Below are 57,671 nucleotides of genomic sequence, written 5' to 3' on the forward strand. Positions count from 1 at the left end.
TATAATAGAAATCAAATGTTGTAGAAAAACTATAAACATAAAATATATCCAGTATTCACTAATGCATCCTATTATGTTAATGAAACTTAAAAAATGTACTAGAAAAATATATAGTAGAATATTCAAAAATACTAAATACAAGCTTTTTGGTACAGTTCTATTGATTATAGAAAATTTTATCAACAGTTTATCAGCACATCTTTGAAAAAAATCTCAATAAAAAATATAAGAGTAAGTAGAATATAACGCTAAAAATAAGCATATAATAAACCAAATATACCTTTACAAATAAACACAATTAAAACTAGTAAGAGAATAGTCAAGCCTCACTACTTCCGCTTCTTCTTGTTTTTCTTCATTTGCTTGGCCATTTTGTTCATGCTGCGACGCATTAGAAACTCTCCAGCCTTACCTTTGAGGCCGCCGCCAAACATTTGGCTCATATCCGGCATGCCGGCTCCTCCTAAGCCTGACATATCTGGCATACCGCCTTGGCCCATCATGCCTTCCAGAGCTGACATGTCGGGCATTCCTCCGCCACCAGGCATGTTCTTAGGCATATTGTTTGGATTGAGCCCCATTTGCTTCATCATCTTGCTCATATCGCCTGACAGAACGCCCTGCATCATCTGCTTAGCTTGATTGAAGTCTTTGATAAATTTATTGACATCAACGAAGCTGTTACCTGAACCATTGGCAATCCGACGGCGACGGCTAGGACTCAGCAAGTCAGGATTTTCCCGCTCAGCCGGTGTCATAGAGGATACGATAGCACGTTTGCGGGCAATTTCTTTTTCGTCCACTTTGATATTCTTGAGGGCAGGATTATTGGCCATACCTGGGATCAGCTTGAGCAAATCTTCCATAGGTCCCATGCCTTGTACCTGATCCAACTGATCAATGAAGTCGTTGAAATCAAAGGTGTTTTCCCGCATCTTTTCAGCCATTTCAAGCGATTTTTTCTCATCGTATTCTTGAGAGGCTTTTTCGATCAGAGTCAACATGTCCCCCATGCCCAAAATCCGGCTGGACATGCGGTCTGGGTGGAAGGTTTCGATATCAGTAATCTTTTCACCTGTACCAGTAAATTTAATAGGCTTACCAGTAATCTGACGGACAGACAGGGCTGCACCGCCACGGGTATCACCATCAATCTTGGTCAGGATAACCCCGGTTACTTCCAGTTGGCTGTTAAATTCACGAGCGACATTAGCTGCTTCCTGACCAATCATGGCATCGACAACCAAGAGGATTTCATTCGGATTAGCCAGCGTTTTGACATCTGACAGCTCCTGCATAAGCTTTTCGTCAATCTGAAGGCGCCCAGCCGTATCAATCAGGACATAGTCATTGTGGTTGGCTTTTGCCTGCTCCAGACCTTGACGGACAATCTCAACAGCTGGGACTTCTGTACCTAAGGCAAAGACAGGAACATCAATTTGCTGTCCAAGTGTTTTCAGCTGATCAATAGCCGCCGGACGGTAAATATCCGCCGCAATCATGAGAGGACGAGCATTTTCTTCTTTCTTGAGCTTATTAGCAAGCTTTCCGGCAAAGGTGGTCTTACCAGCCCCTTGCAGACCAACCATCATGATAATAGTTGGAATCTTTGGTGACTTGATAATCTCAGCAGTATCAGAACCCAGAATAGTTGTCAGCTCTTCGTCAACAATCTTGATAATCTGTTGCGCTGGATTGAGGGTGTCGATAACCTCATGACCGACAGCGCGCTCACGGACTTTCTTGATAAAGTCTTTGACAACCGGCAGAGCAACATCGGCTTCTAAAAGGGCCAGACGAATCTCTTTGGTTGCTTCCTGGACATCGTTCTCTGAGATTTTTCCTTTTCTGCGCAGATTTTTAAAGACGTTCTGCAAACGTTCCGTTAAACTTTCAAATGCCATTTTTTATTTCTCCTAGTTTCTATTTCAATCAATTCAGTGGAAATTTTCCAAAACGAGTTAAACAAGCGTATTCTTCAGCAGAGACTTCTTTCATAATCTCATTTGGGTAGCCCCAGCAGCTGAAGCCTTCTTGCATTGCCTTAGAAAGATCGTCAGGGGAGATGAGTTGTACCCTAGAAGGCAAAGGTTCTTCCGACTCCAACAACCAGCAAGACATTCCCTTGTAGATAACTTGTTTAGCCATATGGTCACTCCCTATTGTCAATACCAGACAGAATCCCAATCTGCTCCTGCAGATAGCTGTCGTCAGGGTATTTCTCTGTAATCTGGTCAAATATCTGACTTCTGACAATATAGTCCGAGTACATGTGCAGCTTTTTCTCATAGTCTTCCAGAATCTTCTCCGTCCGCTTGATATTATCATAAACGGCCTGACGGCTGACACCAAACTCCTCAGCAATCTCAGCCAGACTGTAATCATCTGCATAGTATAGCTCGATATAGTTCATCTGCTTGTCAGTCAAAAGCGCCGCATAAAACTCAAAGAGAGCATTCATTCGGTTTGTTTTTTCAATTTCCATAAGAAACATTATACCAGAAAAGCATGATAAACTCTAGTCTGACAAGGGAAATATACACTCGAAATATGAGATTGCAAAAGGTCAATCAGCTTTTTCTGCCGAGTGAAATACAAGATAAAAACCCTTGGTGATAACCAAGAGTTTTGCAATAATTAATTGTTTTCCAAATAAAATTCAAAACGATCGCCGACATACTGGCTTTTTACATATTCAAAAGCTGTTCCATCATCAAAGTAAGAAATCTGAGTCAGTCCTAAGATGGCATGACCGCGGGGAATATCAAGGTAATTGGCAATTTTTTCCTTAGCCAGTCGAGCATAAATCGTCTGCTGGGACTTGCCAATCTTATAGCCATGTTCCTGCAAGGTCTGAAAGAAATGACTGGTCACCTCTTCTTTTTTGAAATTCTTAATGAACTTCTCTGGAATTGAAGCCACCTCGTAGACCACCGGCAAATCGTCAGCATAGCGGACCCGCTCCATCCGAATGACATTTTCTGTCTTATGGATGCCTAGCTTCTCCACTTCCTGCTCGCTGGGCAGGGTACGCCGATAAGAAATAAGCTGACTGGATGGCGTTTTGCCTTGTGCCTTCATGATTTCTGTGAAGCTGGTGGTGCCGCGCATTTTCTCCTGAACACGTGTACTGGCAACGAAGGTGCCACTACCGACTCGACGCTCTAGCACTCCCTCATCAACCAAGAGTGTGATGGCCTGACGCAGGGTCATACGGCTGACCTTAAAGGTTTCGGCTAGATCTCGCTCACTGGGCAGCCGTTCCCCAATCTCCCAAACGGCATCGTCAATGTCTTTCTTAATCTGATCATGAATTTTGATATATGCGGGCAACATGTTGACTCTTCTTTCTTATTTGGTACCTTCCTTTATTTTAGTACCAAATACTTCAAATGTCAAACTAAATGATAGAGATCAGCTCTCAAATGCTTGCTTTTCTCACGATTCTAGCAGTTTAGCCAAATAAAGACTCATACTCGTTTTTTCATTACTCTTGCTCCTTATTACCTTGGAAAAATTCCTTTTTTGTGATAAAATGAGGGGAAAAGATTACTTCTTTTAAGAAAGGGAACAGATGACAACTAGAACTGAATTGCAAGATGTCGAAAAGATCATCGTGCTTGATTACGGCAGCCAGTACAACCAGCTGATTTCACGCCGCATTCGTGAAATCGGTGTTTTTTCTGAGCTCAAGAGCCACAAGATTACTGCAGACGAGGTCCGTGCTATCCAGCCTGTCGGGATTATCCTTTCCGGTGGTCCGAATTCTGTATATGAAGACGGCTCCTTTGATATTGATCCGGAAATTTTTGAGTTGGGAATCCCGATTTTGGGGATTTGCTATGGTATGCAGCTTTTGACTCACAAGCTGGGGGGCAAGGTTGTCCCTGCTGGTCATGCTGGAAATCGTGAATATGGTCAGTCAAATCTGTCACATACTGCTAATTCCAGCCTTTTCAACGGTACGCCTGAAAGCCAGTTAGTTCTTATGAGCCACGGAGATGCAGTAACAGAAATTCCCACTGACTTTGTCCGTACTGGTACTTCTGCTGACTGTCCTTTTGCAGCTATTGAAAATCCAACTAAGAAAATCTACGGCATTCAGTTCCACCCTGAGGTTCGTCATTCAGAGTTTGGTTATGATATCCTGCGCAACTTTGCTCTTAATATTTGTGGAGCTAAAGGCGACTGGTCTATGGATAACTTCATTGACATGGAAATTCAAAAAATCCGCCAAACCGTTGGTGACAAGAAGGTGTTGTTGGGACTTTCTGGCGGCGTAGACTCTTCTGTTGTCGGTGTTCTCTTGCAGAAAGCAATCGGCGATCAACTAATCTGTATCTTTGTGGATCATGGTCTTTTGCGTAAAGGCGAAGCAGATCAGGTCATGGATATGCTGGGTGGCAAATTTGGTTTAAATATCATTAAGGCTGACGCAGCTAAACGTTTCCTTGACAAACTAGCTGGTGTCTCAGATCCAGAGCAAAAACGTAAAATCATCGGAAACGAGTTTGTCTATGTCTTTGACGACGAAGCCAGCAAACTAAAAGATGTAAAATTCTTAGCTCAGGGCACACTTTATACCGATGTCATCGAATCCGGTACCGACACTGCTCAGACTATTAAATCTCACCATAACGTTGGTGGTCTTCCGGAAGACATGCAATTTGAGCTGATTGAGCCACTGAACACGCTCTACAAGGACGAAGTGCGTGCTTTGGGTACCGAGCTTGGTATGCCTGATGAAATTGTCTGGCGCCAGCCATTCCCAGGACCAGGACTTTCTATTCGTGTCATGGGAGAAATTACTGAGGAAAAATTGGAAACAGTCCGCGAATCTGATGCTATTCTCCGCGAAGAAATCGCCAAAGCTGGTCTTGACCGCGACATCTGGCAATACTTTACTGTTAATACAGGTGTCCGATCTGTTGGTGTCATGGGCGACGGCCGAACTTACGACTACACAATTGCGATTCGCGCTATCACTTCTATTGATGGTATGACAGCTGACTTTGCCAAGATTCCTTGGGATGTTCTGCAAAAAATCTCTGTTCGCATCGTCAACGAGGTGGATCATGTCAACCGTATCGTCTACGATATTACCAGCAAACCACCTGCAACTGTAGAGTGGGAGTAACAAACAAATCTTATTTTAAATGATAACTGTAAAAATAAACAAGGCTAGGACATTTTAGTCCTAGCCTTGTTTTATATAGTCTTGAAATTAACCGCCGAACAATCCTTTAAAGAAGTTGACAATGGCATTCCAGATATTAGAAAAGAAATTACCGCCTTCTTGAAGGAGGCCGTTTGCATCAAAGTTGAGGTTAATATTGTTAAAGGTATCCCCTGCTTTTGAAACGATGCTGTCTTTCAAGTCACTAAGTGTCTTTGTAAAGTCAGAATCTGTAATGACTCCACTGTTTGAAAGATTGACAGCGAAATTCACGATGAGGTTGATTTGGTCACTGGTCACTGACTGAGTCAGACCGTAGTTTTTCAAGGTTTCTTCAACAATCTTACGAACATCATCTGCTGTCAGATTGCTGTTGTTCTTCTTAGCATTGGCAATAGCCGCTTTGATATCAGCCAAGGCTACGTTGAGCTTGTCTGCGTCATAGCCTTCCTTACCTGTATTTTCAGCATTGATGCCAGAAAGGGCAGCCAGTTCTTCCTGTGCTAGATTTTTATTTTCCTGAGGAATGGTCGCGCCATTATCCTCTAGAGAGTAGTAAATCCCTGCCAAGGCGCTCTCACCTGTTACCGGAATTGGTGCTGCAACAGTAATCTGCGCGTGCTGAACACCCAGAGTAACAGCTGCATTGCGATACATATCTTCTGTAACCTTAGTGATATTTTGCGGAGTGACAATTTTGACCTCTAATGCCTTATTGCTGCCTAACTTCTGGATTTTTACAGAAGAATAAAGCTGCAGGCTAGGGTCGTTAGCAACATCCATGATTTTAGAGTAGACTTCTGGAGTCATGGTCTTAAGTGGCTTGCTGTCGCTGGATGAATTGTAACCCAACATCTGCAAGGTCTGCTGTTTTTGGTTCTCATCTAAGGAGTAACCTAGAACATACTCAGGCTGCACGTAAGTCTCATCAATGACTTTCTGAACATTTGAATCGGCAGCTGCGGTCGATACAGTAAACAGAGTAGCCAGCAAGGCTCCTGCTGTCATTAAAGTTTTTTTGAATTTCATATTTTTTCCTCTTTTCCTCCCGCTATAGTTTCCCAAATTCTATAGCGTTTTATAGAGCAAACTTCTTTCTGAGTGCCTCGAATTTCTGTTTCTTGAGTTTGCGATTTCCGCTCCTTTTGATATTCAGAGTGCTTCAGTTAAGTTGCTGCGATGATGGAGTTATTATTATCTCATCCATTAAGGGCTTGAGATAATAGATACATTTTACAACATTTCTCAAAGAAGTTCAAAGAAAAAACAGTCACTGATTTTGCTTGCCAGTAACTGCTCTTTTCTAATTTTTCCAAAGGAAGTCAATCAGCAATTCGTCTACTTCTGGATTCTCATGCAATTGGCTGTGCTGAGCCAATTGACCTGTAATTTTCTTTTCCTGGTAAGATTTAGCATTCTCAACTAGGAGATATTTGAGGCTGCGGGAAGAAGTATTGAGTACGGAGCCGTCGGATTCGTTTTTAAAATCACCGTAAATGTTCAGAACATCTACTTGTTCTTGCGGGTAAACTTCTCGTAATCCCAGTAGTTTTTGATAAGTCTGGCTCATAGCACTAGGCTTGCCAGTTTGGTCATTTAGGATTCTCAAATCTTCAGGTAAGTCCCTTCCTTGCAGACCATTAACATGGTTGGCAATATTGACCTGCTTTTGCAGCTCGGGTAGCTTTTCATCCTGACCGTTCTCCAGCATATAAAAGAGGATGGACATATTTCCCATCGAATGACCTACCAGATTCATCTTATCAAAGCCATAAGTTTCTTGTAGCTTACGAATCACAGCTGCTGCATATTTGCCGTCTTGAGCGTAGTCAGTATTGCGGTTATCTTCATAGTTTACCTTGATAATGGGATTGATAGCACCTTTCGGTATCTCTCCTAATAAGCTTACTTGACCGTTTTTACTGACATTTGCTGTGATAATTGTCTGAGTGACTCCAGCCTTTTTGGCTGCCTCTGTCATATGATTTTCAGCATTAGAGCTGGATCCAAAACCGTGGAAAAACAAGGTCGGCGTTGTTGACTGCACAAATTGTTTTGTATTGAGGCTAGTGGCTTCTTTATGGTTGTAAAAAGCTGTTAGACCGGCAATTGTCACTAAAACCAGAATAAGGAGCTTAAAAGCAAGTTTCTTGTTCATTTTTCATTCCTTTTTAAGATAGATGTACAAAATTATATCATGTATCCATCGTGGTTACAAATATCCGGATTATTACTTCACCATCAAAAAAGAAAGAAGCTTGAAAACTTCTTTCTAAAACCATTTTAAGAGGCGCATGATGTGCATGTTCATCTTGACCTGACGGGAATAATAATAATTACCGCCGTTGATATAGAGCTCTGGACCGTGGAAAATTGAAATCAGGTTATAGTAGCCGTAGGTCTTGCCAGTTACATTTCCTAAGCTTGGCGCCACTACTTCTTTGGAATATTTCTTGGCCAGCTCTAGCGTATTTTCGCCACCATTTTTAGCGACGTAGTCGATATAGGCCTGACCGAAATTATAGGCTTGTACTGCTGTCCAAACATCTACCTTTTTCTCGCTGGCTAACTCCAGGTTATCAGATAAGGTTTGGACGCCCTGGCGAATACTTTCTTTGTTGTCCGTGATGGCATTGGTCTGACCAGTCGCGCTTTCACTTGACTGCATGACATCGGTGTCTTTTCCCTTGGTTTCTGTATAAATCATGGCCAGTACCAATTCTTCATTGGCCGCTGTATCCTGCTCGTCCAGCACTTCTCTGACTAAGCTCTGATACTTCATGACTTGCTTGACATCATGATGAACCTGATAAATCTTGTAGCCAGCAAAGAGCACGAAAAGGACTAAAATCAGTCTTCTTAGAAATTTAAACATTATTTATTTTGGATATCCTCGATGTTCTTAATCAAAATAGAATAGGTCCCGTTGTCGTTCTGGATAAATTCTACCGACTCTGCGTCCTGATAGATATTATTGGGAACGATGAGCTCAATTCCGTTTGAAAGGGAGAGTTTCTGATTTTCGAACTTTTTCTTCTGGCGGCTGCTGTCAATCTCATCAAACTTGACTGGCTCAGGAATAGCTTCCTTGACTTGGTCAATAAAGGTAAGTCGGGCAGTCAAATTACTGTCAAAAAGATCATCGGCCAACTTCTCAGGCGACAGTTCGTCATTTTCTTCCAAATTTTTGAAAATACTGGATTTGACCTTGGACTGAAACTGAAAATCGTCTTTATTAAAGCTTTCGGCAACCTTCTGAGCCGTCTTCTCAAGCGCTTTAATTGATTTCTTGGCTGAGATTGTCGGATTGACCTGCAAGAGATTGTCTGACATATAATTGAGAAAGGCTCCGTTATACTTGATGCGTTTTTCAATCAGATGGTACTTGCGAGACTTGAGATTAATGACCAAAGCCTCGTCTGCCCCCGTACCAAAGCCAGGCAGATTGTTCTGCGTCAGCTTGATAGGATTGTCCACCTCTCCACCCAAATGGGTCAGAGTTTCCCGTAGAGCAATCCGCAGAAAAGCGAAGTGCTCCACACCTTCTTTGTCAAACTGGACAAAAATCAGATCGTTGGTTTTCTGGTTTTCACTGACAGAAAACTCCTCCTGCCAAAGCTTGGCCACTGTCACTGATGTTTCCAGTAGGTCGTCTGAAAGCTGGGCTAAAAAGACGTTTTCGGGATCGAAAACACCTGTTTTAGCATCGTCAGAGTAGACCCTCTCAATCTTCTTGCGCAGGTATTCTTCAATCTTGGGAGTAATGTTGAGAAACTTATCCGCCAGCAGCAGTTCGGTATCAGCTGGGCTGAATTGATGAATAATTGCTTTTTTTACGTAAATATCCATCTTAGTTTAAGCCCTCATAGAGTGGAAAAGCGTCCGTTAGTTCGCGAACTTCCGCCCGCACTTGATTCAGCACTGCTTCGTTTTCAGCGTTTTCCAGAGCCTTGATAATAAGCTCGGCTACCTTGATACTTTCTGTTACACCAAAGCCTCGAGCTGCAATGGCTGCTGTACCGATACGAATCCCGCTAGTCTTAAATGGTGACAAAGTCTCATAAGGAATGGAGTTTTTATTAAGGGTAATATTGACTTCATCCAAGAGATTTTGCGCTACTTTCCCATTTTCTACAACCTTAGTAACATCCACCAAGAAAAGGTGATTTTCAGTACCGTCAGAAATCACACGGAACTTATCATGCTGACGGAAAACTTGGGCCATAGCTTGGGCATTATCCAAAATCTGCTGTGCATAAACCTTGAAAGCTGGGTCCAGTACTTCTTTGAAAGCCACAGCTTTGGCTGCAATGACGTGTTCCAATGGTCCGCCTTGAATGCCTGGGAAGATAGATGAGTTGATTTTCTTAGCCAATTTTTCATCATTTGTCAAAATCAATCCACCGCGAGGTCCGCGCAAGGTCTTGTGTGTCGTTGTTGTTGTGATATCCGCATAAGGCACAGGGCTTGGATGGAGACCAGCAGCAACCAAACCAGCGATGTGAGCCATATCTACCATAAGCTTGGCACCCACTGCATCAGCGATTTCACGGAATTTTGAAAAGTCAATGATATGAGAATAAGCTGAAGCCCCCGCCACAATCAGTTTAGGCTGAACCTCTTTGGCTTGCTGAAGGATGGCATCAAAGTCCAGTAATTCTGTTTCTGGATCAACACTATAGGATACAAAATTATAGGTTTGGCCAGAGAAACTGACTGAGGCGCCGTGAGTCAAGTGACCACCGGCAGACAGATCCATGCCCATAACTGTATCGCCTGGCTCAATCAAAGCCATATAAGCAGCACAATTTGCCTGGCTGCCTGAGTGAGGTTGCACATTGGCAAACTTGGCACCAAAGATTTCCTTGGCACGCTCAATTGCCAGACTCTCAATCACATCCACTACATCTGTCCCACCATAGTAACGGCGACCTGGATAACCTTCGGCATATTTATTGGTCAAAATAGAGCCTTGAGCAGCCATGACAGCTTTAGAAACGACATTTTCTGAAGCGATCAGCTCAATATTATGCTGCTGACGTTCTTCTTCTTTAGCAACTGCTTCCCAAATCTCTGGGTCAAATACTTTGTAGTCTTCTTGGTCAAAAATCATAAGGTGTCTCCCTTCTTTTGCGAAAATAGGACCTAAGGTCCTAAAAGTTAAAATTTTATATCATTTACCTGGGCGAGAATATCCTCGCGAGTAATCGCTCCTTGGCGTAAAATAAGAGCCTTTTCTCCAGACAAGTCCAGAATAGTTGAATCCTGACCTGTCAGAGCAGTATCATCTTCTACTCCCGAGACTTGCTCTTGAAAATCCATCATAATCTGCTGGAAAGAAGTTCCACTAGCTTTTCCAGAAAGATTGGCGGATGGACCAATCAAGGGACCGTACTTGCGAATCAAGTCAAGCGTAACCGGATGCTTAGGAATCCGAAAGCCCACAGTTTCCATACCTGAGTTGATCCAAGTCGGCACTCGGTCATTGGCTTGGAGGATAATAGTCAGCGGCCCAGGCAGAAAGGCTTGATAGAGTTGCTTCAGATAACTGGGCTGGTTCTTAGAAAAAGCATAAATCTCTTCTATGCTAGCCACATTGAGATTAAGAGCCTTGTCACGAGGTCTTCGTTTTAATTCGTAGACTCGCTCAACTGCCTCTTCATTTAAAGCCTGAGCAAAGAGGCCATAAACAGTTTCTGTCGGCAGGACAACCGCTCCACCTGCTACCAGAGTCTTTTCTATCTTATCCATTGTCCATCGCCACCATTCTATCTTTGCCAAATTGATCTTTCAGGACTCGGATTCGTTTTTGAGGGAAGTTTTTTTCCAGCAACTCCCTGATGCCATCTCCTTGCTTGTAACCAATTTCCAGATAGATTTTTCCTTTTTTTGTCAGATAGTCTCCTGCTTGCTCGGCTATTTTCCGATAGACGGCATAGCCATCTTCCTCCGCAAAGAGGGCCATGTGAGGCTCTGAGGTCAAAACATTGAGTCCAACTTCGTCTTTATCTGCTTCTGAAATATAGGGCGGGTTGGAGACGATAATGTCAAATTTTCTTTGAATTGCATCCAAGCAATCAGACTGGACAAAAACAAGGTTAAGTCCGCTGGATTGAGCATTTTCTGTTGCCAAGGAAAGAGCATCGCCAGAGAGATCAGAAGCAGTAATCTGCCAGTCTGGACGGCTGTTTGCCAGTGCAAGAGCAATGGCTCCGCTCCCCGTTCCGATATCTAAGACAGATAGAGATGTTTCGGGATTTTCTGACAAAATCAGGTCCACCAACTCCTCCGTCTCAGGCCTTGGAATCAACACCCGCTCGTCCACCTTAAGAGTCAGGCCGTGAAAGTCACTGCTGCCAATGATATACTGGGCTGGCTTGTGAACAAGCAGCTGCTCTTGAATAGCTTTTAGCTGGTCACGGTCTTTTTGACTTACTTCTGCCCTAAGTTTGAGAACAAAGTCGGTAAAGGAGAGCTTATTAAGAGCCCTATAAACGAAAGACAGACTTTCTGCTTCTTCTCCAGCTGCTACTAACTCCTGCTCTAGCTCAGCCAAATATTGAGCCAATGTCATTATTTATTCAGCTCTTCTAGTTTTTGCGTTTGGTCATAGAGAACCAGAGCGTCAACGACTTCATCCAGTTTGCCAGCTAAAATCGTGTCCAGCTTTTGCAAGGTCAAGCCGATACGGTGATCTGTCACTCGATTTTGCGGAAAATTATAGGTGCGAATCCGCTCTGAGCGATCACCTGTACCAATTGTGGACTTGCGCTCTGCATCCTGCTCATCTTGAGCAATTTGAGCAAAGTGGTCTGCTACGCGGGCTCGGATGATTTTCATAGCCTTATCTCTATTCTTCTGCTGGGTTCGCTCTTCCTGCATTTCGACCTTAATATTGGTTGGCAGATGGACGATTCGAACAGCAGTCGCAACCTTATTGACGTTCTGTCCGCCTGCACCAGATGCGTGGTAGATATCAACGCGCAGATCTTTAGGATCAATGTCGTATTCTACTTCTTCGATTTCTGGCATCACCAAGACAGTTGCTGTTGAAGTATGAACGCGACCTTGGCTTTCGGTCACAGGAACCCGCTGTACACGGTGAGCGCCAGATTCATACTTAAGCTTTGAGTAGACCGACTGACCTGAGACCATAGCGACCACTTCCTTAATCCCACCTACACCATTATAAGAGGCCTCCATGACTTCGAAGCGCCAGCCTTGGCTTTCAGCATATTTTTGATACATCTGCAAGAGGTCTCCTGCAAACAACTGCGCTTCGTCTCCTCCCGCAGCACCGCGGATTTCAAGGATAATGTTCTTGTCATCGTTGGGATCCTTAGGTAAAAGAAGGATTTTTAGTTTTTCCTCGTATTCTTCTTTTTCAGACTTGGCATCTTTGAGCTCCTGCTTGGCCATTTCTTCTAAGTCAGCATCACCAGAGGCGTCTTTTATCATTTCTTCGGCGTCTGTAATGTTTTGCAGGACTTTTTTATACTCGCGGTAAGCCGTCACTGTATCGCGGGTGCTGGCTTCTTCCTTAGAAAGCTCCATAAAACGCTTGGTATCGCTGACTACATCTGGGTCGCTTAAGAGTTCACCAAGTTCTTCGTAGCGATCTTCAACCGCTTGTAACTGTTCATAGATGTTCATATATTTTTCATCATCTCCTTTTTTCTATCGTTGGATTACTTAATGTCGGGGTTAAAATAATGCTTGCGGCAGACAGAGATATAAGTCTCGTGGCCGCCAATTTTGATCTGCTCACCATCATAAACTGGCTTTCCGTTATCAGTCCGTAAAACCATGGTAGCCTTACGAGAGCAATATTGACAAATGGTTTTAATCTCCTCAATCTTGTCAGCCAAGAGCAAGAGGTACTTGGAGCCTTCAAAAAGTTCATTGCGAAAGTCGTTTTTAAGACCAAAAGCCATAACCGGAACATCCAGCTCATCCACCACTCTAGCCAAATCATAGACATGATGGCGTTTCAAGAACTGAGCCTCATCAATCAAAACGCAATAAGGCTTCTCAGGCAGCTGCTGAATATAGCCAAAAATATCCGTCTGATCTTCAATAGCCATAACATTCCGCTTCATACCGATACGACTAGAAACGACACCAAAGCCATCGCGGGTATCAACAGCCGAGGTCATGATAACCACGCTCTTGCCTTGTTCTTCATAATTGTGGGCGACTTTTAAAATCTCAATGGTCTTGCCCGAATTCATCGTGCCATATTTGTAGTATAACTGAGCCATAATTTAAATCTTTGCTAATTCACTATCTCCATTTTTACTTCACATTATTTTACCATAATTCACTACTCTTTAAAACCTCATTTATGATAAAATAATGATAAAGAAATAAAGGAGGCAGAAAATATGCCATTTGTTAGAATTGATTTGTTTGAAGGACGTACTCTGGAGCAGAAAAAAGCTCTTGCCAAGGAAGTAACTGAAGCCGTTGTCAGAAATACTGGCGCACCTCAGTCTGCTGTCCATGTCATTATTAACGACATGCCAGAAGGAACCTACTTCCCACAAGGTCAAATGCGGGAAAAATAAAACAAAGCAGCTAGTTGTTTAATTAGCTGCTTTTCTTTTGAATTTTATTAAGCCGCCACTGAAAGAGAATGCCACTCGTCACCAAGCTGGCAATGAGACCAATCCAGTATCCATAAGGGCCTAAACTAGTATAGTAATCTAAGAAGAGCCCCAGAGGCAGCGAAACTCCCCAATAAGCAATCAAACCTAAGTAAAATGGCACCTGAGTATCCTTGTAGCCCCGAAGAATACCCTGCAAAGGAGCCGCAAAAGTATCTGCTAATTGGAAAAAGAGGCTGTAGGTCAGAAAAACAGATGTCATACGGATAAACTCGGTATCCGACCCATAGAGAGCAGCCACACGGTCGCGTAAGATATAGAGAAAGAGGAAAGTAAATCCAGCAATTCCCAAGGCCGTCAGCCGCCCAAGTTTACAGAATTTCTTAACATCGTCAGGACGATTGGCTCCAATTTCATAAGAAACGATAATAGACATTGAGGTTGAAATACTCATAGGAAAGGCATACATTAAGTTTGAAAAATTCATGGCCGCCTGATGGCTGGCAATGATTAATGACGAAAACTTAGCCATGACCAGGCCAACAACCGAGAAAATCACAACTTCTGCAAAAAACGTTCCGCCGATAGGAATACCAAGTCGAATGCCTTCGATGAAGCCTTTTTTGTCTAGGGGTCGAATCTTCCATAGCTCATAGACTCGAACTTTTGGATGTTTGACTGCTACTAATAAGGATATGAGGAGCAAAACCCAATAAGCCAAAGAAGTCCCAAGTCCAGCTCCAGCTCCGCCCATTTCTGGAAAACCAAATGCTCCGTAGATTAGGGCATAATTAAAAGTGCCATTCAAAGGCAAAAGTAAGAGCATGAGATACATGGAAAGCTTTGTCAATCCTAGAGCATCAAACAGAGAACGAATGGTGCTAAAGAGTAAAAGAGGAATAATACCAAGCGCCAGATACCAGAGATAGTTCTTAGCTACTCCTTCTACCAAGGGCTCTAAGCCAAGGTGGGCCAAAACCAGAGGAGCGCCCATAAATACCAAGGAAAATAAAATTAGTGAAAGTCCCAAAGAAAGATAAATAAACTGATAAAAATCAGAAGCAATCTTTTCTTTTTTCCCCTGTCCTAAATGATGCCCGATTATAGGAACCAAGGCCGACACAATCCCTATCAGCAGGTCGAAAAATGGAATCCAAAGACTAGTTGCCATAGAAACACCAGCCAGATGCAAGGTGTCATACTGGCCAGTCATGGTCGTATCAACAAATGAGGCAGAAAAATTGGCCAGTTGGTAGATCAAAATTGGCAAAAAAATAGAAATAAAGAGCCGCATCCGCTGATTTAAATTATGAGTTTGGTGCATAGAAATCCCTCAAAAACTTTTTCTACCCAAGTAAAATCAATGAGCTTAGATTTTAGAATATCAACTATCTTTACTATACTATAAGCCAGACAGATAGTCAAAAGGAAAAGGAAATTATATATCTGCCTCGGCGAAGACAATCTGCCCCTTCTCAAATCCTGCGATTCGCGCCAAAGAAAGGACACGATAGCCAACTGTTTCTAAAAGCTTGCGGCCATCCTGAAACGATTTTTCAATGACAATGCCAACTGCTTCAACCTGCGCTCCTGCTTGCTCAATAATGGTAATCAATCCTTTGGCGGCCTGACCATTAGCCAAGAAATCGTCAATAATCAGCACCTTATCATCAGAGTTGAGAAATTTCCCAGCAATCGAAACGGTCGAAGTCATTTGCTTGGTAAAAGAATAAACTTCGGCCGTCAAGATCCCTTCTGTCATCGTGATGTTTTTGGCCTTCTTAGCGAAAATCATTGGTAGACCCAGCGCCTCTGCTACGTAGACAGCCGGAGCAATACCAGAGGCCTCAATGGTCACTACCTTGGTAATTCCTACGTCCTTTACCACCTCCGCAAAGACCTGGCCAATCTCTTTCATCAGAGAAAAATCAACCTGATGGGTCAGAAAAGAGTCAACTTTCAAAATATTTTCATCTAACACTTGTCCATCTCTGAGAATTCGTTCTTCTAATTTTTTCATTCGTACTCCATTCATAAGCTATCTTGACTCTAGCAAAAAAAGCACAGATATACGTGCTTTTCCTTTACTCTTTTTCATTTTTATTCTCGGTCTTTTCTTCTTCTCCAGCATGATTGACTGCTTTTTTGAATTCTGAAAACATTTTACCGATAGATTGCCCCAGTTCGGGCAGGCGTTTTGGTCCGAAAATAAGCAGGGCGCCCAGAATAATAATGATTACCCCAGGTACTCCGATATCTTTTAAAAGTCCCATTAATTTCTCCTCGTTGATTTTCTTTGATAAATGATGCGGCTAAGCAGGATGCTGACTTCATAGAGCAAAATCAAAGGCACTGTCATAGACAAGTCGCTGATAAAGTCGGCGGGTGTCAGGACAACAGCTAAAACAAGCAAGATGAAGTAAGCGTATCGTCTATATTTTACCAAAAATTTCGGATTGAGCAAACCGATAGAAGTCAGAAAGGACACCAGAACCGGCAACTCAAAAAGGCAGGCAATCGGAATAGTGGTATGAAAGACGAAACTAAGATAATTCTGCGCTGTCAGTCGTGTCTCAAAGAGGCCCTCACCTAGCGACAGCAAGACCTGCAAAATAGCTGGAGTCACAAAGTAAAAGCCAAAAGCCAGTCCCAGAACAAAACAGAGAAAGGTAGCTGGGATATAGGCGAAAACAGCTCGTGCTTCATTGGCTCGCAAAGCTGGTCGGACAAATTCCCAGACCTGATAAACAAGAAATGGCAAGGTCAGGGAAAAAGCGACAAGACTAGCCAGACTGATATAAATCCAAAGGATATCATCCGGCCCCAACACCAGCAGCTTCTGCTCAAAATTACTGGTCAGCCATCGATAAATATCGGCTGAAAAGAGCAAGCCAACCAGAAAAACCACGAAGAAGCAAGCTAATACCGCTAGAAAACGCTGTCTGAACTCAATCAAATGCTCAATAATAGTCTGCTCTTTTTTATCCATGCTGCTGCTCGCTTTTCTGATTTTTCCAGCTAACATAGACAACCAGCAGGATAAAGAGGGCCTGACTAACTACCACTTCTAGGCTTGGATAAATCCCCATCCAGTCTACTGTCACAAAGCCATTGATTAAGTGAGTCGGTAGGATATTGGTCAGCTGAAGGGCATGGATGCTGACGCCCAGCATTTTAAAGGCCAAGGCGTAGATTAGCCAAGTCAGCCAGAAGAAAATGCTGTGTGGCTTGAGAAGACCTGAAGCCTTGCTCATGATAAAGGCCAGCAAAACCAAGACCAGAACAGCCAAGCCGATTCCCAAAAGGAAATCAGTCATAGTGATGCGCGGCAGAATTCCTGCATAAAAGAGGATAGTCTCAGCCCCTTCACGGAAAACTGCCAGAAAGCTAAGAGCAAACATGGAAAGAAAACTGCCTGTGGCTGTTACAGCCTTCATTTGGCTTTCCATAAAGTCGTTCCACTTCTCAATAGATGCCTTGCTGTGCAGCCAGATACCAACCAATATCATCATGGCGACAGCGAAAATTCCCACTGCACCCTCGATAATCTCACGATTGGATCCAGAAGCAACTGCTGGGAAAAGAAACTGTAGCAAAGCTGCAATCACAGCGCTGGCTAGAACTCCACTCGCTGCCCCGGCATAAACCCATTTGAGCCCTTTTTTCATCTTAGAGGCTTTCAGAGTCGTTATCAAAGCCATGACGATCAAGAGCGCTTCTACACCCTCACGCAGTAAAATCAGCATAGCATCAAAGAAATGATAGGAAGCTGTTGTGTCAATCTCTGACAGTTCACTAATCAAGGATTCTAGCTGCTTTTGATACTTCTCTTCGCTACCCTTGACCATAATAACAGGCGTCTGACTCTCGACCTTGGTATAAAGCGAAGGGTTATTGACGCTGACATCTCCTTCTATCGTTGGCCAAATGGTGATGAACTCTTTCATCTTGGCAGCAGCCTTTTTATCATCTTCGCTTTGAAAGAGACTTAAGGCCTCCTCTAGGAGCTTAATCCCATCTTTCAGCGTCAGATTGCCAGCAGCTTCTTGGACTTTCTCACCTTTGACAAAATTATCAATGGCGGTTTTCAAATCATCAAAAGAAGACTGAATCATGTCAAAGTTAGTAGGCTCCGTCTCAATGGCAATGCGCAGGAATGAAATGGCTGTTTCTACCTTGCCATAATGAGCTGTGCTGTTGTCTCGCACCACGCTTTCATTGGTAGTCCAGGTGCTATTCATCTTCTTGTATGCTTCTCTTGTCGCTTCTAAATCCTTAGCACTAATTGCCTTTTGTAGATTTTCAAATTTTGGCTCTAGCTTACTGAGAAGCTTCTTTTTCTCAGCCTCTAAGTCGACTGGATTCTGCTCTTTCTGAAATTTCAAGAGGGCAGAAGAAATCTGTGTCAGCTTCTCCTCCGTCACCTGACCCGATAAATCTAGTGCCTTACTTACCTCTTGTCCCGCTGCTGAGTCATGATTAGTCACCTTTTCAAAGTCAGTCTTGATCTCTCCGACTAGCTGCTTGGCTTTTTCCTGGTCCTTCTGCTTGACTGCAGTGCTGGCATCAGTAATTTTGACGAATAGACTACTGTAGCTATCATCCGCTAAAACCGGCTTAGCCAAAAAGATTAGCAAGAGCCCTAATATCAACAGACTGTTATTCAAATAATTTTTGACCAAGGTATTCTCCTTTTTTCACTCCACCAAAGCAGGCAAACAAGCCACTGCCAATATGCGTGACGTATTCATTCATCTTATCTTGAGCGCCTAGATTAGTCAGAACTTTGACAAAGCTGTCAGGATCTTTCTGGAAGGAAAGAAAGAGTAATCCTGTGTCGAACTGACCAGTAGTTTCGTCAATCCCGTCCGAGTAAGAGTAAGACCGACGATATATGGGTTTATCAACCTCCTTGGCCAGACGGACATGTGAATCCTCTGGCAACAGGTCCAAGTCAACCTCATCAAACTCGTCTTTCTTGCCAAAAGGCGCTCCGCTATCTTTATAGCGGCCAAAAGTGTTTTCCTGCTCCTGCAGATTGGTCCGATCCCAGGTCTCAAGGAACATCTGGATCCGGCGGACAGCCATGTAAGAGCCACCCTGCATCCAGTCCTTGTTGTCGCACCAAATGACCTTGTCAAAATCTTTTTCCTTGGTCACATTGGCCGTGCCGTCCTTAAATCCAAAGAGATTACGAGGCGTTGACATCCGGTCTCCGATAGCAGCAAAGCCTGACTGACTCCACCTCATAGTGATGGCATTTCTGCCCTTGCGGATTAGATTGCGGACTGCATGAAAGGCCACCTGCTCATCATCTGCACAGGCCTGAATGACAATATCGCCACCCGTATATTTTTCTTTAAGCTGCTCCTTTGGAAAAGGCGGCAAATCCCGAAAAGCCTTAGGTCGTTTGTCCGACAAGCCCATTTTTTTCAGAAAAGAAGCTGAGACCCCAAAGGTCAAAGTCAGTCGATAAGGGGTGAGACCAACAGTTTCTCCAGTATCCGTTGGCGGCAAAAGAGCATTGGAATTATCTTTTTTGACCAATTCTCCATCTACCAGCTTCTCACTGTAGGCTGTCCAGTCCTTGAAGAGCTGGATAATGGTCCCTCTATCTGTCGTATGCAAATCCAGAATAACAAAGTAGATATTCTTCTGCATCGGAGTTGTAATACCCGCCTGATGCTCTCCATAAAAGCTGATTTCTTCCTCACCGTCAGCGAATTTCTTATCTTCCTTGGCCTGATTAGCGAAAAAAGCAGATGCACCAGAGACACCCAGTGCAAGACCAGCGCCTCCAATCCCTGCTTTTTTAAGAAATTCACGACGATCCATCTTTTTATTAAACCATTTTTCGTCGTTTGTCATATGATTACTCCCCGTTTAGAATGACTCCCATTTGTGAAAGAGGCTCACCCAGTTTGGTCACAGCTTCCGCCAACTCTTTGGTGTCTTCTTTTGTCAATTCTGTATAGAGTTTGTAGTTTTCAGAGTCAGTCATGTGCTTGTCTAAGAGACCGTTGACGTTTTTAAACTCAAGTTCCAAGGTCTTAACAAGCTTCTCGTCCTTGTCCTTAATCAATGGCTTAAAGAGCTCAAAAATCTTTTCTGCTCCTTCAATATTCGCTCGGAAATCATAGAGATCTGTATGAGAGAAAACTTCTTCCTCACCTGTAATCTTGCTGGTCGCCACTTCATTGAGCAAGTCAACAGCGCCTGTCAGCATCATATCTGGAGTCACTTCAACTGTTGCGATTTTAGCTTTTAGCTCCTTGATATCATTGACCAGCTGATCAGCATAGCTTTCAGTGCCCTTGGTCGTATTTTGTTCCCACATGATTTTTTCGATGCGGTGGAAACCAGACCAGCCTTCTTCGGTCTTGTTTTCGTCCACATAGTCGACTAAGCGGAAGTCAATTTTAACATCTGATTCACCAAAGCTCTCAGCAATCGGCTCCGAGCGCTCATAGGCCATACGGATAAGTGGATATTGCTTTTTAGCCTCATCTAGTTTGCCTTCTTTAAGGGTGTCACGAAACTTCTCCGTATCTGTCAGGAGCTGATCGATTTGTCCTTGGACAAAAGATTTGTAATCCGCCGTCGCCTTGTCCAATTCTTTCTGATTGACAGCCGTTTGGCTGCTGGACGCTTGACTGCTTGAGCCAGTCTTGTTTGAAGAGTTGTTGGCTGCACAGCCAGTCAGTAAAATTGCCGTTGAAAATAGGACGATGCCAAGTTTTTTCATGGTGACTCCTTTGTTTTCTCTCCTAGATAGAGATTATTTCCTGTAAATTATACCAGTTTTTCTCTTATATTTCAAGAAATTGTCTGACAATTTAATCAAAAACTCTATATTAAGACCATTAAAGCAGCTCTTCTTTAACTTTCCCGATTTCCGTCTTTTTCAGCACCAAGTAAATCGTATCTCCCAGATAGAGGCGCGTGCTACCATTGACCGTTTGAGTCTTTCCCTTGTGGACATTCATGGTAATCAAGACCCCATCAGGCAAGTTTAGCTCATGCACCTGCCGACCAGCAATCTTTTCAGAAACAGGGATTTCAATTAAAGTAGTATCTCCCTGGTCCTCGATACTGTCTGGCAACATTTTTTCCAGCATGGCTTCATAGACTGGCGCTCCTTTTAGCAGATCCATGATAATGTAAGCAGTCAGAGTGACCAGTCCCAGCGGCATGAGATTACGGATGTCACCGACCATCTCTGTGACCAGAATCATGGCTGTCAGTGGAGCCTTAGAAATGGCACCGAAGTAGCCACTCATACCCAGAATAATGAAAATCGGAAATTGCTCCTGAGAAATCAAACCTAGCTGCAGACAGATCGCCCCCATTGCTCCGCCCAGAAGTGAACCCAGAGCTAGAATAGGCAGGAAAATACCACCTGGCAGCCCGCTTCCGTAACTCAGCATGCTCCAAACAAAACGCAGAACAAAAAACAAGAGCAAGGTTCCCACAGTATAAGGACTAGCGGTCAAAGATAAAATCAACTGATTGCCCCCGCCTAGCAAGTGAGGCAGGAAATAACCAATCGGAAGAATCAAGGCAAAGGCCAGAATGGGATAATAGGCTTCTGAAATCTTAAACAAGCGACCAAAAAACTGATAAACTAGCTGAATGTTTAAAATGACTTTCTCATAAATAAAGCCTGACAAGCCCAGCAGCACCCCCATGACTAGGTAAATCCAATACTGCTCCAGTCTCATAACTAGAATATTATCCGGCATGTCCAGCACTGGTGTTAAGCCAAACATGGAGAGCGAGACAAAGTTAGCGACTAGACTGGCCGCCAGCGTAGAGACCCAGAAAAAGCGTGAAAAATGACGGTAAACTTCTTCTACTACGAATAGCAGACCTGCTATTGGTGCATTAAAAGCTGCTGCTAAGCCTGCTGCTGCACCGCTAGCAATGAGCGCTCTCTCCTCAGCGGCACTCAAATTCAGAAATTTAGAGACGCCTTTGCCGCTCATAGCACCCAACTGAATACTTGGTCCTTCTCGACCTAACATCAGACCGCTTGAAATGGCTAAAATCCCCAATACAAACTTCTTCCAGAGAACACTCCACCAAGAAAGCGACATCAGACCTTTCAGCTCTGCTTCAACCTGCGGAATCCCTGAACCCTTGATATTTTTCTCTGACTTTACCAAGCGAGCATTGAGCAAGACGATGAAAGCATAAAGGAACACCAAGGCCAGTAACCAAATCATAGACTGCTGACTCCTATGGTAGACATCCTGCACTAAGTGAAAGATTTTTTCAATCAGAAAGCGAAAAACGCCCACCACCAGTCCAGCAAAAATCCCAACTAAAACACCTCGCAAAACCTGGGAAATAATCGAATGAGTTGCGAAATTAAATTCTCTCTTGATGTCGTCCTCTTTCGAGATAGACTTTTTTGCCATTCCCAATCTCCTCTAACTAGTTGCTTTACCAATATTCTAGCACAAAGCAGGCCTGATAAACAGATAAAATATAAATTTCTTCTTTCAGTTTTCTTTTTACAGGCTCTACAAAAAAGTCTGGAAATTATTCCAGACTCATTTTCTTATTTTGCTTTCAAAGCTGCTTGAGTAATGTAGTTGTATGGTTTGTTGAAGTGTGGCAGGAAGAAGAGATCCAGCAAGGCCAATCTATCAATTGTAACCTTTTCCTGAATAGCCAATGAGAACATGTGAATACCCATAGACATATCTTCTCTAGAAACCATCTGAGCTCCAAGAACTACACGAGTGTCCTTATCATAGACAATCTTAATTGTAACATCATGATGCTCAACTTTTTCAAGGAAGGTTGGTTTTTGAGTATCTTTAAACTCAACCACAGCTGGGCTATAACCAAAGCGTTTTGCTTTTTCTTCTGTCAGACCAGTTGAAACCATCTTCAAACCAAAGATTTCGATACCGTTAGAACCTTGAACACCGTTAGACTCCAATTCATGACCGCAAGCATTATGAGCTGCTACGATACCAGAGCGCAGGGCGTTAGAAGCCAAGGCGATGTAGTTTGTATCGTTGATAGAGTTATCGTAGACAGTCGCACAGTCACCAATTGCATAAACATCTTTGATGCTAGTTTCTTGCTTCTTATCCACCAAAAAAGCACCATTGCGGAATGTTTCCAACTTGCCAGCACCAAGACCAGTGTTTGGACGGAAGCCAACTGCCAAAACAACCATATCTACATCATAACTAGCCTTATCCGTTACAATGCGTTCTACCTTGCTTTCACCTTCAATAGCCTGAACAGTTTGACCAAGGGCTAATTGAACACCATTATCTTCAAGATTTTGGCGCATCATTTCAGACAAGTCGTGGTCATAATAACCAGCCAAGCAAGTATCCACAACGTCGATCAGAATCACTTCTTTACCAAGGCGTTTGAAGGCTTCTGCCAACTCAACCCCAATGTAGCCAGCACCTACTACTGCCACACGTTCGATATGTTTGCTCTTGTCTTGCAATTTCTCAATAACATCTGCAGCATTTTGATACAATTTAACAAACTGCAGATTTTCCAAGGTTGACTTAAATTCCCGACTGTTAGGATCCATTTCAGCACCTTTAATCGGAGGCAGAATTGGCTGAGAACCTGTTGCCAAAATCAATTTGTCATATGACTCTACATGCTCTTTACCGTCTACAATAGCTGTAACTTTTTTCGCATCATAATCAATTGACTCAACTGGTGAATTCATATAAACTTTTGCGCCTTTTGCTTCAAAAGTTTCTTTATCTGCATAAAAAAGTCCATCTGGCTTGCTGATTTGCTGTCCAATCCAAAGGGCCATTCCGCATGCCAAGAATGAAATGTTTGAGTTTTGGTCAAAAATAACTACTTCGTTTTCTGCACCATAATTGTCCAACATTGTATTAATACACGCTGTACCTGCGTGGTTTGCACCAACTACAACGATTTTACTCATAAGAATAGTCCTACCTTAATTTATAATTTACTAGAACAGTATATCATCTCCTGTGAGCGTTTACAAGAAATTTGCTCGAGATTTTCAAAAATTCTTATACAGCCTAAAAAGCTATACCACCGCTGTCTCATCGCTTCGAAAATACAGCTTTATGCGAAAGTTAATTTTCTGAAAATATAACAATTTTAAGATTGTGAAACCGGTATCTTTTTGATATAATAAGGTTAGAGAGGTTAATTTTAGAAAGGTTGTGATAATGTGGACTTTGCTTCTCGCTCACTCCATTTGATGGGGAGTACGATTTGCATATCTCTCTGTCATGAGCGAGCGGAAATACTCTTAGATGAGGCGGTTCAACTGCTTCATCTCTATAAAAATCGCTTCAGTGCCAATGATGAAGACTCTGAACTTATGACTATCAATCATCTGGCAGGAATTGAAAGCGTCTCAGTTCACCCAGAACTTTTTGAGCTGATTGAGCTGGGGAAATATCACAGCCTAGCAGAAGGCAGCCACTTAAATATCACGATTGGCCCTCTCGTCCAGATCTGGCGGATAGGATTTTCAGACGCCCGTCTCCCAAGTAAGGAGGAGATTCAGCATGCTCTGTGCTTGACTGACCCAAACTTACTTGAGGTGAATCCAGAAAATTGTAGTGTTTTTTTGACTAAGAAAGGCATGAAGCTGGATTTAGGTGCCTTGGCTAAAGGCTATATCGCTGATAAGATTAAGGACTATTTGCTGAGTCAGGGAGTGACTTCTGCTCTTATCAATCTTGGTGGCAATGTCCTAACGATCGGGCAAAATGCAGTCAGCCAGCGTGCCTGGCGAATTGGCATTCAAAATCCCAAGTTGTCACGCGGCAATCACTCAGCTATACTAGCTGTCACCAATCAGTCAGTGGTTACATCAGGAATCTACGAGCGAACCCTTACGGTTGAAGGGCAAAACTACCATCACATTCTGGATCGCAAAACAGGTTATCCTATCGAAAATCAATTGGCTAGTCTGACCATTGTTTCAGACAAGTCGGTAGATGGCGAAATCTGGACGACTCGTCTATTTGGTGAAAGTCCGACATCAATTCTGTCCCAGATTGAACTGCAAGCAGGGATTGAAGCATTGATTATCACCCAAGACGATCAGCTCTTCTGTAGCTCAGGCCTTTTAGAGCAGATAATTCCTGCTTCTTAATTCTCAAAAGTGATGAATTTGCTGCCTCACTATGCGATAACTCTATCGCTCTAGCTTTTATAAACAATGCCCATTTAAAAACGCCCTCTTTTTCTTCAGGTTTTTACTTGCCTCAAGAAAAATAAATGCACTTACGAGGGATTTGTATCTCCATTTCAGAAAGGAAATTTTATGTTAAAACTTATTGCAATTGTTGGAACAAATTCTAAACGTTCTACAAACCGGCAACTTCTTCAATATATGTCTAAGCACTTTGCTGACAAGGCTGAAATCGAGCTGGTAGAGATTAAAGATATCCCAATGTTTAATAAACCTGCAGACAGAAACGTGCCTGAATTGGTATCAGAAATTGCCGAAAAAATCGATGCAGCGGATGGCGTACTTATTGGTACACCTGAGTACGACCACTCTATTCCAGCTGTGCTCATGAATGCTCTGGCTTGGCTTTCTTACGGAATCTATCCACTGCTGAACAAGCCAGTCATGATCACTGGTGCTTCTTATGGTACACTTGGCTCCTCTCGTGCCCAGCTGCATCTCCGTCAAATTTTGAACGCTCCAGAAATCAAGGCAACTGTTCTTCCAGATGAGTTCTTGCTTTCGCATTCCCTTCAAGCTTTTGACCAAAGCGGAGACTTGGTAGATCTTGACGTTGTCAAAAAATTGGATGCTATCTTTGATGACTTCCGTATCTTTGTCAAAATTACTGAAAAATTGCGCAACGCACAAGAATTGCTTCGCAAAGATGCTGAAGAATTTAACTGGGAAAAATTGTAAGATAGGAGACCGAAAGAATGAAATTTGTTGGAATTGTAGGATCAAACTACGAACAATCATATAACCGAAAATTGTTGGAATTCATCCGCCGTCAGTTCAAAATTAAATTTGAATTGGAAGTCTTAGAAATCGATGAAGTCCCAATGTTTAACCAGGATGAAAAATGGGATGAAAGCTTCCAATTGCGGTATTTGTATAACAAAATCACACGTGCGGACGGTGTCATCATCGCAACCCCTGAGCACAATCATACTATCAGCGCTCCTTTGAAGAGTCTCTTAGAATGGCTCTCTTACGAGGTTCATCCTTTCGAAAACAAGCCAGTCATGATCGTCGGTGCTTCTTACTATGATCAAGGAACTTCTCGTGCTCAAGTTCACCTGCGTAAAATCCTAGACGCTCCTGGTGTCAATGCTTACACTCTTCCAGGCAATGAGTTTTTGCTAGGCAAAGCCAAGGAAGCTTTTGACAATGATGGCAATATCACCAACGAAGGAACTGTGAATTTCCTTGAAACATGCTTAGATAACTTTATCAAATATGTAGAGGTCGTTTCAAAATTGAAAAAACCAAAACCAATCGAACCTGAAGACTTAGACTGCGGGAAACCAATCGCTACGACAATTACAGAAGTTGATCCAGATGATCCAAAATGGGTAGAAAAAGTCGCTGAAATCACTGGTGCTGTTTCTGGTGATACTTATGTCAAACTCGACCATGGTATCTTGACCGTTAATCAAATTGATATGTTCTTAAAAGCTATGCCATTTGAATTGACATACGCTGACGATAACAACCAATTCCTTTACTACAACAACGCCCACCAAGACCCAGACACCATGTTTGCCAAACGTGTGCCACCTCAATCAGGTAGCCGCATGTCAACCGTTCATGGTTCTCTTCCACCAGCTCGGATGAAAAATGTAGAGTGGGTTATCGGAACACTTCGCAACGGAAATCAAGAATACGTACGTACAATCGTCCCAGGTTCACCTGCAGGCGTTATCAATACCCACAACTACCAAGCTATGTACTATCCTGACGGATCATACGCAGGTATCAATGAAATCGTCTTTAATTTCCAACCATGGCTTGACTGGTACTTAAAAGAAACTGGTCAACGTTTGGTTGGAGGCAGCGGATCATTTGCTCCTGCCGGAGGTCATGGAGACGCAGACGCTACTTCTGGTGCTTCTGATGCCGGAGGTGATGGCGATGGAGGCCACGGAGGCGGAGGAGCCGATGCGACATCAGGTGCTAGCGCTTAATTACCTTACAAACAAAAAAGAATGGATGATAAGTCCATTCTTTTTTCGCTTTATTTCATTTCCTTGAAAGCTGCTTCTGCATCAGCATTACTGATAGCACCAAACTGGATTTTTCCGATTTTCCCTTGACTGTCAATGAGGATTTCAGTTGGGATGCTACGAATCTGATAGGCTTGGAAAATTTCTCCTGAAGTGTCAAATAGAACTGGTACATCTTTATAACCTTGTTCTTGAAACCATTTTGGGAATTCCTCGGCAGATTTCTCTCCTTGCAGGCCTGGTGCTACAACTGTCAAGATTTCGAAATCACGGTCCGTTTTACCAGCTAACTCGACCAATTCTGGCATACTCTTCTTACAAGGTCCGCACCAAGAAGCCCAGAATTTTAGATAAACCTTCTTGCCTTTATAGTCAGAAAGCTTGACTGTTTTTCCATCCATAGATTGCAGAGTAAAGTCAGGAGCCTCTTGACCGACAGCTGCTTGGGTGACTATACTTGTCTGAGCGGTCTCACTAGACGAGCTGCTGGCTGTGGGCATAGTCATAGGCTTCTCTTCCTGTTCCGAACAGGCTACCAAAAAGACCACTGCTGACACAGTTGCTAATAAAGTAACGATTTTTTTCATATTTCTTTCTCCTTTTTATCCAAAAAGTCCAGACAGGGCGTTGAGCTGTCCTAGCATCAGTAGAATTCCCATCAGAATAATCAGGGCTCCGCCGATTTTCTTCATCAGGCCCATATAAGGCTTGATTTTATTAAAATACTGCATAACAAAGCTAGACGCCAAAGCTAGGATTAGGAAAGGCAGGGCCATTCCTAAGGTGTAAATCAAGGTCAAAATTGCTCCCTGAAATGCACCATTCCCACCTGAAGCTGCTAAGGCTAAAACTGAGCTGAGGATTGGTCCAATGCAAGGAGTCCAACCAAAGCTAAAGGTAATCCCTAGTAAGAAAGCAGACCAAAAATGATGTTTCTGACCGTTCTTTTTGAAAGTCAAGCTCTTTTGAATCTGTAACTGGCGAATATTAATAAGCTCCATCTGGTGCAGACCTAGCAGAATGATGAGGCCGCCCATCACATAACGAAAGGTCGAACTGTAAATAATAGTTCCTAGAAAACCTGCTCCAAAGCCTAGCAAAAAGAAGACTGTCGAGATACCCGCAATGAAAAAGAGCGTTCTAACCATGCCCTGCCAAGCAAGCTCCCGGCCAAATACTTTCAGGGTCTTGACCTCCTTGTCATCCAACAAAATGCCAATATAAACCGGCAATAAGGGAAAAATACAAGGGGAAAAGAAGGACAAAATACCCGCTAAAAAAACTGAAACAAAAAATAAAGGTGACTCCATTTACTCTCCTCTAACTCCTTACCTAGGATATTCATTCATTTATCATTATAAATGAATCTTATGGATTTTTCACAAATCCGCTACGGTAATTTTCTGGTAAACATAATGTGACTAGGAAAATAGAAAAATTCGCTTGATGAACAGCAAAACCTGTACATTTTTTCAAACAGTAAAAAGCCGGAGAAAATTCTGCCGGCTTGAATATTTAAAAACTTAATAGATTTAATCATCTGTAACTAGCGGTAAATAAAGACTAATCTGGGTAAATTTATCTGGTTCGGACTGGATTTCCATATGGTAGTCGTCTCCGAACTGCAATCTTAAGCGTTGATCAACATTTTTCAGACCGACACCACCTAAGCGAGGGAGAGTCATATCTGTAGAGTCGCGGAGTTCAAAACCACGGCCGTTATCATGGATAGACAATATCAGCTGCTCCTCTTCTGCTACCGCAGTAACATGAATCATGCCCTGTCTGTTAATTTCCTTGATTCCATGGTAGATGGCATTTTCAACCAAAGGCTGAAGTACCAGCTTGGGCAGTTTATAATCAGCTAGAGATTCATCCTCTTCAATCTCATATTGGAGCTTGTCACCATAGCGCTGCTTCTGGATAAAAAGATACTGACGAACGTGGTCAATCTCATCTTTGAGAGCAATCTGTTCATGTCCTTGATTGAGCGCCAAGCGGAAATACTGAGCGAGTGATTTTGTTACCTCAACAACACGCTTGCTATCATTAAACTCAGCCATCCAGACAATCGTATCCAAGGTATTATAAAGGAAATGGGGGTTGATTTGAGCTGAGAGAGCTCGGAGCTCATAGCGGCGGACATTTTGTTCTTCAGTCTTGACAGCTTCCATTAGTTGTTCAATTTGGTCCAGCATTTTATTGAACTGCTGAGCCAAGTCAACCAACTCTGGAGAACCCTCTGCTTCCGCTCGCTGGTTTGAGTCGCCTGCCCCAATCTTCAGAATAACAGCTTGTAGATTCTGTAGAGGCTTAATCCACAAACGCAGGACAAACCAAATACCAGTCAAGCACAGCAGGAGTGCTAAGACGCCCATTCCTACAAAAGAATAAAGCATCTGTGACTGTAGCATCTGCAATTGCTCTAATGAGGCAACGCCAATTAAAGTCCAGTCGCTATCCGCGATATCAATCTGGTAGACAAAAGCCTGTTTCTGGTCTGCGTAACCATCCTTGACCGAGATATAGGGCTGCATAGCTTTCATTTCCTGACTGGAGGAATAAACACTCTTTTTGGGATGATAGACAAATTCATGCTGACTATTGACAATAAAGCTAAAGCCCTTCTTCCCGAGCTGAAGCCGATCCAAATAGGCTTTGAGACTATTGTAGCCGATATCCAGACGCAAAACACCGAGATTCTGCCCTGCTTCATCCACTACTTCCTGAGTGACAGAAACAACCCACTTCTCCTTCTCTGATGATAGAGATTCCTTGCGAGCAGGTGTCAAGACAGGCATGGCTCTGGTATGGACAGCTTCCTGATACCATTTTTCATTCATCATATCAGAGGATGTCTGCATGCTGATTTGAGTATCTGTCGAGACCACGCGCCCATCCTTGGTAACCAATACTGCCGATACCAAATCCGGATCTGTCTCAATGATGGTTTTCATCAAAGCCTGTACTGACGTTTCGCTGCTTTCTTGATTCTGAGCAAACTTCCGAATCGTTTCTTCCTTGCTCAGTGTGGAGGTGGTTTGTTTTAATTTTTGCAAATAAGAAGCAATGAACTGCCCGCTTTGCTCCATACTATTACGCGTCGTCCGCTCTGTCAGCTGCCGAATAGTCCCCGAGCTAGTCTGATAGTAGAGGCTTCCAACAAACCCCAAGAGTAAAAGGACCAGCAGAAAAATATAGACAATCAATTGGATAAGAAGCGAATATCGTTTCATTTCTCCTCTCCTTTTTTAAACTGCCGAGGTGTCAGCCCAACCACCTGCTTGAAGCGCTGAGAAAAATAGTTCATATCTTCAAAACCTACCTGCTCTGCTATTTCATAAATCTTGAAATCTGTAGTCAGGAGTAAGAGTTTTGCTTTTTTCATCCGCTCTTGGATCAGATAATCTTGAAAGGGCAAGCCTAGTTCTTTTTTGATAAGAACGCTAAGATAGGACGGACTAAACCCCAATTGGAAAGCTAAACTTTTCAGACTTAATTCTGAATCAGCTAGACGCGCGTGAATAGCCTCTTCCAACTCAGAGCGCTGTCCCTGATCGACTAAGTTTTGAATCTGGGCTCTTTTGCGTTCTTTATCAAGCTTGGTCTGCACCTTGGCCAACATTTCCTCAACATCATCCTTGGAAAATGGCTTGAGAAGATAGTCATCTGCACCGAGCTTAATGGCCGTCCGAGCATAGTCAAAATCATCATATCCCGTCAGAAAAACGATATGGCACTTAGGAGCCTGGTCTCTGACTAGCTTGGCCAGTTCGAGACCGTTCATCTGTGGCATATTGATATCGGTCAGCATGATGTCAGCAGGATTTTCCTGAAATTTCTGCCAAGCTTCTATTCCATTTTCAGCCTGGGCAATGACTTGCATACCAAACTGCTCATAGTTTACCAAGGACGCAATTCCCTGTCTTACCAGATATTCATCCTCTACAATCATAATTGAATACACAAGATTCAACTCCTTATTCTTACTGGATTTATTATAGCAAATTTTCAATCAAAATGCTCTTAAACGTAATCCAAAAGATAGCCGTAGCCCTTCTCCTCCATTTCAGCTTTTGGAATGAACTTAATGGACAAACTATTAATACAATAGCGCAAGCCGCCCTTGTCCTTAGGACCGTCAGTGAAAACATGGCCCAGATGGGAATTTCCAACTCGACTACGAACTTCTGTCCGTGTCATGTTGAAACTCTTGTCTTCTTTGTAAGTCGCAACATCTGGACTGATAGGACGTGTGAAACTCGGCCAACCGCAACCTGAGTCAAACTTATCCTTTGATGAAAAGAGAGGCTCTCCCGTCACCACATCCACATAGATACCAGCATCGAACTTATCCCAATAGCGATTAGAAAAGGCCCGCTCTGTATCATTCTTTTGTGTGACAGCGTATTCTTCTGGCGAAAGTTTAGCCTTAATCTCTTCATCGCTAGGCTTAGGATAGCGACTAGCTTCGATAACAGGATAAGCAGCTTGATTGACATCGATATGGCAATATCCATTAGGATTCTTTTTTAGGTAATCCTGGTGATAATCTTCTGCCTTGATAAAGTTTTTTAGAGGTTCTTTTTCGACGGCCAAAGGCTTATCATATTTCTTTGCAACTTCATTAAAGACCTGGTTAATAGTCTCAAGATCAGCTTCGTCAGTATAGTAGACGCCTGTCCGATACTGGGTACCCTGATCATTTCCCTGCTTGTTTTTAGAAGTTGGATCTATAATGCGGAAATAGTGAAGCAGAATTTCTTTTAGCGAAATTTTCTTGGCATTGAAAGTGATGTGAACAGTCTCAGCGTGACCAGTTTGAGAGACTAATTCATACTTGGTCGTGTCTCCCTTACCATTTGCATAGCCTGATACTGCATCAAGTACACCTGGCACGCGAGAAAAGTACTCTTCTACTCCCCAGAAACAGCCGCCAGCCAGATAAATCTCCCGCTTGTCTTCTTCCTTGACATCTTCTTGCTTTTGTTGGGATACAGTTTCTGTCTTGCTCATAGAGGCTTTCTTGATTTGCTCAGGAGAAGATTGCTTACCATTACCCACAATCACATAGACCAGTCCAAAGCAGACAAGCAAGCCAAGCAGAACCAGAAGAATTTTCCATTTGCCTTCCATGTTCATTACTCCTTTCTACTTGATTTCTTTTAGTGTTTTCTCAATATCTTCCTTGCTCATATAGCCAATATGCGTCTTGGCAAGAGAACCGTCGCTTCCTACGAAAAGAGCAGATGGATAAGAGCGAATACCGTATTCTTTCAGCAATTCTCCCTTAGTATCCATGAGAACTGGGAAGTCTTTGTAATCCAAAGATTTGTACCATTCCTTGAAATCATCAGCAGACTTTTCTCCATTAAAAGTCGGAGACACCACCGTCAGCACAACATAATCTTTTCCTGACTGCTCCTTAGCTAAATCATTAGTATCACCAAGTGTAGATAGGCAGATAGAGCACCAAGAAGCCCAAAACTTTAAATATACTTTCTTGCCTTTAAAATCAGACAGTTTGTAGGTCTTGCCGTCCACAGCTTGCAGGCTAAAGTCTTTTGCCATCTTGGTAGATTGCCCAGAATCAGCTTTTGTTTGCATATTGCTTTTATCACTTTTAGAAATTTCCGAGTTCATTTTCTGATTTGAACAGGCCCCCAATAAGCCGACACAAAGCAGACTGATAGTCAATATTGATAACTTCTTCATCGTTTTCTTTCCTTTCAAAATAAGGAGAAAGCCGACAAAACTGACGACTTTCTTTCCTATAGTGGAATTCTTATTTGTCAGATGACATTTCGGATGAATCTTTCATGTCATCCTTCATGCTTGAATCGCTTGATTTCATATCATCTTTCATGTCGGACTTACTGTCGGACATCATAGAAGAGTCCTTCATATCATCCTTTTTCATTTTATCATCAGACATGCTAGAGTCTTTCATATCCTCTTTCTTCATGTCGTCTTTTTTCATATCATCTTTCTTCATCATGCTGCTGTCATCCGTCTTCTTCATATCAGAATCTGATTTTTGATTAGAGCAGGCAGCTAGGACAAAGATACTAAGTGCAGCAATTGTAAGTGTAGTGATTTTTTTCATGATGTGTCTCCTTTAATTATATAATTTTTATCCAAATAATGATGCTAAAGCGTTTAGATTTCCAAGCATCAGCAAAATTCCCATGAGAATGATGAGTGCACCGCCGATTTTCTTAAGCGTTCCCATATAAGGTTTGAGTTTCGCAAAGCGCTGTAATACCCAGCCAGAAGCCAAAGCCATAGCTAGAAAAGGAAGTGCTAATCCAAGTGTATAAACCAACATAAGCAAACCTCCCTGAAGAGCGCCGTTACCGCCAGAAGCAGCAATTGCTAAAACAGAACTCAGAACAGGTCCCACACAGGGCGTCCAACCAAAGCTAAAGGTGATACCCAAGAGAAAAGCGTTAAGAAAATCACTTCTTTTACTATTCTTTTTAAGTTGGATGCTCTTTTGCTTTTGCAGTTGCTGGATATTAATGATTCCCATCTGATGGATTCCCAGTAGAATGACAATCCCACCAAGAACGTAGCGAAACCAAGGGGCATAGAGGACTTGCCCCAAAGCACCAGCTCCATAGCCCAAAACTAAGAATACAGTTGATAAGCCAGCTATAAAGCAGAGAGTCTTAGCTAGACCATACCAGGAAATATCTTTTCCCATAAACCGAACCGTTTTCGGCTGATCCGAATCCAGCAAAATCCCCACATAGACTGGCATAAGTGGTAAAATACAGGGCGAGAAAAAAGATAGAATCCCCGCCAGAAAAACAGAAATAAAGAACAAAAAACTTGTTGCCATTTCAAAAACCTCTCTATCAATTTCTGACTCTAGTATAAAATAAAAATCCCCCTAAAAATAGGGAGATAGATTTGAAAAAACTTGAATTTGATGTTATCTTTGCTAAATCAGGCGTTAAAAATGTTTATCACTTATTGTGGATTTATGTTAAGTTGAGAGTAAATGTAAAAGTGCTTCCTAGGCCATACTGGCTTTCGACCGTTATTTCCCCACCCAGCTGATGAGCCAACTCACGTGCAATAGCAAGGCCCAGACCATGCCCACCTGTCTTCATATTTCGAGAAGTTTCCACACGGTAAAGGCGTTTAAAAATCTTATCCAAATTCTCAGGAGAAATACCCCGTCCCTCATCCTTCACACTGATTGTCAAGATTTGCTCAGTTAACTGAGCCACGATCTCAATTTTAGTCCCAGGGTCGGAGTATTTAAAGGCATTATTTAGCAAGTTGAGCAAAATACGGGAAAGTTTATCGTAATGGCTCTTAATTTTCGCTGACTCGGGAGACACTTGAATGTAGATATCCCGCTCCTCCCGCTCAATCAATAGTTGAAATTCACTCATGACCTCAATCAATAGCTGGTCTAGAAAGACTATTTCAGCTTCTCCATCTGATTCTATTTGAGGCTGGGCATTAAGAGTCAAAATATCCAATTCTTCCACCAATTTATTCAAACGCTCTGTCTGACGGCTAATCGTGGTCAAGTAATGAATCTGCTCCTCTTCTTCAATCACTCCATCTAAAATCCCCTCCACAGTCGCCTGAATAGAGGTAATGGGAGTTTTAATATCGTGAGAAAGCTGGGCAATCATCATTCCTTTTTCTCGTTCACTTTCATCAAGCGACTCAAACGTTTCTTGCAAATTATGCGACATATCGTTAAAAGCCTGACCCAACTCTTGAAATTCGATAGGGCCCTTGGAGTCAATCTCTGTACTAAAATCCTTGTCAGCAATATTCTGAGCCTGTTTTTTCAGATGCCGAAGGGAAGAAAATACTGGCGATAAAAGAAAGAGACTGACTGCCGCTCCTATAAAACTAGCAATCAATGTCATTCCAACTAGGAAATATATCTCGCTTTTTACAATCAACATTCGCTGGACTGCCCAGAAAACGAGTAAAATCGTTAGTAGGCTAGAAATTAGGTACCCTACTAGAATGTAACTTTTTAATTTCATTTTCCACCTCGTGATCTTTCCATTTTATACCCAAGACCCCAGACAGTTTTGATGGCAGGAGTGTTTGAACTGGCATACTTGGTCAATTCCTGTCTCAGAGCATGGATATGAACATTAAGTGTATTGGTATCATCTACGAAGTCTTCCTGCCACACCTTCTCGTAAAGCTCCGTCTTTGAAAAAACTCTCTCAGGATTACTAGCTAAAATCCAAAGCAGTTCAAAGGACTTCACTGTTAATTCCAACAAACACTCCCCGATACGAGCCTCATGAACCACATGATTCATCATCAAGTCACCGAGCTCAATTTGTTCGATCTCACCTCCACGATGAAGTCGGCGCAAAATATTATTGACTCTTAGAACTAGCTCGCGTGGACTAAAAGGTTTGGCTATAAAATCATCTGCTCCTAAGCTCAACCCGTAAATTTTGTCTTGCTCGCTGGTCTTAGCCGTTGTAAAAAGAAAAGGTTGATCAGGTACTATATACTGAACCTCACTGATAAAGTCATAGCCGTCCATATTTGGCATCATAATATCCGTGATGATCAGGTCAACAGATTTCTTTCTGAAAAGCTCTAATCCCTCCACGCCATCTCGAGCCACTAAAACTTGGTAGCCAGCCTGCACAAGATAGCGCTTTTTGATATCCAGAATATCCATCTCATCATCAACAAGTAAAATTGTCTTTCCCATTGCTAATCTCCTCATAAAAACAGTGTTATACTGGCTTTAGTATAACACTATTTTTAGTAATTTTTAAATGATTTGAACCTTAATCTTTTTGTTTTTCTTTCAAACCTAGAAAGCCAAGAATTCCTGCCAAGGCTAGTCCAAAGAAACCAATAGTAGCTGTAGCTGTTTGAGCTTCACCAGTTGTGGGTAACGTAGCCTTATCATTTTTTTTCATCGTATCTGCCATCGGCATAGAAGTTGGGTGTTCCGCCTTCACATCAGTCATGCGATGATCTACTTCCTTCGTACCCTCAGCAGTACTCATAGAATCTGTTGCAGAAGGCTTCTTATTCATCTGACCTTCTTGAGATGGTGTTGTAGAAGGTTTCATATTCATTTGACCTTCTTGAGATGGTATTGTAGCCATTTCTTTTCCACGAAGCTGAATCGTTACTTGACGAGTCGCAATAAGATTTGTCAAATCTGGTTTTTCATCTTTAGCACCATAGACCTTGACAGTAGCTTGGTAACTGCGAGTGCCATTAGCACGAAGTTGGTCGAGAAGGGCTTGCCCGTCTTTACCGGTAGTATTGCCGTTCAAATCCACTTCGTAGAAGTATTGACCTTTCGCCAAACCTTCAAGTGGCAAGAGGGCTGGATTGTTAGCCGAACCATTATCTGACCATGGGGCTTTGTCTGAGGCTTTTAACAAGAGGCGAGTCAACATACCATCTCCACCGAAAGCTTCATACGGAATGACTTGATTGACACCAGCCAAGAATGGACCGGGAACGTTCGCTTTTTCTAAATAGCTGGCTGGGACATCAATATGGTCTTTGATATTTTTAGTGACTGAATCTTTGACTGCTTCTTTTGAAACAAGGCCGTTCAAGTTAACAGTTACATTTTTTGTAGCTACAAGATTGGTCGAATCTGGTTTACCATCTTTGGCACCATAGACTTTGACAGTCGCTTGGTAAGCATGAGTGCCATTAATGCGAAGTTGGTCAAGAAGGGCTTGTCCGTCTTTACCTGTAGTATTGCCGTTCAAATCCACTTCGTAGAAGTATTGACCTTTCGCCAAGCCTTCAAGTGGCAAGAGAGCTGGATTGTTCGCTTTGCCATTGTCTGACCAAGGAGCCTTGTCAGAAGATTTGAGTAAGAGACGTGTCAACATGCCGTCTCCACCGAAAGCTTCATACGGAATAACTTGATTAACACCTGCCAAAAATGGACCAGGAACGTTCGCTTTTTCTAAGTAGCTGGCCGGAACATCTACCGAGTCCTTAGTATTTTCTTCAACTCCTTTTCTAACTTCATCTGGAGTCGTTACCGATTGAGAAGTGGTCGCTTCACGATCTTGGTTTGAAACTTCAACAAGAGTTGCCTCCGGTTTAGCTTCTTCTTTTTGATTGCTAACTTCTGCCATAGTCTGTTCTTTTTTTGGTTTTACCATTTCTTCCTTAGGAGCTAGGCTAGACTTATCTAGAGAAATAGTTTCATCAACCTCTTCCTTAGGAGCTGACTGATTTGCAGGTAGAGCAGAATCCATTTCTTCTTTTAAAGCTGTCTCTGGCAACTTATTATTTTCTAACAATGACGAATCTTCTTGAAGAACTTTAGTAGGAGTTGAAGTGAGATCATCTGCATGTACGGTATTTGGTTGACCAACTAGCAAAAAGAAACCACTGGCAACAACAACGGAAGCCACACCCACGCTTAAACGACGAATTGACCAGCGGGTATATTTTTGATTTGAATTGAATTTCATAAGATTCTCCTTTAGGTTTGTTTTTTTATGACTTTAGTATAATCTCCTAAGATTAAAAATGGTTAAGAAAAAGTTAAAATTTTTCTTAAATCTATCTTATAAAATGATTATATTGTCCTATTGCTCATAAAAAAACAGCTTGAATTCCTTCGCCATAAATTCCCTACTACAATTGACAATGAGTCAAAAAAATCCACCATATTGTGGCGGATGTTATCTATTAGTTCTCCATCTCAAAACGCTCACTCTTTAGCTTATTTGGCAAAAAGAGAGAAAGCAGGATTCCAACAAGAGCCGGCACCAACCAAGGCAGGGAAGCCCGAGCAAACGGAAGGGCATTTACCATATCACTTACCTTTGTAATATGGAACTGCTGCCCAAGAATACCCGCAAAGGAAATCAGAGTCACTGCTGCCACCGTCATTTGCATGCCGATTTTGGACAGTGGCAAGAATTTATTGACGATGACAATCAGTACGATAACAATGGTAATTGGATAGAGAATTTGCAAGACTGGAACAGAATATTGAATAATAGCATTAAGCCCAAGATTAGCAATCGCAAACCCAATCAAAGTAAAGACAGTTGCGTACACTTTATAAGATACCTTAGGGAAAGTTTTATGGAAGAATTCCCCAGTCGATACAATAAGTCCTGCAGTTGTTGTAAAGCATGTCACAGTAACCATAGCTGCAAGGAAAATCTGTGCTGTAGATCCAAAGATAGCCTGAGTTGCCTGCGATAGAACATAAACACCTGGATTGCCTTTGGCAATAATCTCAGCTGGAACTGGGAAATGATTGCCTAGAAAAGCCAAACCGATATACATGGCGCTAAAGCCCAACGCTACCATCAAACCAACAACCCAGATGGTTGAAACATACTCCTTTTTATTCTTGAAGCCTAGCTGATTTAGAGTCGTTACTGCAATAACGCTGAAAGCCACTGAAGCCAAGGCGTCCAAAGTATTATAACCTTCCAAGAAGCCCTGTCCAAAAGCTGACGCAGAATAAGCTTGCGAAGCCTGCTGAGGAACATTTGAGCCGTATTTCAAAGCCCCTAGGATGACTAAAATGATGATCAAAACTGCAAAGACAGGCGTCAGAATACGTCCAATCCGATCCAAAATCTTAGATGGATTCAAAGAAATCAGGTAAGCAGCCGCAAAGTAAAGTGTCGTGAAAACAATCAATCCGATACCGGTCATATTTTTAGACAGCATAGGAGCAATACCAACTTCATAGGCCACTGTCGCTGTCCGCGGAATAGCAAAAAAGGGCCCGATTGACAGATACAAGGCTACAAGATAGACAATAGCAAACCAAGGCGCAATCTTCTGAGAAATCTCGTGGATATAGCCCTTGGGATTGAGCGTTCCTATAATCAAAGTCAGCACAGCAAGCCCTACCCCAGACAGGACAAATCCTGCAATAGCTGACCAAAAATGCTGGCCAGATAATGTTCCAAGCGAAGGCGGGAAAATCAAGTTCCCAGCACCGAAAAATATTCCAAATAAGAGCAAGCCTGTCAAGGCACCTTTTTTAATCACAGGAATCTCCTTAAATTTTTTTCATGCCTTATCATTATATATGGAAATAGCCCGCTCCGCAAGACTTTTAACTTTTCACGGTAAGTTGGTTTAAAAAACGAAATAAATCGTAATATTTTTGAAGATTTTTAGCAAATTCCTGACTTATCCACAGATTTAAGGCTTATTTTAAAGTAATACAAATAAATTTGTTTTAAATCGTACATTTTGCTAACCTATCTCTATCTTTTTTGATGGTTTACTTTCTTTAAGCAGACATATTCTACTGTTGCTGAATGCGAGAAAAATACAATATTGTCCTTCCAGATCCAAAACAAAATAAAAGAGATTTTTCATAGTAAAAAGGTTGAAACATCCTATCTCAACCTTTTAAAAATGGCTATAAATCATTTAGCACTCTTTACACATCGCTAAATCTTCGGTACTTAATTTCAAATTCAAAGAAGTTCTTCTCTTGCAACATATGGAAAATATCTCGATAAGCCTCCTCATCAAAATGATGTCCCAAATACAAGATTTCAAAGCTTAACCCTTCATATTCCAAAAAGGCATTGGTCGTTCGAAAGCCATTACGCTTATAGAAGTCCATACGTGCTTGACGTTGCTCTAAATTGTCACATTCTTCATCGACACGTTCTACCTCTAGAACCATAGTTTTTTGATAAAACTCTGTCAGTTTATGAATGATTTCTCCCCCATAGCCATGGCTGCGAAGGTGCGGCATAATTGCAAAGAAGCTGACATAGAACATTTTTTCGTTATAAACTGCAAAAGCAAAACCAACAAATTCTTCCTCATTGTAGAAGGCAAAGAAATGAGACCGTTCATCATTGGTATAGCGGAGAAATTCATTAATAGGAACTCTCTCTTCTTCAGGAAAGGCTTCTCGATTTAAGGCCTCCACCTTATCTAAATCAGGAAATTCTGCTGTAATAATTTGACTAGTTAAAGACATTGCTACCTCACTTTGCTTATATTCTAGCAGTTATCAAATGATTTAGCAAACCTTTTAAACTTCTTCTGCTTTTTTAGAAAATTGACTCTGGTAAAGGTCATAATAGAATCCTTTATCTACCAAGAGGCTCTCATGATTACCTTGCTCGATAATCTGACCATCCTTGAGCACCAAAATCTTATCCGCTTCTTGAATGGTCCACAGTCGGTGGGCAATGACAAAACTGGTCCGACCCTGCATGAGTGTCTTCATAGCTTTCTGAATCAGGAGCTCCAGCCGTGTATCGACAGACGAGGTCGCTTCATCCAAAATCAAAATCTTAGGATTAGCCAAAAGAGCCCTCGCAATCGTAAGCAACTGCTTCTGACCAAGCGAGATATTGCTTGATTCTTGGTTCATTTCCATGTTGTAGCCGCCTGGCAATGTCCGAATAAAGTGGTCCACATTAGCTGCCTTGGCCGCTTCTACAATTTCTTCATCAGTGGCTTGCAGATTGCCAAAACGAAGATTTTCCTTGATAGTCGCTTCATAAAGCCAAGCATCCTGCAGCACCATACCAAACTGTTTGCGATAGTCCTGGCGGGATAAATGGCGAATATCGTGTCCATCAACTGTAATCGCTCCTTTAGACACATCGTAGAAACGCATGAGCAAATTAATCAGCGTGGTCTTACCAGCACCAGTTGGACCAACAATGGCGACCATTTCACCTGGTTTGACTTCCAGATTGAAATTCCGAATGAGCGGCTTATCTGCCACATACTGGAAGTCTACATCCTTGAAGCTAACCTGACCTGTCAGATCTTGATCCAGCTTTTCTGTCCTATCATTGACTTCGTCTGCTTCGTCCAGCACTTGGAAAATCCGGTCTAAAGAAGACTTGGCACTCTGCAGCTGACCAGCCAGCTGAGTCAGGTTTTGAATGGGCTGGTTAATCTGCCAGACATATTGAACAAAAGCCTGCATATTTCCGACTGTTAGGCGCCCAGCGATAACCTGAAGGCCGCCCAGCAGAGCCAGCAAGAGGTAGGTCAGATCTGAAATAACATTCAAAACAGGCATCATTAAACCAGAGATAAAGCTAGCTTTAAAACCTACTTTCTGCAGTTTTTGCGTAATTTGTCGAAAATCCTCCTGCGAACTTTCTTCTCTGACATAGAGCTTCAAGATATTAAAACCTGTCAGATTTTCCTGAACAAAGCCATTCATAGCCCCCAGTACATCTGCCTGCTGTTTAAAGTAAGGCTGGGATTTCTTCACGATAAAGCGAGCACTGAGGTAGGTAATCGGAATTGAGATTACCACAATTACTCCCAGTTGCAGATTGAGCACCAATACCATGACGATAACCAAGATCAGAGTGAAGACTGCATTGATAACCTGCAGAAAAGACTGCTGCAAGGCGTTTGAAACAGCTTCGACATCGCTGGTAAAACGCCCCAGCAAGTCACCAAACTGATGCTTGTCAAAGTAAGAAACGGGGATGCGATTAATCTTATGACTGAGTTCATTGCGCAAGTCACGAATGGTAGCCTGCACTGCATTGGTCATAAAGTAATTAGAATAGTAAGAACCGATTTCATAAATAATCGCCCGCACAAAATACAAAACCATGACCCAGCCAACATAGGACACATTAATCTGGGCGTCAGCCACACCTTTAGCCATATCCAGCAGATTATTTGTCAATTCTGTAATGGCTATACCTAAGACAAAGGGCTCGACGACACTCATAACGACGCTGAGGATTTTGAGGAAGATTGCAAAGGCAACTGCAAATTTATAAACTTTTAGGTAGCTCCACAAACGAGCAAAACTAGGTGTCTTTTTCATATCAGTCTCCTTTCTATTCCTCTGTCAAAGCTTGATTTTTCAACTGCGAATCCGCAATTTCACGATAAATATTATTGGTTTCCATCAGCTCTTCGTGCTTCCCGCGTCCGACGATTTCGCCCTGATCCAAGACAATAATCTGGTCAGCATCCATGATGGTTCCCACACGTTGGGCTACAATCAGCACCGTTGCTTGACCTGTCACTTCCTTGAGACGACGACGAAGCACTGCATCCGTCTTGTAATCCAGAGCAGAAAAAGAGTCGTCAAAGATATAAATATCCGGCTTTTTGACCACCGCTCGGGCGATAGAAAGCCGCTGCTTCTGCCCTCCGGATAGATTGCTGCCTCCCTCAGACAGGTGAGTCTCAAAACGCTCTTCCCGGCTCTCGATAAAGTCCTTGGCTTGAGCAACCTCAGCCGCCTGACTCAGCTCCTCTTGGCTAGCCTCTTCCTTTCCGTATCGTAGGTTTTCTGCGATGGTTCCGGTAAATAGCAGAGCCTTCTGCGGGATAAAGCCAATCTTCTGACGCAGTGCCTTCAGATTGTATTCACGGACGTCAACACCATCCACTAAAATCTTACCTATTGTTACATCATAAAAGCGCGGAATCAGCTGCACCAGTGTAGACTTACCAGAACCAGTTGAACCGATAAAGGCAATAGTCTCGCCCGGCTTAGCCTTGAAAGAAATATTATGCAGTACAGGACTCTCTGTCTCACCTGGATAAGCGAAGGTTACATTGTCGAACTCCAGATAACCCTGCGTATCTGTCTCGGTTACACCATTTTCATTAGGATTGATTGAAATGGGCATATCCATGACTTCCTTGAGCCGCTGGCTCGATACCGCCGTCCGAGGATACATAGTAAAGAGATTGGCCAAGAAAAGGAAGGAAAGCAGGGCGTGAAAGCTGTATTCGATAAAGGCAACAAGATTTCCGATTTCAAGACTGCCGTCCCGCAAAGGATCGAGGGCAAACCAGACAATGGCCACAATCATCGCAATAATAATCTGCACAAAGAGCGGCTCTGTCAGACCAGTCAGCTTAAAGAGCTTATTGGAGTTTTGCGCATAGACCTCATTTTCATCAGAAAAACGCTTCTCTTGAAATTCCTCTCTTGCAAAAGCTCGGATAACGCGCAGACCAGTCAGATTTTCCCTTACATACTGATTAATCTTATCAAGGGTCTTCTGCTGCTTTTCAGACAAGGGCTTGGTTTTAACCGCTACATAAATGACCACGACAGCCAAGAAAGGCACTGAAACAGCTACAATCCATGCCAGAGACGGACTGGTCAGAAAAATCATGAGAATACTAGACAGCATCATCATGGGAGTAATGACACCCATTTTCAGGGTTTGCTCCGCAAACTGCATAAGAACAAAAGCATCTGAAGTCAAGCGAGTGACCAAAGAAGACACTCCAATCTGCTCATACTCGTGATGAGAATACTCTTGCAGCTTAGCATAGAGATCATTGCGCATGTCCTGCACCATGGTCGTCGTTAGCTTCCCAGCTGCATAAGCCAAAACAATTCGCCCCAGCACTCCTAAGATAATAACGCCAAACATGACCCAAGCCCAGAAAAAGAGCTGGTCTGTCTGCTTAGGATTGATTCCCTCATCAATCATCCGAGCCAGCACCGTTGGCAGACCTAGATTGACGATTACAAAAAAGATTGCCGCGACAAAGTCCAAGACCAGCCACTTAGGATATCTCTTTAAATAAGACCAAATGTATAACATAACTCCTCCTTCACTATCTATTCAAAAATAACTCACTCTAAAGCACTCAGTGCCTTTAAAACACAGAAAAGAGCGCGCAAATGCACGCTTTAATACAAACATTATAACAAAAATATGAAGGAGGGTAAAGGTCATTTCAGGCTTTTTTCTGCCTATTATTAGCTTCATAAATGATTGTCAGCAGCAAACTGCCTGAAAGCAGACTAGCTACAGTTTTAATTGCTTGACTTATATAGAAAAACAAACCTAGTTTTCACTAGGTTTGTCATTTCTTTTCTACAAGAAGGTGTGAATCTGAGAGTAATTCAAGCTCTTCCATAACATTTCAGACTTGCAACTTTGCAGACCATTTGACAGCTCAAAGCAATCACTTCTGGTTTTCAAAGATTGATGTTCTGAAATCTTTAGTCTGATCAAGGTAAGCTTTGAAGACTGCTTTTTTAAGCTTGTGGACAGCACTGTCATGTTCTGGTTTATAGCCACTCCAAGAATACCAATTATCATTGGCATCTTTGAGAACAGCTTCATCCATCAAGGTTTGCAACTCCTCAACAGTACTTATAGTCTTAGTAGCAAAACTTGTCCATGGTTGTCTTGTATCATCAAATGTGACTTTGTTTAGGCTGTCGAACTTGTTTTTACGTTCTTCATACATAGCCTTCTTAAACTCAGTCCAACTATTAAATTGACCGTTGAAGACCTTGCGTAAAACTAAGTCGTCTGTTACCAGACCTCTGGTCTTACCATAGATACTGATTGTTTTCCCATTTTGCTTGGCATCATCTTCATATTGATTAGAGATGTAAGGGACCATACCATCTTTAAAGCCTTTGGCTGCCAGAAGTTCATAAGCCATACGTCGACCCATAAGATCACCAGGCGTTCCTTTTTCACTGCTTAAAGCCGAATAAATTGGAGAGAAGAGTTTAATCGTATGGTAGCCATTTCTTTCAACGTCACCATTTTTGTACTCACGCGCTGAAAGAATATCATTTTCAATGAGACTGTCGAATGAGTTTAATTTTTGCGCATCCGCCATTGTAATATTTTTTATCACATTCGTTGCGTAAACATCATTTCCATCAGCATCACGGACATATTTATTCTCGACTTTTCTCAGAGCGTTCACTTTCTGCACATCGGACAGACGGTTCACGATTGACATCCCTTCTAGGTACTCCAACATATAAATGACATCAAACATGTTATGAACATAATTTTTCAGATCATCCGCATTTTGGAAACGTTTAGTTGGATCCAGGACTTGCAAACGAGATTTTTCAGTCGCATCATTCTTGTCATATTTGAGAATTGAGTTAACCGTGATTGTCGCATCATCTGGATGATCCGGTGCTTGCAACAAGCCCTTGGCGAAGAATTCTGGACCAAGACCGCTTCTTCTTCCATATCCGCCTAAATAGATCTCATTATCAGAATCATGCGTCATTTCATGGGTATAGGTAATGGCTCCGTCCTTGTCCAGCATCCGATAGCCCATGTAGTAAACACTATCACCAGTAGCATAGGCACCGTGCTTATTGTGTACAACCTTGTTTCCAACCGGCCCAAAGAAATACTTCATAGCTGGATTAGAACTGTCAAATTGTGCCTCAGCTGTAGCCTTGCCGACAGTAGTATCATCTCCAAACTTATAGGCATCATAGAGCAAGATATTTCGATAGAGCTTTTCACGGCCCTGCTCGTCTAATATTCTGTACCAATAATCATAATGGTCGCGTTGGCGTTTTGCGGTTTCCTGAGCATTATCCTCAACAAACTTATTGAGTTCTGCCCCTGCTCTGTGTTCATTATTTCTATATCTGTCATAGGCACCAAAGCCAAGACTGGATATAGTCGATATGACAAAGACCGATCTTTCAGGCATTGTCAGCAAAGGAAGGATCATATTTCGGTATTTCCAAGTGTCGCTGGTAATTCGATCATACACCCCGATAGAATACTTGCTGCCAGCCTGCTCTTGCTTGACCCTTACCTCATCAATAGCAGATTTTTCTTCAACGATATAAGCCTTGGTTTGCTCTTTGAACCATTGATTATTTGTTTTGTTTGGTAAAAATACCTCCCGGTAATTGGCAATTGTGCTAAACAAATCTTTTGTTCCGTTATTGTTTGCAAGGCTGATGCTATAAGCATCTACGTTGTTCTTGGCCAGAAGATTGTTATAGCCTGATTTACCTAATTCAATGATCGTGTCTAGCGGTGATGCATTGCCCTTACCAAAGAAATCCATGTGGTACATGACTAAGTCTTTGATATTCACGTCACCATAGTTAAAGTTGTACCAGCGCTCTAAATAGGTCAAACCTAGAAGCAAGGCTTCCTTGTTACGTTTGATTTTATCAACGACATAACCATTAATCGTTTGATTTTCGCTGGCAATGACTGCATCGGCAGACAACAGTTTTTCCAGTGTATTTGCTAGATTTTCCTTCGTTTTGGCAAACTGCTCTTCTAAGTATAATTCCGTTAATGAAACTCCTGAAGAAATACCTAGAATGTTTCTGATAGCCTCTGACTGATAATCAACCGCTCTCAAATCAGGCAAAACTTCATTGATGATCGAACCATGACTATGCAAGAATTGATTTGGCGTATAGATGAGACCTGTATCGCCCACACGATATTCTGCTAACTTACTAAAGTCAGATTGGTAGGTGAGATCTAGCTTTTCAGATGAATGATCCTTATAGTGAATCAAGAGCTTATTAGCTACTTCTTTATGTGAAGCAATATCTGTAATCACTTCGTTATCCTTCATCATGACTGCAGATAAGATTTCTTTTTCAAACAAAGCGCTATCTTCTTTTACCAGATTACCGTATTTGACAATGGTTGCCTTATTATAAAACGGTAGCAATTTTTCAATATTCTTATATGCTAAAGCTCGACTGGCTTGATAGTCTTCAACCTTAGAAAAATCACTTTCTTTATTAGTGCTACTCAGCAAGGTTTCGACAGTCGGTACAGCAAGAGAGTTAATTTCAGATTTCTTACTTGCGATTTGAGAAGCATCAAGGATTGTTCCTCTCTCTTCGAGCGATTCCTTGGTGACAACCTCATCCTTTTCAAGAGTCACTTTGTAGACTCTGTTGTCCTTATTGCTATATGAGTCAGTTATCCTCATTCCTTTATAGTGATAGCCACTAATCGCATTCCCGTTCATAACATTGACATCACTAAGAACATTATGCAATCTTCCAGCACGACTCTCTTCGTTAGAGTCTTTATCCCACAAGTAGCCAGCCACACCAGCAACACTTCCAAAGCGCTTCACGTTATTAATGTCACCCTCGGCGTAACTATTGCTGATAAGCGCATCTTTCTCGACAAGACCTGCAAGACCGCCGACAGTTTGGTTTGTACTATCCGCATTTGACGAGATGGTAATCGTAGCTTTTGACTTATCAACTACTGCATTGATTCCAGTCAGTTGACCTACCAATCCTCCGATATTGTATGGAGACCTCGTTTCATAGGAGTTGACAATTCTTCCCTTGAAACTGCTGTTCGTAATCTTAGAATTATCAGCCTTCCACACCAAGCCACCAATGCCACGTTCACCAGCCAGAACACCGTCTACATGGACATTGTTAATCCTTGTTGCATTATTCGCTTCATTTGCAAGGGCTCCAATATCAGTTTTCCCTGAGATATTTACATCTTTAAGAGCCAGATTTTCTACAGTAGCAGCGCCCAAAATGTCAAATAAAGGCTTCTTCAAATTATAAATAGTATAATGTTTTCCATCTTTACTACCAAAGAGTTTACCAGTAAATCTGCCCTTTATATAACTGCTAGCGCCATTTTCTAGCTCGACCTCGTTAGCATTCAGACTAGCACCTAAATAATAGGTTCCTGCAAGATCATTATTTATAGCTTGAACCAAGTTACTAAAGGAAGTGAAGTTTGTGACTTCTTTCGCTGCCTTTTTAGCTAGATAGAAAGTAAAATTGTCCTCGTATTTATTGTCGACGTCCTGTTTTAATTTTTCAGCACTTGCTGTAATTTTATAAACCGGCTGACCATCTTTCGTGCTATCGACTATTGAAGAAATGGGCAAGAAGACATCTTTAAATTTAGATGATTTCACCTTCACAAAATAATTCTCTTGATTGGTTGGAATGGCATCCAGAGAAACGTGCTGCTTGTATTTTCCATCAGTTAGACTATACAGCTCTACATCAGATACATTTCTTAGCTCGAAATTCTTTTCTGGTTCTTGCTTCTGTTCTTTCGGTTCTTGAGCTTTTTCAGCAGGATTTTCCGCTTCTGACGCCGCTGGTTCGATGTTTCCAGTATATTCTTGCGGAGGTTCTACCTGCTCAGGCTCAACAATCGCTCCAGATTGAGTTCCTGTGTATTCAGGCGACGGGGTGACTTGTTCAGGTTCTACTACTGCACCTGCTTGAGTCCCCGTATACTCTGGTAAGGATGTAGCTTGTTCAGGTGACACTACTGAACCTGCTTGAACACCAGTGTATTCAGGCAATGGAGTAACTTGTTCGGGTGCCACTACTGCACCTGCTTGAACATCAGTGTATTCAGGTAATGGAGTAACTTGCTCAGGTTCTACTATTGCACCTGATTGAGTCCCCGTATACTCTGGTAAGGGAGCTACTTGTTCTGGCTCGACTACCGCGCCTGCTTGGGTTCCTGTGTGTTCTGGTAAGGGCGTCATTTGCGCAGGTTCTACTATTGCCCCGGATTGGACGCCTCCAATCTCTGGTTCAATTTGTTCAGGCTCAACGACGGCTCCAGATAGTGTACCTGAATACTCAGGCAAAGAAGGCACCTGCTCGGGCTCAACGATTGCACCGGATTGGACGCCTGTGTACTCTGGTAATGGTGCGACTTGCTCAGGTTGAACCAAGTTAGAAGCTACTGGTTTGTCGCTAGGCGCGTCAAGTTTTTTAGTCCCTTTTTCCACTATTTTAGGAGTCGCTTCCTCTATTTTTGTCGAAAGAACTTCCCTAGAAACTTCCGAATTATCTACAGTGAAAATCCGAACGACTTCGATTTTATGGCCTGGTTTGCCTTCTTGTTTTACTCTTACAGTACCTTCAGCTAAATCAGGATTCTCTTGTATTTGTTCTTCATAGGCTATCTCAGTTTCAACGGCCTCTTCTTTGTATAATAGTTCTGGTTTAGTTACTCGGCCAGACAAGACTTCATCTTGAGGCTCAATTGTATTGACGCCAACCGTTTGATTTTTCAATCCATTCTTATCAAAAGAAACAGAATAATCTAGCTTCTTATTTTGGTTTAAAACTTCTTTATCTAGATTAGCATTTTGCTGACTATCAAGAATCTTATTGTCTAATAATTTCTTAATCGATTCATCTTTTATGTAACCAACATAGGTATAGCCAGAGATTTCACTTGGTGACGGCAGACCTTCCCCAGCCGACACTTGATATTCCGCATTATACTGTAGCAAGATCCCATTTTCCAGCGCATCGACAGATAGTATCAAACCTCCTCCGACACTAGCCCCCACCAAAACAGTCAGTAGGAACTTGCTTTTAACCTTTCTTTTGGACACAACAAAAACAACCAATCCTATCGTCGTTAACAGACCAGCCGTCATCATAGTATTGGAATTGTTACTATCGCCTGTATTCGGTAAGGTTGTTGATCCAGTATTTGAGTTTAACCTGTAGACAAGATAGTAAGTCTCCTGATCGCCTTCAGGCATTTTAGGAAATCCACTTACAATCAACTCCTTTTCTTGCGGAGTTATTTCAGTATCTGTCACGTATTTATAGTGTACATTCAACTTTTCCTGTGCTTGAACAGAGTCAACCCCAACGATAGACACAAAAAATAAATTAGAAATAGCAGCCGAAACAAGCCCGACAGCTAATTTCCTAAAAGCAAACCGAGTTTGCTTCTCCCCAAAAAACTTTTTCATTAAAATCCCTTTCAAATTATTCTAAAAAGAATAACAAATCCTTTACTTTAAACCAGAGAATGAGCAACAGTAAGCCATTGCATTCATTCATCTGAATCCCCCTAACAAAAATCTCCTAATCAACAATCTCATATAACTTTTATCTTATTCATAATATCTCCTAAACCTCAATAATCTGTCTCAATTATATCATACAATCCTATTTTTTGTTAGCGCTTTAACATAAAAATGATTTTGGATACAAACAACCAAGTCTTTCGACTTGGTTGTTTTCTATGATTGGAAACTCTATTATTTAAGAGTAACTGAAGCGTCGTTGCTTTAATTGTTCTCATACAGCTATTTTTTACTTAGTTCCTCCACTTGGCGGGATTGTGGCGGGATTTGCAGTTAGTCCGAGCTCTCCTAACACCTCTGTTATTTCAGCACCGCCAGTAACAATCTGTCTATCATAGAAATGAGAATAGGTGTTTAGTGTTGTAGCTTTGTCCGTTCTTCCTGAACGAGCCGAGACATACAAAACATCTTTTTTTAGAACGTTTATCATGAATGAATCATGACTATGACGTAGACCTTTCCCAGTAATAACAGGAACCTTAGCCGCTAGTGCATGCCTTTTTAACATTCGACTTAAGGTAGATTTGTTCATTTGAGAGTTAAACCGTGCTAACACGAAATTATCTTCTCTATTATACACTTGTACAGTTCTCCAATTTTGCAACACTTTAACAGTTTCGTCATCTATTTCTAAGAAACGCATTCCTGCCCTAGTTTTTGTCTGCTCTTTTCGAACGTATTTCCCATTCCCTTGATATTCTAGGGTAGACTGAATATGAATAACTTTATTTTTAAGATCTATGTCTGATCACTTTAAACTAAGACCCTCAGAGACTCGCATCCCCGTCATAAAATAAAGCCAGATAGCCGTATAAAACTGCCTCTCTTCATAAACTGTCTGATCAAAAGTTTTTAATACCTTTTCAAGTTCCTCTACAGTCCAAAATTCAGTTTTCGGTTTTTCTCCTTTAGGATTGTCTAACTTTCGACAAAGATTATTCTCAATGTATTCCAAGCGTTCTGCATAATTTAAGCACTTCTTCAGTTTACACCAAAGTCCTTTTGCGTAGTTTGGAGAGTAGTCTTCCATTAAAGATAATCTAAAATCTTCACATTCCCGAACATTGATTTCAGACAATTTCTTGTCAGCAAAAACTTCAATAAAAGTCTTATACTGAGGATAAGCTGTTTGAAAGGTTACGGACTGAACAGTTTTCTTATAATAAGGCAAATAAACATCTTCCATAAATTTTGAAAATGGAATATCTAATTGTGGTCTTTTTGCACTAACACTAGCTATTTTAGCATTGTATTCAGTTCTTATCCTACAGACTTCGTCAAAGGCTTGCTTTTCTGTTTTAAAATCAATTCCAAATTGATCTTTATAAGATTTAACCCTAAACCTCCTTCGGTCACCCGTAGTTGGATCTACACTGAATTCAACCTCATAGTAAATTTTTCCTTTCTTATTTCGACTTACGCATTTATATTTTTTACTCATTTTGTTCCTTTCTTTCAGAAAGCAACTTAAAGCCGAGTAATTCTTCTACAATATACTTAGGAGCTAAATTAAGACGTGAATTATCAAATGGTGATTTACTTAATTCTACCACATTATTTGATAAAGCTCTAGATTCTTCAAATTTTCGAACAGCAATTAACTTTGCTTGTCTTATAATATCCCGTGCCGTATGTTCAGGAAAACCTAATTTCATTAATTCTGTATGATTTATTGTTTGCATCATCTCTTCTTTCTACTTTTTATTGCATAGATTTCAATCTTTTGATTAAGCTTAGAATGGTTCAACAAGTTAGATCATTAACAAAAAGTCATAAACTACTTTTCTATAAAATAATTGTACATAGCATAATAGTCAAATTTCATCTATATTTTCGAAATGATAAAGTAAAGGTATCTTGTAAAGTCGTAGGGCTCTATGGCGCTAGATGTCGTTTTACAAATTGGCAAGAGACCTGTTTTAGTTCAAATTTTATCAAAGCATGTGGGATATGCCGGACATCATATTGGAAATGAAATCACTAAAATAAGGAATCCATTCAAGACAAAGAAGTAAACATGATATGGATAAGTTTTAGGAATTGATGTGAGTAAAGCAAACTCTGAAGTAGCTATTCTTATCAACGGACAAAATATACATGGTTACTACTCTATGCCCAATGGTACGATTGGATTTAATCACCTACTGAAAGACCTGAAAACAGAGCAACACAACAGATATTATATTCCAAGCTACGGGTGTCTATTCTCACCGTCCTCAAGCATTTCTAGATAATAATGGATACGCTTATATACGTCTTAACCTTCTGGAAGCTAAAAACAGTTGAATAGTCTGCGAGCACGGAAAATAGATAAAATTGATGTAGACAAATTAGCTTCCTCACAAATTTGTCTTAAATCGTAAAACAACTTATAGTGACCCCAGCCGATTCTATCAGAATCTGACAGAAGATATCGTAAGGCCTAAGAAAATAGGTTACACAAGGTTCTTCAAGTTTCCTTCCCAGAAATCGAGAGCTTGCTCTCTATACCTACAGGATAGCAATATTGGAATCTCTTGACGGTCTTCCCAACCAAACAATATCTTTATTAATATTGATCTCAAACACTTTTAATCTGGTGATTATCTGGCACAGGAACATATTACCAAGCGTAGTAATCCTTACACTAGAAAAATCCTATATAAATATATTCATAACATCGCTTCAGCTAGTCACACCAATCCATATCACATTGCAGACTTCTATGAGAATCAAAACCACCAGTGTAAACTGGTGGTTTATTCTGCGGCTGTAAGCCGCTTCTACCGGTCAGGGGTAAAAGCCCGCCGAAATAGCTTCCTCGCGCACCACTTTCCCGAGCAGGTACTTAAGCACCTTGACTTACTTTCTCCTATTCATTTCGCCAGTAAACGGATCTACTGCCTCGAATAAAGTAAGCTGGTCTGCTACTCTGTCTTCTTGTAATTGATTTTGAATATATTCAGCTATCACTTTCTGATTACGGCCTACCGTATCTACATAATAGCCTCTGCACCAAAACTTTCGATTCTCATATTTGTATTTTAAATTCGCATGCTTATCAAAAATCATCAAGCTGCTATTTCCCTTTAAATATCCCATGAAAGCCGAAACACTGAGTTTGGGCGGGATACTGACAAGCATATGAATATGATCGAAACAAGCATTGGCTTAATGTATGGTCACACCTTTTCTCTCACATAAGTCACGTATGATTTTTCCGATACTAGCTTTATATCTGCCGTAAATGATTTGACGACGATACTTTGGTATATGATAAACTTTCATTAGCCTCTCTCATGAGATATCTCCTTTGTGATGTTTAGTAGTGGCGGGGAAACCACTTCTATCTTATCAGTTTAGGAGGTTCTTTTCTTACCACGCTAAAAGCTATCCGGAACCACTAGCATAGCTAGTGGTTTTCAAGAGACAACAAAGAAGACAATCGCAGACGACTTTAACTAAGCCACATGCGATTGTCTTAATACATCAACTCATCAGGATAATGTATTACCTTGTAATGCATAACAAACTTTACAACTATACTTCAACTTAAAATCATTAAAGTCAACTATGCCCTATCATTGTAACAGCTCGTTTCAAAAGATGTCAGATGAGGTGTATCTTTAGTGTACCAAAATTTTCAAAAAACAGCTCGAACTCATCCTTAAAATATTACCTTAATACTCAATGAGAATATATTTTGAACTGGAAATCCGCATTACCCTTGACAAATAGTAGAAAAGAATCTAAATATTTCTCTTATTTATGTATACATAGAAAAAATTTAGTCTTCTTTTTTCTTGCGAGTTACAAGACCAAATCCACTCATCAGACCAAGGATACCAAGAGCTGCAAGGGCAGAAGGAGCTTCTGTACCGGTTTTAGGCAATTCTTTAAGAGTGCTCTTAACTGGTGTTTTACCCGCTGGTTCTTGTTTGCGTGGAGTGACCTTTTTTCTGTAAACATGGACTGTATTTCCATCTTTATCAGTTATCGTCTTGATAAATTCATAGCCCGGAATATCTTTCTTAGGTTGTTCGCCGTCTTCGCTTGGATGTCCTGGAATTTCATTGCCTTCCTTATCCTTATGACTGGTCTTCACTTTTTCGTAGACATGCTCTGTGTCACCGTTTGGAAGTTTCTTAGTCTCTACGAAGCGGTAACCTGGAATATCTTTCTTCGGTTGTTGGCCGTCTTCGCTTGGGTGGCCTGGAATTTCATTGCCTTCCTTATCCTTATGACTAGTCTTAACCTTCTCATAAACGTGTTCTGTGTCGCCATTTGGAAGTTTCTTAGTCTCTACGAAGCGGTAACCTGGAATATCTTTCTTCGGTTGTTCACCGTCTTCGGTTGGGTGGCCTGGAATTTCATTCCTTCCTTATCCTTATGACTGGTCTTAACCTTCTCATAAACGTGCTCTGTGTCACCGTTTGGAAGTTTCTTAGTCTCTACGAAGCGGTAACCTGGAATATCTTTCTTTGGTTGTTCACCGTCTTCGCTTGGATGTCCTGGGATTTCATTGCCTTCCTTATCCTTATGACTGGTCTTAACCTTCTCATAAACGTGCTCTGTATCACCATTTGGAAGTTTCTTAGTCTCTACGAAGCGGTAACCTGGAATATCTTTCTTAGGTTGTTCACCGTCTTCGCTTGGGTGGCCTGGAATTTCATTCCCTTCCTTATCCTTATGACTAGTCTTAACCTTCTCATAAACGTGCTCTGTATCACCGTTTGGAAGTTTCTTAGTCTCTACGAAGCGGTAACCTGGAATATCTTTCTTCGGTTGTTCACCGTCTTCGCTTGGATAACCTGGAATCTCATTGCCTTCCTTATCCTTGTGACTAGTCTTCACTTTTTCGTAGACATGTTCTGTGTCACCGTTTGGAAGTTTCTTAGTCTCTACGAAGTGGTAGCCTGGGATATCTTTCTTCGGTTGTTCGCCGTCTTCGGTTGGGTGGCCTGGAATTTCATTCCCTTCCTTATCCTTATGACTAGTCTTAACCTTCTCATAAACGTGCTCTGTATCACCGTTTGGAAGTTTCTTAGTCTCTACGAAGCGGTAGCCTGGAATATCTTTCTTAGGTTGTTGGCCGTCTTCGGTTGGAATTAATGTATTCCCCTCAGTATCTACAAATGAAGTAATTGGACGTACAGTTGGTGTGTATTTTGCAGTTATTTCTGTTCCGTTCTTATCAACTCGTTTGACTGTAACTCCTGAAGCCTTCCCAACAAAGTCTTTTTCTGGTGTGAAAGTTACCACACCATTTTCATCAATGGTATAAGTTCCTTCTCCCGGAACAACTTTCTTAGTTGTGCCATCATCAAAGGTTGGTTTAACATTTTCATCAATTTCAACAGTCTTCTCCACACCGTTTACTTCAACTTTACCACCAGTAAAAGTTGGTGTACCGTTTTGTGTTTGTCCTTTAGGTCCTTCAGACTCATCATCTGTAGAAGTTGGTTTAACAGGTATTACAGTTGGAGTATACGTTGCTGTAGCAGTTGCTGTAATATCCGTATCATTAGCATCTTTTCCTAATTTTGCAGTAAGTGAAACTGTGACAGGTGTAGCTGTACCGGTAAATGTCTTCAATGGAACAAAAGTTACTTCACCTGTTTCATTATTAATTGAGTAGGTACCCTGACCATCAATTGTTAGAGTATCAACAAATCCACCTGTTTTTGGATCTACTAACTTAGCAGGCGAAGAAGCACTTGGTTTTACTGGTGATCCATCTCCAACAGATGTAAAGGTTGGAGTTTCTTTTTGAGTAGCACCTTGAATATCAGTCGAAGTCACATTATGTCCTTCAATCGTATTAGTTACTGTAATATGGTAGGTTGTTGTAGCGGTTGATGAATCAACTCCATGATCAACTCCCGACTCAGTTCCACCGATTGTTGCTTCAGTAGTATAATTTCCATTACTATCAATAACATCAATCTTAACAGTATATACTCCTACTTCATTTAAGCTATATCCACTAGCAATATTATAGTTATTTGCATCTTGTTTGGTATCAAATACTTTTTGAACTCCTGAAGGCGATGTTACTGTGATTCGAGTGATATAGGTAGTTTTTCCATATTTAGTATCTTCAGAGTCTGAGATGCTTACTGCAGCTTTTGCTTCATTACGAAGGTCAACAACTGTACCTTTTGTTGAAGTATAATCTTGTGAAGTTGCTGTTGGTTTTGTATTTACTACAGTTGCCACATCAGTATTTGTTGCAATCGTCCCTCTAATAATACCACCAAATCCTGACTTAGTATGAACTTCCCAAGAGTCATTTTCAAGCTTAGTAGCAGTCACCTCAGTTCCATCAGATGACGCCCAGGTATTTGAATGTTTATCGTAAGTGACAGTTACTGACATTCCATCTCCTACCTGATTAGTATTCCTAGAAACATAAATCGTTTCTGGACGAGTTGGCGTTTCTACACTTGTCACTTTCCCAGTGCTATCAAGCTGTCGAATGTACTCATAGATATAAAATTTCATACCACCGTCTTGCTGAGCTTCTGTGTACACTTGACGTTTAGTCCATCTTGTCGTACCATCACCATTCAGTGTTTTACTTTCAGCATAGTCGCCAGGTAACTCCCAGTGTCCGGTAGCCCTATTAAAAGTCGCAGTATGTTTTTGCCCATCCGTTCCATTTAACTCAACTTGTTCACGTAAGAAAGTTCCCTTAACATTTTCAACAGATGCTTCCACTTTAATATTGTTCACACCAACTTGGGCAGTTGCCTCTGATGTCACAGGAATATTAAATACTGTATCTGAATCAACAGTATCTAATTCTTGATTCTCAGAAACAGCTGTGTTGGTTGAACCACTGTCTACGAGCCATTTGCCGTCAACTGCTTTTAGATTGGTTACAGTACCATCCGGCATTGTTATCTTAGCACTTGATGCACCTTTAGAAATTTTAACTGGTACAACCGTTGAGTAAGTTTCAACGTTTTGAACCTCAACCTTTGGTTTCACAACTAATGTTACAGTAGCATGTGCTTCTTGTCCAGATTGGTTCCAGACATTATTATTAGCCAACTTATCATAATCTTTTGCAAATACGGAGACTGTGTAAATTCCTGCTTCAGTTAATTTTCCAGAAATGATTCCTCTCCCCATATTCGTTTGATCAGCAGCTTGCTCTTCAGAAGTACTATTCGCAACACTATATTTAGTTCCTGGAATTAATACTTTGGAATCATCTAATGCTTCACCAATAGTATTATATCCCGAAACTCCTGTTACTGATTTAGAGAATCTTTGAGGTACTCTTACAACTTTGCCTTCAACCGTCGTATAGTTATAAGTTCCTCGACTATTTGCTGGTGTTGCACTTGCACCTGACTCATCATAGAATTGAATATTTACATTAGCATCGTCACCAACATTACGATCATAACGCTCAGAATCTGATTTTATTTTAGGAGGCGTACTATCTTGCCACCCGACCCAACCAGCACGAAGATTCTGAATTTGGAAAGTTACCGTACGACCATCTGTATTGGTCGCAGTAATATTAAATCGTAAATCATAAACTCCATTTTCAATATCCGCTATAACTTTTCCTTGAATTGTGTCTGTTTCTGAATCGTATGTCAATCCCGGCACAAGGTTAGTTGGAGTTACAGAAGTTAAACTCCAACCAGCTTGCTTGGCATTTTCAGAAACAGCGATACGATCTTTCAAGCCTTTAATTAGTACACGATCAATTCCTTGTTCGTAACCCAATCCATAAATTTCTGTAGCTAGGTATTCATAACCACCATTAGCAGAGTAAATCGATGTTGCAGCGTTTAAAATTCTTGACCCATCCGCACGAAGTTTGTTTCTCCAAAGAGGTGCTTCTTCTGCTAATTTTTTAGCGGCATCAGGGGTTAATGGATAGTCTACACGTCCTTTGTTGTTATGACCAGTCTTTCCACCTTGTTCTGTATGCATCCCATTTCCAGCATTTGTATCATTGCCAACTCGCTGATTAGAATAGACTTCTATCTCTAACCCTGTAGCATCAGTACCCGTAATTAATTTAATTTCTTGTACTGGAATCGTATAGGTATCCTTACCTGTGTGAT

The 57,671-nt window shown here is 41.6% G+C and carries 46 protein-coding genes and 4 pseudogenes (1 of these 50 cut by a window edge); 6 read left to right on the forward strand and 44 right to left on the reverse strand.

Translation table 11 applies throughout. The features are described from left to right. Window positions 1-329: 329 nt before the first annotated feature. The 4 genes from ffh to HMPREF9380_RS04610 all read right to left on the reverse strand — a co-directional run bounded on the left by ffh (window position 330) and on the right by HMPREF9380_RS04610 (window position 3,336). Window positions 330-1,904, reverse strand: coding sequence for a signal recognition particle protein (gene ffh / locus HMPREF9380_RS04625; RefSeq protein WP_002933779.1), 1,575 nt, complete (start codon window positions 1,902-1,904; stop codon window positions 330-332). 28 nt (window positions 1,905-1,932) lie between these two features. Further along, window positions 1,933-2,148, reverse strand: coding sequence for a hypothetical protein (locus tag HMPREF9380_RS04620; protein ID WP_002933780.1), 216 nt, complete (start codon window positions 2,146-2,148; stop codon window positions 1,933-1,935). A gap of 4 nt (window positions 2,149-2,152) precedes the next feature. Next, entirely contained in the window at window positions 2,153-2,485 is a 333-nt protein-coding gene (locus tag HMPREF9380_RS04615; RefSeq protein WP_032907526.1) for a putative DNA-binding protein, read from the reverse strand. 152 nt (window positions 2,486-2,637) lie between these two features. Continuing rightward, on the reverse strand, window positions 2,638-3,336 hold the full coding sequence (locus HMPREF9380_RS04610; protein ID WP_002895508.1) for a GntR family transcriptional regulator: 699 nt from the start codon (window positions 3,334-3,336) through the stop codon (window positions 2,638-2,640). A 238-nt stretch (window positions 3,337-3,574) separates the two neighbouring features. Here HMPREF9380_RS04610 and guaA point away from each other — a divergent pair, with 238 nt between their 5' ends. Beyond that, window positions 3,575-5,137, forward strand: a complete 1,563-nt coding sequence (gene guaA, locus HMPREF9380_RS04605) for a glutamine-hydrolyzing GMP synthase (protein WP_002933781.1) — start codon at window positions 3,575-3,577, stop codon at window positions 5,135-5,137. An 87-nt stretch (window positions 5,138-5,224) separates the two neighbouring features. On the opposite strand, the gene HMPREF9380_RS04600 is transcribed toward guaA, so the two are convergent. The 9 genes from HMPREF9380_RS04600 to HMPREF9380_RS04560 form a co-directional block, all read right to left on the reverse strand. Next, window positions 5,225-6,205 carry a DUF1002 domain-containing protein gene (locus HMPREF9380_RS04600; RefSeq protein ID WP_002933782.1) on the reverse strand — a complete coding sequence of 327 codons (981 nt, stop codon included), beginning with the start codon at window positions 6,203-6,205 and terminating at the stop codon, window positions 5,225-5,227. Between the two features lie 274 nt (window positions 6,206-6,479). Then, window positions 6,480-7,334, reverse strand: coding sequence for an alpha/beta hydrolase (locus HMPREF9380_RS04595; RefSeq protein WP_002933783.1), 855 nt, complete (start codon window positions 7,332-7,334; stop codon window positions 6,480-6,482). Between the two features lie 114 nt (window positions 7,335-7,448). Further along, entirely contained in the window at window positions 7,449-8,051 is a 603-nt protein-coding gene (locus HMPREF9380_RS04590) for a lysozyme family protein (protein WP_002933784.1), read from the reverse strand. Continuing rightward, a complete protein-coding gene (locus tag HMPREF9380_RS04585; protein WP_002915230.1) occupies window positions 8,051-9,025 on the reverse strand; it encodes a nucleoid-associated protein in 975 nt (324 codons plus the stop codon). Before HMPREF9380_RS04585 ends, HMPREF9380_RS04590 begins: the two co-directional genes overlap by 1 nt. Before the next feature lies 1 nt (window position 9,026). After that, the gene (gene glyA, locus HMPREF9380_RS04580) at window positions 9,027-10,289 is read right to left on the reverse strand and encodes a serine hydroxymethyltransferase (protein ID WP_002933785.1); all 1,263 of its coding nucleotides are present in this window, start codon (window positions 10,287-10,289) and stop codon (window positions 9,027-9,029) included. A 47-nt stretch (window positions 10,290-10,336) separates the two neighbouring features. After that, entirely contained in the window at window positions 10,337-10,927 is a 591-nt protein-coding gene (locus tag HMPREF9380_RS04575; RefSeq protein ID WP_002933786.1) for an L-threonylcarbamoyladenylate synthase, read from the reverse strand. Next, window positions 10,920-11,750, reverse strand: a complete 831-nt coding sequence (gene prmC, locus HMPREF9380_RS04570; RefSeq protein ID WP_002933787.1) for a peptide chain release factor N(5)-glutamine methyltransferase — start codon at window positions 11,748-11,750, stop codon at window positions 10,920-10,922. Before prmC ends, HMPREF9380_RS04575 begins: the two co-directional genes overlap by 8 nt. Continuing rightward, entirely contained in the window at window positions 11,750-12,829 is a 1,080-nt protein-coding gene (gene prfA, locus HMPREF9380_RS04565; protein WP_002933788.1) for a peptide chain release factor 1, read from the reverse strand. Before prfA ends, prmC begins: the two co-directional genes overlap by 1 nt. Before the next feature lie 35 nt (window positions 12,830-12,864). Continuing rightward, window positions 12,865-13,437, reverse strand: a complete 573-nt coding sequence (locus tag HMPREF9380_RS04560; RefSeq protein ID WP_002933789.1) for a thymidine kinase — start codon at window positions 13,435-13,437, stop codon at window positions 12,865-12,867. A 105-nt stretch (window positions 13,438-13,542) separates the two neighbouring features. On the opposite strand from HMPREF9380_RS04560, the gene HMPREF9380_RS04555 reads away from it, so the two are divergent. Next, window positions 13,543-13,743 carry a 4-oxalocrotonate tautomerase gene (locus HMPREF9380_RS04555; RefSeq protein ID WP_223310287.1) on the forward strand — a complete coding sequence of 67 codons (201 nt, stop codon included), beginning with the start codon at window positions 13,543-13,545 and terminating at the stop codon, window positions 13,741-13,743. A 22-nt stretch (window positions 13,744-13,765) separates the two neighbouring features. Here HMPREF9380_RS04555 and HMPREF9380_RS04550 read toward each other — a convergent pair whose 3' ends face one another. From HMPREF9380_RS04550 to nox, 9 genes are all read right to left on the reverse strand, one after another. Further along, window positions 13,766-15,106, reverse strand: coding sequence for an MATE family efflux transporter (locus tag HMPREF9380_RS04550; RefSeq protein ID WP_002933790.1), 1,341 nt, complete (start codon window positions 15,104-15,106; stop codon window positions 13,766-13,768). A 114-nt stretch (window positions 15,107-15,220) separates the two neighbouring features. Then, complete coding sequence (locus HMPREF9380_RS04545) at window positions 15,221-15,802, reverse strand: xanthine phosphoribosyltransferase (protein WP_032907395.1); 582 nt, start codon at window positions 15,800-15,802, stop codon at window positions 15,221-15,223. Window positions 15,803-15,866: 64 nt separating this feature from the next. Then, window positions 15,867-16,055 (reverse strand): twin-arginine translocase TatA/TatE family subunit, encoded by a 189-nt coding sequence (locus HMPREF9380_RS04540; RefSeq protein WP_002895542.1) that lies wholly within the window; start codon window positions 16,053-16,055, stop codon window positions 15,867-15,869. After that, entirely contained in the window at window positions 16,055-16,771 is a 717-nt protein-coding gene (gene tatC / locus HMPREF9380_RS04535; protein WP_032907397.1) for a twin-arginine translocase subunit TatC, read from the reverse strand. The genes HMPREF9380_RS04540 and tatC overlap by 1 nt, the downstream gene beginning before the upstream one ends. Next, window positions 16,764-18,464, reverse strand: a complete 1,701-nt coding sequence (locus HMPREF9380_RS04530; RefSeq protein ID WP_002933793.1) for an FTR1 family protein — start codon at window positions 18,462-18,464, stop codon at window positions 16,764-16,766. The genes tatC and HMPREF9380_RS04530 overlap by 8 nt, the downstream gene beginning before the upstream one ends. Then, window positions 18,442-19,650, reverse strand: a complete 1,209-nt coding sequence (gene efeB, locus HMPREF9380_RS04525) for an iron uptake transporter deferrochelatase/peroxidase subunit (protein WP_002933794.1) — start codon at window positions 19,648-19,650, stop codon at window positions 18,442-18,444. The genes HMPREF9380_RS04530 and efeB overlap by 23 nt, the downstream gene beginning before the upstream one ends. A gap of 4 nt (window positions 19,651-19,654) precedes the next feature. After that, window positions 19,655-20,527: an iron uptake system protein EfeO gene (gene efeO, locus HMPREF9380_RS04520; RefSeq protein ID WP_002906605.1), complete on the reverse strand. Its 873-nt coding sequence runs from the start codon at window positions 20,525-20,527 to the stop codon at window positions 19,655-19,657. A 118-nt stretch (window positions 20,528-20,645) separates the two neighbouring features. Further along, entirely contained in the window at window positions 20,646-22,202 is a 1,557-nt protein-coding gene (locus HMPREF9380_RS04515; RefSeq protein WP_002915264.1) for a ClC family H(+)/Cl(-) exchange transporter, read from the reverse strand. Between the two features lie 143 nt (window positions 22,203-22,345). Beyond that, on the reverse strand, window positions 22,346-23,722 hold the full coding sequence (gene nox / locus HMPREF9380_RS04510; RefSeq protein WP_002915266.1) for a H2O-forming NADH oxidase: 1,377 nt from the start codon (window positions 23,720-23,722) through the stop codon (window positions 22,346-22,348). A 258-nt stretch (window positions 23,723-23,980) separates the two neighbouring features. Between nox and HMPREF9380_RS04505 the strand changes: the two genes are divergently transcribed. The 3 genes from HMPREF9380_RS04505 to HMPREF9380_RS04495 all read left to right on the forward strand — a co-directional run bounded on the left by HMPREF9380_RS04505 (window position 23,981) and on the right by HMPREF9380_RS04495 (window position 26,961). Then, window positions 23,981-24,916, forward strand: a complete 936-nt coding sequence (locus tag HMPREF9380_RS04505; protein WP_002915268.1) for an FAD:protein FMN transferase — start codon at window positions 23,981-23,983, stop codon at window positions 24,914-24,916. A 171-nt stretch (window positions 24,917-25,087) separates the two neighbouring features. Then, on the forward strand, window positions 25,088-25,693 hold the full coding sequence (locus HMPREF9380_RS04500; protein ID WP_002933795.1) for an NADPH-dependent FMN reductase: 606 nt from the start codon (window positions 25,088-25,090) through the stop codon (window positions 25,691-25,693). 17 nt (window positions 25,694-25,710) lie between these two features. Then, complete coding sequence (locus HMPREF9380_RS04495) at window positions 25,711-26,961, forward strand: NAD(P)H-dependent oxidoreductase (RefSeq protein ID WP_002915271.1); 1,251 nt, start codon at window positions 25,711-25,713, stop codon at window positions 26,959-26,961. Between the two features lie 50 nt (window positions 26,962-27,011). Here HMPREF9380_RS04495 and sdbB read toward each other — a convergent pair whose 3' ends face one another. From sdbB to HMPREF9380_RS04410, 18 genes and pseudogenes are all read right to left on the reverse strand, one after another. Further along, the gene (gene sdbB, locus HMPREF9380_RS04490) at window positions 27,012-27,587 is read right to left on the reverse strand and encodes a thiol-disulfide oxidoreductase-associated lipoprotein SdbB (protein ID WP_002933797.1); all 576 of its coding nucleotides are present in this window, start codon (window positions 27,585-27,587) and stop codon (window positions 27,012-27,014) included. 15 nt (window positions 27,588-27,602) lie between these two features. Then, complete coding sequence (gene ccdA2, locus HMPREF9380_RS04485; protein ID WP_002913575.1) at window positions 27,603-28,310, reverse strand: thiol-disulfide oxidoreductase-associated membrane protein CcdA2; 708 nt, start codon at window positions 28,308-28,310, stop codon at window positions 27,603-27,605. Between the two features lie 222 nt (window positions 28,311-28,532). After that, the gene (locus HMPREF9380_RS04480) at window positions 28,533-30,236 is read right to left on the reverse strand and encodes a cache domain-containing sensor histidine kinase (RefSeq protein WP_002933799.1); all 1,704 of its coding nucleotides are present in this window, start codon (window positions 30,234-30,236) and stop codon (window positions 28,533-28,535) included. Beyond that, entirely contained in the window at window positions 30,233-30,967 is a 735-nt protein-coding gene (locus HMPREF9380_RS04475; protein WP_032907400.1) for a response regulator transcription factor, read from the reverse strand. The genes HMPREF9380_RS04480 and HMPREF9380_RS04475 overlap by 4 nt, the downstream gene beginning before the upstream one ends. A gap of 59 nt (window positions 30,968-31,026) precedes the next feature. After that, the gene (msrB, locus tag HMPREF9380_RS04470; RefSeq protein ID WP_032907402.1) at window positions 31,027-32,136 is read right to left on the reverse strand and encodes a peptide-methionine (R)-S-oxide reductase MsrB; all 1,110 of its coding nucleotides are present in this window, start codon (window positions 32,134-32,136) and stop codon (window positions 31,027-31,029) included. A 15-nt stretch (window positions 32,137-32,151) separates the two neighbouring features. Next, window positions 32,152-32,715 (reverse strand): redoxin family protein, encoded by a 564-nt coding sequence (locus tag HMPREF9380_RS04465; RefSeq protein ID WP_002933805.1) that lies wholly within the window; start codon window positions 32,713-32,715, stop codon window positions 32,152-32,154. 70 nt (window positions 32,716-32,785) lie between these two features. Next, window positions 32,786-33,106, reverse strand: a complete 321-nt coding sequence (locus tag HMPREF9380_RS04460) for a hypothetical protein (protein ID WP_002933806.1) — start codon at window positions 33,104-33,106, stop codon at window positions 32,786-32,788. A 27-nt stretch (window positions 33,107-33,133) separates the two neighbouring features. Beyond that, the gene (ccdA2, locus tag HMPREF9380_RS04455) at window positions 33,134-33,844 is read right to left on the reverse strand and encodes a thiol-disulfide oxidoreductase-associated membrane protein CcdA2 (protein ID WP_002897620.1); all 711 of its coding nucleotides are present in this window, start codon (window positions 33,842-33,844) and stop codon (window positions 33,134-33,136) included. 142 nt (window positions 33,845-33,986) lie between these two features. Further along, complete coding sequence (locus HMPREF9380_RS04450; protein WP_002933807.1) at window positions 33,987-35,021, reverse strand: HAMP domain-containing sensor histidine kinase; 1,035 nt, start codon at window positions 35,019-35,021, stop codon at window positions 33,987-33,989. Next, window positions 35,018-35,716: a response regulator transcription factor gene (locus HMPREF9380_RS04445; protein WP_032907405.1), complete on the reverse strand. Its 699-nt coding sequence runs from the start codon at window positions 35,714-35,716 to the stop codon at window positions 35,018-35,020. The genes HMPREF9380_RS04450 and HMPREF9380_RS04445 overlap by 4 nt, the downstream gene beginning before the upstream one ends. A 79-nt stretch (window positions 35,717-35,795) precedes the next feature. Then, on the reverse strand, window positions 35,796-37,466 hold the full coding sequence (locus HMPREF9380_RS04440) for an SSURE domain-containing protein (RefSeq protein ID WP_002933808.1): 1,671 nt from the start codon (window positions 37,464-37,466) through the stop codon (window positions 35,796-35,798). A 220-nt stretch (window positions 37,467-37,686) separates the two neighbouring features. Further along, complete coding sequence (gene brnQ / locus HMPREF9380_RS04435) at window positions 37,687-39,015, reverse strand: branched-chain amino acid transport system II carrier protein (RefSeq protein ID WP_002933809.1); 1,329 nt, start codon at window positions 39,013-39,015, stop codon at window positions 37,687-37,689. 400 nt (window positions 39,016-39,415) lie between these two features. Further along, window positions 39,416-39,970, reverse strand: a complete 555-nt coding sequence (locus tag HMPREF9380_RS04430) for a GNAT family N-acetyltransferase (RefSeq protein WP_002895565.1) — start codon at window positions 39,968-39,970, stop codon at window positions 39,416-39,418. Window positions 39,971-40,024: 54 nt separating this feature from the next. Then, window positions 40,025-41,803: an ABC transporter ATP-binding protein gene (locus HMPREF9380_RS04425; protein WP_002933812.1), complete on the reverse strand. Its 1,779-nt coding sequence runs from the start codon at window positions 41,801-41,803 to the stop codon at window positions 40,025-40,027. A 13-nt stretch (window positions 41,804-41,816) separates the two neighbouring features. Next, on the reverse strand, window positions 41,817-43,553 hold the full coding sequence (locus tag HMPREF9380_RS04420; RefSeq protein ID WP_002933813.1) for an ABC transporter ATP-binding protein: 1,737 nt from the start codon (window positions 43,551-43,553) through the stop codon (window positions 41,817-41,819). A 367-nt stretch (window positions 43,554-43,920) separates the two neighbouring features. Further along, entirely contained in the window at window positions 43,921-49,485 is a 5,565-nt protein-coding gene (locus HMPREF9380_RS04415; protein WP_002933816.1) for a ZmpA/ZmpB/ZmpC family metallo-endopeptidase, read from the reverse strand. Between the two features lie 346 nt (window positions 49,486-49,831). After that, a pseudogene (locus tag HMPREF9380_RS0111055) lies at window positions 49,832-51,043 on the reverse strand (tyrosine-type recombinase/integrase). Continuing rightward, on the reverse strand, window positions 51,036-51,287 hold the full coding sequence (locus tag HMPREF9380_RS04410) for a DUF3173 family protein (RefSeq protein WP_002933823.1): 252 nt from the start codon (window positions 51,285-51,287) through the stop codon (window positions 51,036-51,038). Before HMPREF9380_RS04410 ends, HMPREF9380_RS0111055 begins: the two are co-directional and overlap by 8 nt. 354 nt (window positions 51,288-51,641) lie before the next feature. On the opposite strand from HMPREF9380_RS04410, the pseudogene HMPREF9380_RS12030 reads away from it, so the two are divergent. Further along, window positions 51,642-52,494 (forward strand): annotated as a pseudogene (locus tag HMPREF9380_RS12030) (IS110 family transposase). Here the strand turns inward: HMPREF9380_RS12030 and tnpA are convergent. The 4 genes and pseudogenes from tnpA to HMPREF9380_RS04400 all read right to left on the reverse strand — a co-directional run. After that, window positions 52,444-52,869: pseudogene (tnpA, locus tag HMPREF9380_RS0111060) on the reverse strand (IS200/IS605 family transposase). The pseudogenes HMPREF9380_RS12030 and tnpA overlap by 51 nt on opposite strands. A gap of 499 nt (window positions 52,870-53,368) precedes the next feature. Beyond that, the gene (locus tag HMPREF9380_RS12185; protein ID WP_002933826.1) at window positions 53,369-53,686 is read right to left on the reverse strand and encodes an LPXTG cell wall anchor domain-containing protein; all 318 of its coding nucleotides are present in this window, start codon (window positions 53,684-53,686) and stop codon (window positions 53,369-53,371) included. A gap of 51 nt (window positions 53,687-53,737) precedes the next feature. After that, window positions 53,738-53,950: pseudogene (locus HMPREF9380_RS12190) on the reverse strand (hypothetical protein); the annotation flags it as partial. Beyond that, window positions 53,884-57,671, reverse strand: the 3' portion of a protein-coding gene (locus HMPREF9380_RS04400; protein ID WP_002933827.1) for a YSIRK-type signal peptide-containing protein. It continues 1,015 nt past the right edge of the window; the window shows 3,788 of its 4,803 coding nt (coding positions 1,016-4,803); its start codon lies beyond the right edge, outside the window; its stop codon occupies window positions 53,884-53,886. The gene HMPREF9380_RS04400 and the pseudogene HMPREF9380_RS12190, both read right to left, overlap by 67 nt.

The organism is Streptococcus sanguinis SK49 (assembly GCF_000212815.1).
GTDB lineage: Bacteria > Bacillota > Bacilli > Lactobacillales > Streptococcaceae > Streptococcus > Streptococcus sanguinis_C.

Coding starts and splice junctions, on each gene's coding strand:
- ffh (WP_002933779.1), bottom strand. CDS start 1,904: ATGGCATTTGAAAGTTTAACGGAACGTTTGCAGAACGTCTTTAAAAAT.
- HMPREF9380_RS04620 (WP_002933780.1), bottom strand. CDS start 2,148: ATGGCTAAACAAGTTATCTACAAGGGAATGTCTTGCTGGTTGTTGGAG.
- HMPREF9380_RS04615 (WP_032907526.1), bottom strand. CDS start 2,485: ATGGAAATTGAAAAAACAAACCGAATGAATGCTCTCTTTGAGTTTTAT.
- HMPREF9380_RS04610 (WP_002895508.1), bottom strand. CDS start 3,336: ATGTTGCCCGCATATATCAAAATTCATGATCAGATTAAGAAAGACATT.
- guaA (WP_002933781.1), top strand. CDS start 3,575: ATGACAACTAGAACTGAATTGCAAGATGTCGAAAAGATCATCGTGCTT.
- HMPREF9380_RS04600 (WP_002933782.1), bottom strand. CDS start 6,205: ATGAAATTCAAAAAAACTTTAATGACAGCAGGAGCCTTGCTGGCTACT.
- HMPREF9380_RS04595 (WP_002933783.1), bottom strand. CDS start 7,334: ATGAACAAGAAACTTGCTTTTAAGCTCCTTATTCTGGTTTTAGTGACA.
- HMPREF9380_RS04590 (WP_002933784.1), bottom strand. CDS start 8,051: ATGTTTAAATTTCTAAGAAGACTGATTTTAGTCCTTTTCGTGCTCTTT.
- HMPREF9380_RS04585 (WP_002915230.1), bottom strand. CDS start 9,025: ATGGATATTTACGTAAAAAAAGCAATTATTCATCAATTCAGCCCAGCT.
- glyA (WP_002933785.1), bottom strand. CDS start 10,289: ATGATTTTTGACCAAGAAGACTACAAAGTATTTGACCCAGAGATTTGG.
- HMPREF9380_RS04575 (WP_002933786.1), bottom strand. CDS start 10,927: ATGGATAAGATAGAAAAGACTCTGGTAGCAGGTGGAGCGGTTGTCCTG.
- prmC (WP_002933787.1), bottom strand. CDS start 11,750: ATGACATTGGCTCAATATTTGGCTGAGCTAGAGCAGGAGTTAGTAGCA.
- prfA (WP_002933788.1), bottom strand. CDS start 12,829: ATGAACATCTATGAACAGTTACAAGCGGTTGAAGATCGCTACGAAGAA.
- HMPREF9380_RS04560 (WP_002933789.1), bottom strand. CDS start 13,437: ATGGCTCAGTTATACTACAAATATGGCACGATGAATTCGGGCAAGACC.
- HMPREF9380_RS04550 (WP_002933790.1), bottom strand. CDS start 15,106: ATGCACCAAACTCATAATTTAAATCAGCGGATGCGGCTCTTTATTTCT.
- HMPREF9380_RS04545 (WP_032907395.1), bottom strand. CDS start 15,802: ATGAAAAAATTAGAAGAACGAATTCTCAGAGATGGACAAGTGTTAGAT.
- HMPREF9380_RS04540 (WP_002895542.1), bottom strand. CDS start 16,055: ATGGGACTTTTAAAAGATATCGGAGTACCTGGGGTAATCATTATTATT.
- tatC (WP_032907397.1), bottom strand. CDS start 16,771: ATGGATAAAAAAGAGCAGACTATTATTGAGCATTTGATTGAGTTCAGA.
- efeB (WP_002933794.1), bottom strand. CDS start 19,650: ATGACAAACGACGAAAAATGGTTTAATAAAAAGATGGATCGTCGTGAA.
- efeO (WP_002906605.1), bottom strand. CDS start 20,527: ATGAAAAAACTTGGCATCGTCCTATTTTCAACGGCAATTTTACTGACT.
- HMPREF9380_RS04515 (WP_002915264.1), bottom strand. CDS start 22,202: ATGGCAAAAAAGTCTATCTCGAAAGAGGACGACATCAAGAGAGAATTT.
- nox (WP_002915266.1), bottom strand. CDS start 23,722: ATGAGTAAAATCGTTGTAGTTGGTGCAAACCACGCAGGTACAGCGTGT.
- HMPREF9380_RS04500 (WP_002933795.1), top strand. CDS start 25,088: ATGTTAAAACTTATTGCAATTGTTGGAACAAATTCTAAACGTTCTACA.
- HMPREF9380_RS04495 (WP_002915271.1), top strand. CDS start 25,711: ATGAAATTTGTTGGAATTGTAGGATCAAACTACGAACAATCATATAAC.
- sdbB (WP_002933797.1), bottom strand. CDS start 27,587: ATGAAAAAAATCGTTACTTTATTAGCAACTGTGTCAGCAGTGGTCTTT.
- ccdA2 (WP_002913575.1), bottom strand. CDS start 28,310: ATGGAGTCACCTTTATTTTTTGTTTCAGTTTTTTTAGCGGGTATTTTG.
- HMPREF9380_RS04480 (WP_002933799.1), bottom strand. CDS start 30,236: ATGAAACGATATTCGCTTCTTATCCAATTGATTGTCTATATTTTTCTG.
- msrB (WP_032907402.1), bottom strand. CDS start 32,136: ATGGAAGGCAAATGGAAAATTCTTCTGGTTCTGCTTGGCTTGCTTGTC.
- HMPREF9380_RS04465 (WP_002933805.1), bottom strand. CDS start 32,715: ATGAAGAAGTTATCAATATTGACTATCAGTCTGCTTTGTGTCGGCTTA.
- HMPREF9380_RS04460 (WP_002933806.1), bottom strand. CDS start 33,106: ATGAAAAAAATCACTACACTTACAATTGCTGCACTTAGTATCTTTGTC.
- ccdA2 (WP_002897620.1), bottom strand. CDS start 33,844: ATGGCAACAAGTTTTTTGTTCTTTATTTCTGTTTTTCTGGCGGGGATT.
- HMPREF9380_RS04450 (WP_002933807.1), bottom strand. CDS start 35,021: ATGAAATTAAAAAGTTACATTCTAGTAGGGTACCTAATTTCTAGCCTA.
- HMPREF9380_RS04445 (WP_032907405.1), bottom strand. CDS start 35,716: ATGGGAAAGACAATTTTACTTGTTGATGATGAGATGGATATTCTGGAT.
- HMPREF9380_RS04440 (WP_002933808.1), bottom strand. CDS start 37,466: ATGAAATTCAATTCAAATCAAAAATATACCCGCTGGTCAATTCGTCGT.
- HMPREF9380_RS04430 (WP_002895565.1), bottom strand. CDS start 39,970: ATGTCTTTAACTAGTCAAATTATTACAGCAGAATTTCCTGATTTAGAT.
- HMPREF9380_RS04425 (WP_002933812.1), bottom strand. CDS start 41,803: ATGAAAAAGACACCTAGTTTTGCTCGTTTGTGGAGCTACCTAAAAGTT.
- HMPREF9380_RS04420 (WP_002933813.1), bottom strand. CDS start 43,553: ATGTTATACATTTGGTCTTATTTAAAGAGATATCCTAAGTGGCTGGTC.
- HMPREF9380_RS04415 (WP_002933816.1), bottom strand. CDS start 49,485: ATGAAAAAGTTTTTTGGGGAGAAGCAAACTCGGTTTGCTTTTAGGAAA.
- HMPREF9380_RS04410 (WP_002933823.1), bottom strand. CDS start 51,287: ATGATGCAAACAATAAATCATACAGAATTAATGAAATTAGGTTTTCCT.